This is a genomic window from Streptomyces mirabilis (genome assembly GCF_039503195.1).
Taxonomy (GTDB): Bacteria; Actinomycetota; Actinomycetes; order Streptomycetales; family Streptomycetaceae; genus Streptomyces; species Streptomyces mirabilis_D.
This window is the reverse complement of record NZ_JBCJKP010000001.1, coordinates 8,765,141-8,820,905: the sequence shown is the minus strand read 5'-3', so window position 1 is coordinate 8,820,905 and position 55,765 is coordinate 8,765,141. Positions and strand designations below refer to the sequence as shown.

General features: G+C 71.1%; 52 protein-coding genes and 4 pseudogenes (2 of these 56 cut by a window edge). 24 read left to right on the top strand and 32 right to left on the bottom strand.

All coding sequences use genetic code 11. The features are described 5' to 3' along the window. Together AAFF41_RS39925 and AAFF41_RS39920 are read left to right on the top strand one after the other, a co-directional pair. Nucleotides 1-845: the 3' portion of an anhydro-N-acetylmuramic acid kinase gene (locus AAFF41_RS39925; RefSeq protein ID WP_343325537.1), read on the top strand. The gene continues 310 nt to the left of window position 1, outside the view; 845 of the gene's 1,155 nt are visible here — the last part of the coding sequence; its start codon lies beyond the left edge, outside the window; its stop codon occupies nt 843-845. A gap of 172 nt (nt 846-1,017) precedes the next feature. Then, complete coding sequence (locus tag AAFF41_RS39920) at nt 1,018-2,022, top strand: DUF2510 domain-containing protein (protein WP_319749260.1); 1,005 nt, start codon at nt 1,018-1,020, stop codon at nt 2,020-2,022. Nucleotides 2,023-2,176: 154 nt separating this feature from the next. Here the strand turns inward: AAFF41_RS39920 and AAFF41_RS39915 are convergent, their stop codons facing one another. Then, the gene (locus AAFF41_RS39915) at nt 2,177-2,791 is read right to left on the bottom strand and encodes a TetR/AcrR family transcriptional regulator (RefSeq protein WP_319749261.1); all 615 of its coding nucleotides are present in this window, start codon (nt 2,789-2,791) and stop codon (nt 2,177-2,179) included. Nucleotides 2,792-3,050: 259 nt separating this feature from the next. Between AAFF41_RS39915 and AAFF41_RS39910 the strand changes: the two genes are divergently transcribed. Beyond that, complete coding sequence (locus AAFF41_RS39910) at nt 3,051-3,947, top strand: phosphatase PAP2 family protein (protein WP_343325536.1); 897 nt, start codon at nt 3,051-3,053, stop codon at nt 3,945-3,947. After that, a complete protein-coding gene (locus tag AAFF41_RS39905; RefSeq protein WP_319749263.1) occupies nt 3,944-4,903 on the top strand; it encodes a DMT family transporter in 960 nt (319 codons plus the stop codon). Before AAFF41_RS39910 ends, AAFF41_RS39905 begins: the two co-directional genes overlap by 4 nt. A gap of 122 nt (nt 4,904-5,025) precedes the next feature. Here AAFF41_RS39905 and AAFF41_RS39900 read toward each other — a convergent pair whose 3' ends face one another. The 4 genes from AAFF41_RS39900 to AAFF41_RS39885 form a co-directional block, all read right to left on the bottom strand. Further along, nucleotides 5,026-5,871 carry an LURP-one-related family protein gene (locus AAFF41_RS39900; RefSeq protein ID WP_319749264.1) on the bottom strand — a complete coding sequence of 282 codons (846 nt, stop codon included), beginning with the start codon at nt 5,869-5,871 and terminating at the stop codon, nt 5,026-5,028. 52 nt (nt 5,872-5,923) lie between these two features. Then, nucleotides 5,924-7,975 carry a phosphocholine-specific phospholipase C gene (locus AAFF41_RS39895; protein ID WP_343325535.1) on the bottom strand — a complete coding sequence of 684 codons (2,052 nt, stop codon included), beginning with the start codon at nt 7,973-7,975 and terminating at the stop codon, nt 5,924-5,926. 246 nt (nt 7,976-8,221) lie between these two features. Then, a complete protein-coding gene (locus AAFF41_RS39890; RefSeq protein WP_343325534.1) occupies nt 8,222-9,130 on the bottom strand; it encodes a hypothetical protein in 909 nt (302 codons plus the stop codon). Next, on the bottom strand, nt 9,127-9,537 hold the full coding sequence (locus tag AAFF41_RS39885; RefSeq protein ID WP_343325533.1) for a hypothetical protein: 411 nt from the start codon (nt 9,535-9,537) through the stop codon (nt 9,127-9,129). Before AAFF41_RS39885 ends, AAFF41_RS39890 begins: the two co-directional genes overlap by 4 nt. A gap of 154 nt (nt 9,538-9,691) precedes the next feature. Here AAFF41_RS39885 and AAFF41_RS39880 point away from each other — a divergent pair, with 154 nt between their 5' ends. Together AAFF41_RS39880 and AAFF41_RS39875 are read left to right on the top strand one after the other, a co-directional pair. After that, nucleotides 9,692-10,003, top strand: coding sequence for a hypothetical protein (locus AAFF41_RS39880; protein ID WP_343325532.1), 312 nt, complete (start codon nt 9,692-9,694; stop codon nt 10,001-10,003). Then, on the top strand, nt 10,003-12,861 hold the full coding sequence (locus AAFF41_RS39875; RefSeq protein ID WP_343325531.1) for a CHAT domain-containing protein: 2,859 nt from the start codon (nt 10,003-10,005) through the stop codon (nt 12,859-12,861). The genes AAFF41_RS39880 and AAFF41_RS39875 overlap by 1 nt, the downstream gene beginning before the upstream one ends. A 76-nt stretch (nt 12,862-12,937) precedes the next feature. Here the strand turns inward: AAFF41_RS39875 and AAFF41_RS39870 are convergent, their stop codons facing one another. The 5 genes from AAFF41_RS39870 to AAFF41_RS39850 all read right to left on the bottom strand — a co-directional run bounded on the left by AAFF41_RS39870 (nt 12,938) and on the right by AAFF41_RS39850 (nt 15,918). Next, complete coding sequence (locus AAFF41_RS39870; protein WP_319749270.1) at nt 12,938-13,402, bottom strand: hypothetical protein; 465 nt, start codon at nt 13,400-13,402, stop codon at nt 12,938-12,940. Nucleotides 13,403-13,404: 2 nt separating this feature from the next. Then, nucleotides 13,405-13,605 (bottom strand): hypothetical protein, encoded by a 201-nt coding sequence (locus tag AAFF41_RS39865; RefSeq protein WP_319749271.1) that lies wholly within the window; start codon nt 13,603-13,605, stop codon nt 13,405-13,407. Then, entirely contained in the window at nt 13,602-14,036 is a 435-nt protein-coding gene (locus tag AAFF41_RS39860) for an ATP-binding protein (RefSeq protein WP_343325530.1), read from the bottom strand. The genes AAFF41_RS39865 and AAFF41_RS39860 overlap by 4 nt, the downstream gene beginning before the upstream one ends. A gap of 459 nt (nt 14,037-14,495) precedes the next feature. Next, nucleotides 14,496-15,290: an anti-sigma factor family protein gene (locus AAFF41_RS39855; protein ID WP_343325529.1), complete on the bottom strand. Its 795-nt coding sequence runs from the start codon at nt 15,288-15,290 to the stop codon at nt 14,496-14,498. A 25-nt stretch (nt 15,291-15,315) separates the two neighbouring features. Further along, on the bottom strand, nt 15,316-15,918 hold the full coding sequence (locus AAFF41_RS39850; RefSeq protein ID WP_143656290.1) for a sigma-70 family RNA polymerase sigma factor: 603 nt from the start codon (nt 15,916-15,918) through the stop codon (nt 15,316-15,318). A gap of 818 nt (nt 15,919-16,736) precedes the next feature. On the opposite strand from AAFF41_RS39850, the gene AAFF41_RS39845 reads away from it, so the two are divergent. The 4 genes from AAFF41_RS39845 to AAFF41_RS39830 all read left to right on the top strand — a co-directional run bounded on the left by AAFF41_RS39845 (nt 16,737) and on the right by AAFF41_RS39830 (nt 18,803). After that, the gene (locus AAFF41_RS39845) at nt 16,737-17,033 is read left to right on the top strand and encodes a plastocyanin/azurin family copper-binding protein (protein ID WP_319749274.1); all 297 of its coding nucleotides are present in this window, start codon (nt 16,737-16,739) and stop codon (nt 17,031-17,033) included. Then, nucleotides 17,030-18,031, top strand: a complete 1,002-nt coding sequence (locus AAFF41_RS39840) for a metallophosphoesterase family protein (protein ID WP_343325528.1) — start codon at nt 17,030-17,032, stop codon at nt 18,029-18,031. The genes AAFF41_RS39845 and AAFF41_RS39840 overlap by 4 nt, the downstream gene beginning before the upstream one ends. Next, nucleotides 18,028-18,468 carry a hypothetical protein gene (locus AAFF41_RS39835; protein ID WP_319749276.1) on the top strand — a complete coding sequence of 147 codons (441 nt, stop codon included), beginning with the start codon at nt 18,028-18,030 and terminating at the stop codon, nt 18,466-18,468. Before AAFF41_RS39840 ends, AAFF41_RS39835 begins: the two co-directional genes overlap by 4 nt. Nucleotides 18,469-18,530: 62 nt before the next feature. Further along, a complete protein-coding gene (locus AAFF41_RS39830) occupies nt 18,531-18,803 on the top strand; it encodes a hypothetical protein (RefSeq protein WP_319749277.1) in 273 nt (90 codons plus the stop codon). 156 nt (nt 18,804-18,959) lie between these two features. On the opposite strand, the pseudogene AAFF41_RS39825 reads toward AAFF41_RS39830, so the two are convergent. Beyond that, a pseudogene (locus AAFF41_RS39825) lies at nt 18,960-19,278 on the bottom strand (SDR family oxidoreductase); the annotation flags it as partial. Between the two features lie 54 nt (nt 19,279-19,332). Next, entirely contained in the window at nt 19,333-19,659 is a 327-nt protein-coding gene (locus AAFF41_RS39820; protein ID WP_319749278.1) for a carboxymuconolactone decarboxylase family protein, read from the bottom strand. Nucleotides 19,660-19,876: 217 nt separating this feature from the next. Between AAFF41_RS39820 and AAFF41_RS39815 the strand changes: the two genes are divergently transcribed. The 5 genes and pseudogenes from AAFF41_RS39815 to AAFF41_RS39795 all read left to right on the top strand — a co-directional run. Beyond that, nucleotides 19,877-20,773, top strand: a complete 897-nt coding sequence (locus tag AAFF41_RS39815) for a helix-turn-helix transcriptional regulator (protein WP_319749279.1) — start codon at nt 19,877-19,879, stop codon at nt 20,771-20,773. A 190-nt stretch (nt 20,774-20,963) separates the two neighbouring features. Continuing rightward, complete coding sequence (locus AAFF41_RS39810; protein ID WP_343325527.1) at nt 20,964-22,028, top strand: aromatic ring-hydroxylating dioxygenase subunit alpha; 1,065 nt, start codon at nt 20,964-20,966, stop codon at nt 22,026-22,028. Then, nucleotides 22,025-22,216, top strand: coding sequence for a hypothetical protein (locus AAFF41_RS39805; RefSeq protein WP_343325526.1), 192 nt, complete (start codon nt 22,025-22,027; stop codon nt 22,214-22,216). Before AAFF41_RS39810 ends, AAFF41_RS39805 begins: the two co-directional genes overlap by 4 nt. Then, entirely contained in the window at nt 22,213-23,148 is a 936-nt protein-coding gene (locus AAFF41_RS39800) for a PDR/VanB family oxidoreductase (RefSeq protein ID WP_343325525.1), read from the top strand. Before AAFF41_RS39805 ends, AAFF41_RS39800 begins: the two co-directional genes overlap by 4 nt. An 86-nt stretch (nt 23,149-23,234) precedes the next feature. Next, a pseudogene (locus tag AAFF41_RS39795) lies at nt 23,235-23,534 on the top strand (hypothetical protein); the annotation flags it as partial. 15 nt (nt 23,535-23,549) lie between these two features. Here the strand turns inward: AAFF41_RS39795 and AAFF41_RS39790 are convergent. From AAFF41_RS39790 to AAFF41_RS39720, 15 genes and pseudogenes are all read right to left on the bottom strand, one after another. Next, complete coding sequence (locus tag AAFF41_RS39790) at nt 23,550-25,142, bottom strand: glycoside hydrolase family 13 protein (protein WP_343325524.1); 1,593 nt, start codon at nt 25,140-25,142, stop codon at nt 23,550-23,552. Nucleotides 25,143-25,172: 30 nt separating this feature from the next. Further along, entirely contained in the window at nt 25,173-26,054 is an 882-nt protein-coding gene (locus AAFF41_RS39785) for a carbohydrate ABC transporter permease (RefSeq protein WP_054236069.1), read from the bottom strand. After that, nucleotides 26,051-27,022 carry a carbohydrate ABC transporter permease gene (locus tag AAFF41_RS39780; RefSeq protein ID WP_319749358.1) on the bottom strand — a complete coding sequence of 324 codons (972 nt, stop codon included), beginning with the start codon at nt 27,020-27,022 and terminating at the stop codon, nt 26,051-26,053. The genes AAFF41_RS39785 and AAFF41_RS39780 overlap by 4 nt, the downstream gene beginning before the upstream one ends. A gap of 8 nt (nt 27,023-27,030) precedes the next feature. Continuing rightward, nucleotides 27,031-28,380: an extracellular solute-binding protein gene (locus AAFF41_RS39775; RefSeq protein ID WP_343325523.1), complete on the bottom strand. Its 1,350-nt coding sequence runs from the start codon at nt 28,378-28,380 to the stop codon at nt 27,031-27,033. A 158-nt stretch (nt 28,381-28,538) separates the two neighbouring features. Then, a pseudogene (locus tag AAFF41_RS39770) lies at nt 28,539-29,536 on the bottom strand (LacI family DNA-binding transcriptional regulator). A 63-nt stretch (nt 29,537-29,599) separates the two neighbouring features. After that, nucleotides 29,600-30,292, bottom strand: coding sequence for a GntR family transcriptional regulator (locus AAFF41_RS39765; protein WP_319749363.1), 693 nt, complete (start codon nt 30,290-30,292; stop codon nt 29,600-29,602). A gap of 58 nt (nt 30,293-30,350) precedes the next feature. Beyond that, nucleotides 30,351-31,352, bottom strand: a complete 1,002-nt coding sequence (locus AAFF41_RS39760; RefSeq protein ID WP_343325522.1) for a proline racemase family protein — start codon at nt 31,350-31,352, stop codon at nt 30,351-30,353. A gap of 57 nt (nt 31,353-31,409) precedes the next feature. Then, nucleotides 31,410-32,306, bottom strand: a complete 897-nt coding sequence (locus AAFF41_RS39755; protein WP_319749365.1) for a dihydrodipicolinate synthase family protein — start codon at nt 32,304-32,306, stop codon at nt 31,410-31,412. 78 nt (nt 32,307-32,384) lie between these two features. Beyond that, nucleotides 32,385-33,860, bottom strand: coding sequence for an FAD/NAD(P)-dependent oxidoreductase (locus AAFF41_RS39750; protein WP_319749367.1), 1,476 nt, complete (start codon nt 33,858-33,860; stop codon nt 32,385-32,387). Beyond that, entirely contained in the window at nt 33,850-34,149 is a 300-nt protein-coding gene (locus AAFF41_RS39745) for a (2Fe-2S)-binding protein (RefSeq protein ID WP_319749368.1), read from the bottom strand. Before AAFF41_RS39745 ends, AAFF41_RS39750 begins: the two co-directional genes overlap by 11 nt. Continuing rightward, a complete protein-coding gene (locus AAFF41_RS39740) occupies nt 34,146-35,297 on the bottom strand; it encodes an NAD(P)/FAD-dependent oxidoreductase (RefSeq protein ID WP_343325521.1) in 1,152 nt (383 codons plus the stop codon). Before AAFF41_RS39740 ends, AAFF41_RS39745 begins: the two co-directional genes overlap by 4 nt. A gap of 118 nt (nt 35,298-35,415) precedes the next feature. Further along, a complete protein-coding gene (locus tag AAFF41_RS39735) occupies nt 35,416-36,231 on the bottom strand; it encodes an ABC transporter permease (protein WP_319749370.1) in 816 nt (271 codons plus the stop codon). A gap of 10 nt (nt 36,232-36,241) precedes the next feature. Then, entirely contained in the window at nt 36,242-37,132 is an 891-nt protein-coding gene (locus tag AAFF41_RS39730) for an ABC transporter permease (RefSeq protein WP_343325520.1), read from the bottom strand. A 10-nt stretch (nt 37,133-37,142) separates the two neighbouring features. Beyond that, a complete protein-coding gene (locus AAFF41_RS39725; RefSeq protein WP_319749372.1) occupies nt 37,143-38,363 on the bottom strand; it encodes an ABC transporter substrate-binding protein in 1,221 nt (406 codons plus the stop codon). Between the two features lie 29 nt (nt 38,364-38,392). Further along, complete coding sequence (locus tag AAFF41_RS39720; RefSeq protein WP_319749373.1) at nt 38,393-39,430, bottom strand: ABC transporter ATP-binding protein; 1,038 nt, start codon at nt 39,428-39,430, stop codon at nt 38,393-38,395. Nucleotides 39,431-39,534: 104 nt separating this feature from the next. On the opposite strand from AAFF41_RS39720, the gene AAFF41_RS39715 reads away from it, so the two are divergent. Beyond that, the gene (locus tag AAFF41_RS39715) at nt 39,535-40,371 is read left to right on the top strand and encodes a FadR/GntR family transcriptional regulator (RefSeq protein WP_388410143.1); all 837 of its coding nucleotides are present in this window, start codon (nt 39,535-39,537) and stop codon (nt 40,369-40,371) included. Then, a complete protein-coding gene (locus tag AAFF41_RS39710; RefSeq protein WP_343325519.1) occupies nt 40,328-41,107 on the top strand; it encodes a PDC sensor domain-containing protein in 780 nt (259 codons plus the stop codon). The genes AAFF41_RS39715 and AAFF41_RS39710 overlap by 44 nt, the downstream gene beginning before the upstream one ends. Before the next feature lie 31 nt (nt 41,108-41,138). Here AAFF41_RS39710 and AAFF41_RS39705 read toward each other — a convergent pair whose 3' ends face one another. Then, on the bottom strand, nt 41,139-41,786 hold the full coding sequence (locus tag AAFF41_RS39705) for an MmyB family transcriptional regulator (RefSeq protein WP_343325518.1): 648 nt from the start codon (nt 41,784-41,786) through the stop codon (nt 41,139-41,141). Nucleotides 41,787-42,026: 240 nt separating this feature from the next. Between AAFF41_RS39705 and AAFF41_RS39700 the strand changes: the two genes are divergently transcribed. From AAFF41_RS39700 to AAFF41_RS39685, 4 genes are read left to right on the top strand one after another with little or no spacing between them, the layout of a single operon-like run. Continuing rightward, on the top strand, nt 42,027-42,677 hold the full coding sequence (locus AAFF41_RS39700) for a helix-turn-helix domain-containing protein (RefSeq protein ID WP_343325517.1): 651 nt from the start codon (nt 42,027-42,029) through the stop codon (nt 42,675-42,677). A gap of 31 nt (nt 42,678-42,708) precedes the next feature. After that, a complete protein-coding gene (locus AAFF41_RS39695) occupies nt 42,709-43,239 on the top strand; it encodes a toxin-antitoxin system, toxin component (protein WP_319749484.1) in 531 nt (176 codons plus the stop codon). A 15-nt stretch (nt 43,240-43,254) separates the two neighbouring features. Then, on the top strand, nt 43,255-44,463 hold the full coding sequence (locus tag AAFF41_RS39690) for an MAB_1171c family putative transporter (RefSeq protein WP_319749379.1): 1,209 nt from the start codon (nt 43,255-43,257) through the stop codon (nt 44,461-44,463). Continuing rightward, the gene (locus AAFF41_RS39685; protein ID WP_319749380.1) at nt 44,447-45,895 is read left to right on the top strand and encodes an NAD(P)/FAD-dependent oxidoreductase; all 1,449 of its coding nucleotides are present in this window, start codon (nt 44,447-44,449) and stop codon (nt 45,893-45,895) included. Before AAFF41_RS39690 ends, AAFF41_RS39685 begins: the two co-directional genes overlap by 17 nt. Nucleotides 45,896-46,219: 324 nt before the next feature. Here the strand turns inward: AAFF41_RS39685 and AAFF41_RS39680 are convergent. Beyond that, nucleotides 46,220-46,918: pseudogene (locus tag AAFF41_RS39680) on the bottom strand (alpha/beta fold hydrolase); the annotation flags it as partial. A 353-nt stretch (nt 46,919-47,271) separates the two neighbouring features. Here AAFF41_RS39680 and AAFF41_RS39675 point away from each other — a divergent pair. After that, complete coding sequence (locus AAFF41_RS39675; RefSeq protein WP_054236050.1) at nt 47,272-47,514, top strand: hypothetical protein; 243 nt, start codon at nt 47,272-47,274, stop codon at nt 47,512-47,514. Here AAFF41_RS39675 and AAFF41_RS39670 read toward each other — a convergent pair. Together AAFF41_RS39670 and AAFF41_RS39665 are read right to left on the bottom strand one after the other, a co-directional pair. Next, nucleotides 47,511-48,203, bottom strand: a complete 693-nt coding sequence (locus AAFF41_RS39670) for a 4'-phosphopantetheinyl transferase family protein (RefSeq protein WP_319749382.1) — start codon at nt 48,201-48,203, stop codon at nt 47,511-47,513. The two genes, AAFF41_RS39675 and AAFF41_RS39670, sit on opposite strands and share 4 nt — an antisense overlap. Next, nucleotides 48,151-49,059, bottom strand: a complete 909-nt coding sequence (locus AAFF41_RS39665) for a metallophosphoesterase family protein (protein ID WP_343325516.1) — start codon at nt 49,057-49,059, stop codon at nt 48,151-48,153. Before AAFF41_RS39665 ends, AAFF41_RS39670 begins: the two co-directional genes overlap by 53 nt. A gap of 288 nt (nt 49,060-49,347) precedes the next feature. On the opposite strand from AAFF41_RS39665, the gene AAFF41_RS39660 reads away from it, so the two are divergent. After that, entirely contained in the window at nt 49,348-50,526 is a 1,179-nt protein-coding gene (locus AAFF41_RS39660) for an ATP-grasp domain-containing protein (RefSeq protein ID WP_319749384.1), read from the top strand. 181 nt (nt 50,527-50,707) lie between these two features. After that, on the top strand, nt 50,708-52,405 hold the full coding sequence (locus AAFF41_RS39655; RefSeq protein WP_319749385.1) for a carbohydrate binding domain-containing protein: 1,698 nt from the start codon (nt 50,708-50,710) through the stop codon (nt 52,403-52,405). Between the two features lie 319 nt (nt 52,406-52,724). Here the strand turns inward: AAFF41_RS39655 and AAFF41_RS39650 are convergent, their stop codons facing one another. After that, a protein-coding gene (locus AAFF41_RS39650) for an alpha-mannosidase (protein ID WP_343325515.1) crosses the window boundary here: on the bottom strand, nt 52,725-55,765 show its 3' portion. Its footprint extends 7 nt past the window's final position; 3,041 of the gene's 3,048 nt are visible here — the last part of the coding sequence; its start codon lies beyond the right edge, outside the window; its stop codon occupies nt 52,725-52,727.

Below are 55,765 nucleotides of genomic sequence, written 5' to 3'. Positions count from 1 at the left end.
TCGAGGACGGGCGGGCGCATGGGACGCTCCAGCTCGGTCAGCCGGCCTGGATCGCCGAGGCGACCGGACTGCCGGTGGTCGCCGACTTCCGCCCCCGGGACATCGCCGCCGGCGGTCAGGGAGCGCCCCTGGTGAGCCTGGTCGACCTGCTGTGGCTGCGCGGCAGGGCGGGGACTCCGGTGGCGCTGAACCTCGGCGGCATCGCCAACCTCACCGCGCCGGACGGCACCGCCTTCGACTCCGGGCCCGGGTGCGCCCTCGTCGACGTGGCCGTGCGGGGGTTGACCGGGGGACGGCTGAACTACGACATGGACGGCGCCCTCGCCGCCCGCGGCACCGTGCACGAACCGTTGCTGGACCGGCTGCTCACGGAGCCGTACTACGCGCTGCCCGCGCCGAAGACCACCGGCAAGGAGCTCTTCCACCTCGGCCATCTGCGCGACGCGCTGACCGGTTTCGGCACGCTCACCGCCGAGGACGTCATCGCGACCCTCACCCGGCTCACCGCCCGTACGGTCGCCGACGCGGTGCGCTCGGTGGGTGCCACGGAGGTCATCGCGTCCGGCGGCGGCACCCGCAATCCGGCGCTGATGGCGATGCTGGACGCGGAGTTGCCGGGAGTGCCCGTGCGCACGTCCGACGCCCTGGGCCTGCCGGCGGCAGCCAAGGAGGCGTACGCCTTCGCCGTGCTGGGCTTCCTGACCCTGCACGGGCTCTCGGGCACCGATCCGGTGAGCACCGGGGCCCGGCATCCGAGTGTGCTCGGCTCGATCACGCCGGGGCGCGGCGGGCTGCGGTTGCCGCCGAGGGCGGGAGCGGCGCCGGTGCGACTGGTCCTGGCATGACACCCGCTGGTTCTGGCATGACACCCGCTGGTTCTGGCATGACACCCGCCGGCGGTGGTGTGACACCCGGCGGCCGTGACGAGGCACCCGGCGGCGCTTCCGAGGCGTTCTTGAAACGAATCTTCCGGATCCCTCTCATCCGCCTTTCACCCACGGCTCATACGGTGGGTCCATGACGCAGGTGACTCCTCCCGGTTGGTATCCCGACCCGGGGCAGACAAGTGACAGTCCCGCCACCGAACGCTGGTGGGACGGCAAGACATGGACGGACCAGACCCGCCCCGTCGGGTCCGCCGCCGCATGGGGTCCCCCGACGCACCCGCCGGCGGCCGGACCGTATCCGGCGCTCGCTCCGGGCGCCCCGCGGCGCGGACTGCGTACCGGCATAGCCGTCGCCGCCGCCATCGCGGTCCTCGCGGGCATCGGAGGCGGGGTGTACGCCCTGACCAAGAGCGACGGCAACGGCGGGAACAGTGCCGGTTCCCAGGGCCCCGGCGGACAGAACGGCGGCCAGGGCGGGTTCGGCGGCCAGGGCGGCGGCAACGGGGGCCTCGAGGGCGGACCGGGCGGCGGCTCCGGGGGCTCGGGCGGCTCCGGGGGCCAGACCCCGGCACCGGGCCAGTCCGGGCAGCCGCAGCTCGAGGACGGCTACGCCACCGATCTGATCAGCGGCATCAGCATCCCCGTGCCCGACGACTGGACCGGCGGGAGCACCACGAAGGGTGCCGTGCTGTCGACCAAGGACACCTACAAGTGCCCCGGCGACACCTCGCAGGAGTGCCAGCGGGGCGGTGCCTACTCGGCAACCGCCGCGACGCAGGGCCTGAAGTCCACCACGGCGGAGGCGGCGGCCAAGGAGGACATCTCCAAGAACGCCACCGAGTCGTACGGCAAGGGCTACGGCACGATCACCTCGCACACGGAGCTCGCCTCCAAGGCGGTCACCGTGGCCGGCGAGAAGGGCTACCTCGTCCGCTGGAAGGTCGTCACCAGCAAGGGTGACGACGGTTACGTCGAGTCGCTCGTCTTCCCGTCCCCCGTCGGCTCCAAGTCACTGATCGTCGTCCGCTTCGGCATCGACGTCAGCTCCCAGGCGCCCAAGGAGTCCGTGATCGACACGATCACCAAGGGCATCAAGGTGGCGTCGGGAGTGAGCGGCAACGGGCAGAACGTCTAGCCCGTAGCTCCGTCCCCCGGACATGGATCGGCCGGGTGGGGTGCCCCTCCGCTCAAGAGGAACCCCACCCGGCCGGGGTGCGCGCCGCCCCCGTCCCCACGGTGCGGCGCGTGCAGGCCGACGTCCGGTCATCCCGCGGACGGCGACCTGAGTCTCAGGTCAGGCCGAGGGCCGGAATCACGACGGCCTCGACGAATTGTGTGAGATACGCCGCATCGGCGTTCCGCCCTTCCAGCACGGGACGAACCCGCACCACACCGAAGAGCTGCGCCGGGATGAACTCCAGCGCCGGGTGGTCCGCGGCGACCTCGCCCCGGGCGACCCCGCGGGCGAGGATCTCCTTGACCGCGCCGACCTCGGGCTCGACGAGCGCGTCGCGCAACGCCTCCTGCAGTTCCTTGTCCTGGAACACGGCGTGGCCCAGCGCCTGGTGCAGCTGGCTGTCGCGGCCCGACCAGTTCCCCGCGGCCTGCGCCATCGCGCGCAGGTCCCCGGCGAGCGTGCCGGTGTCGATGCCGGAGAAGCGCGGACAGCTGTTGGCGCGCAGGGCGGCGGCCACGAACTGCGGCTTCGTCTTCCACTGGCGATAGAGCGTGGACTTGCTGCACCGGGTGCTCGCGGCCACGCCCTCCATGGTGAGCGAGTCATAGCCGCACTCGCGGATCTGCTCGAGCACGGCGTCGTAGAACTCCTGCTCACGCTCGGGCGTGATCTTGGAGCGGCGCGAGGCGACGACCGTCTCCGGTCCGTCCGCGGCCTGCGACGTCATGGCTCATCTCCTCGCTCGTGTGGGTGGCTCGCCCGGTGTTCTGCTTCACACAGTCTATATCGATACGCCACTGTACCGGTACGTGCCCGTATCGGTACAGTGGCGTATCGGTACACCTTCGTATCGGTACACTTCCGTATCGATGAGCCTTGGACAGGACCCACTTCGCTGTCGAGTGAATCTCGAGTGATCGAGTGGATTCTGTCCTGGGCTCACCGCGCACCACCCCAAGCAACACCGTCAGCAAAGGGGCCGGGGGATGGAATCCCGAACCGAGCCTGCGGAAGCAGAACCAGAGCCGGCCGCGGCGATACGGCGGCCGTCGCCGCGGAGCACCGCGGCACGGCCGCCTCTCGGGCGTGAGCTCCTGCTCGTCGTAGGGCTCTTCGTCGTCTACAAGGTCGGCAGGCAGCTGGCCGACGGCCACACCGCCGAGGCCTTCCGCAACGCGAACCGCGTGTGGGACTGGGAGCGGACGCTCCACCTGCCGGGCGAAGGCTCCGTACAGGGCGCGCTGCTGCACAGCGACATCGTGGTGCACCTCGCGAACACCTACTACGCGACCGTGCACTTCCCGGCCACCGTGGCCTTCCTGGTCTGGATGTACCTGCGGCGGCCGGTCCACTACGTGTGGTCCCGCCGGGTCCTGGCCGCGGTCACCGCCGCCGCCCTGGCGCTGCACCTCACCTTCCCGCTCGCCCCGCCCCGGCTGCTGGCCGCCGCGGGCCTGGTGGACACCGGACAGGTGTACGGACCCACCGTCTACGGGGCGCATCCAGCGACCGACGAGATGGCGAACCAGTTCGCGGCGATGCCCTCGCTGCACTTCGGCTGGGCCCTGATGGTGGCGATCGGCCTGATCGCCGCGACCCGCTCCCGCCTGCGCTGGCTGTGGCTGCTGCATCCGCTGCTCACCCTGCTGGTGATCGTCGGTACGGCGAACCACTACTGGCTCGACGCGGTCGTGGCGACCGCCCTGCTCGGCATCGCGCTGGCCGTGATCCGTCTGCCGCGCGGGGCCGGGGCGACCGAGGCGCACGGCCTTGTCGCCGACGAGGCATCTGACGAAGCCGACGGAGCAGCCGGGAATTCCGGCGGGGCCGGCGGTGCTGGCGAAAAGGAATCCGTACCGGAGCTCGTGGGGGCAAGACGATGAACGCCACACTCGCCGCCGTGGTCCTCTCGCTCTTCTCGGCCGTGGCGTACGCCGCCGCGGCCGTGGCCCAGGAGCGGCTGGCCTCCCGGACGACCGACTCGGGCATGCTGCGGCTGCTGGGCAGCGGGGCCTGGTGGTGGACCGTCGTACTGAACGCCTCCGCCGCGCTGCTGCACGTCGCCGCGCTGAAGTACGGCACGCTCACGCTGGTACAGCCGCTCGGCGCGCTCACGCTGGTGGCCGCGGTGCCGCTCGGCGCACGGGTCGCCGGACGGCGGGTCAGCCCGGTCGAGTGGCGCGGTACCGCGCTCACCCTGATCGGACTGTCCGCGCTGCTGGTCACGGCGTCCGGGCCCGCGCCCGACGACGTTCTGAGCGTGCCGCAGGCGCTGGGCGTGGCCGCCACGACGGCCGCCCTGATCGGCATCCTGTCGCGGCCCGGCACTCGACCGGGGCTGCGGCACGCGACCGCCTCCGGGTTCGCCTCGGGTGTCGCCTCCGCTCTCACGCAGACGGTGACCGTGGCCGTGACGGACCGCTCCGGCCCGCTGCTCAGCGCCCAGGTGATCGTGGTGGCCCTGCTCGTCGCCGCCTTCGCCGCGGGCGGACTGCTCCTGTCGCAGACCGCCTACCGGGGTGGCCTCGGCGCCCCGCTCGCCGTCGTGACGCTCGCCAACCCGGTCGCCGCCGCGGCGATAGGCCTCTTCCTGCTCGGCGAGCAGTTGCAGGGCGGCCCGGCCGGGGTGCTGCTGGCGGCCATGGGCGCGGGCGTGGCGGCGTGGGGTGTGGTGACGCTGTCCCGCTCGGTACCGGAGCCGGCGCTGCCCGAACCTCTGGTGGACGCCGAAGACGAGCACCCCGTCGCCGCGGTGCTGGCACTGGAGCCCGGATCGGCGGCGTACGAACCCTCGTTGCTGCCGAAGCAGCCCGGCTCGGGTCAGCTGACGCCCCTCTAGGGGCTCCCGCAGGGCTCTTGGAAGGCTCCAGGAGCACGCACAACAAAGATTTCCAGCAGCACGCACAACAAGAAGGGTGGCCGCGGAGAGTTCCGCGGCCACCCTTCTTGTTGCGCGCCGGTTCAGCCCAGCCCGCGGGCGTCCTGCTTGAGCGCCGTGTCGACGGTGAGCGCCGTCGCGACGACGAGGCTCAGCAGAGGCTCGGGAAGCTGGTAGTGGATCTGGAGGACGTAGTTGTCCGCCGTGGTGAACATCGTCTTGGCGAGGCCTTCCCAGGTCTTGGTGATCCGGGCGACCTCGTTGTCCGTGTGGTCGACGATGGCGAAGTTCCAGGCGCGCCAGTTCTCCGCCTTGATCGCGCCGACCTGCTGGCCGTTGACGTTGATCGCGAAGTTGATCTTCCCGATCATGTTCTGCTGCACGATCTCGCCGACGGGCTGTCCGTCCGGACGCTCCACGACCACCCGCGACTTGATGAACTTCGCGGGACGCGTGAGCCGCAGCACCGGCTGCCCGTAGGCGTCGCGGATCTCCAACTTGTGCGTCATGTACTGGTCGAGGCTGGAGACGAAGCGGAGCGCCTTCTTCAGACCGCTCTGACCGACCTCGACGACCGCGCCGAGCTGGTTGCCCTGCTGGTCCATGACCTTGTACTCGTTGGTCAGCTCGATCAGCTTGGCCTTCTGGTTCACCACCAGGACCGGCTCGGTGAACAGGGTGCCACCGCCGGCACCACCACCCGCGACACCCGCCTGCCGCTGCACCTGCTGCTGCACGCGAGGGTCGGCACCGGCCGCCGGCTGTCCGTACGGCTGCTGGGCCTGCTGCGGAACCGTCTGCCCCGCCGGGGCCGCCTGGTCCGCATTGGTGTGCTCGGTCCACTGCGAGCCGTCCCAGTAACGCAACGTCTGGGGCGCCCCGTGCGGATCCGGGTACCAACCTGCAGGAGTGTTCGAATGCGTGGTCACCGGGGCACACTACCGTGAGTTGGCCGGAAATTGACCAGAGCCGAGATATCCATCAGAAGGTGACGATCGCCGGGTCGCTCACACCCGCGTGACCGTTCTCGACATGTCCGGCGAACCGCCGCAGGAACCCCGCGTCCGCCGTGGACACGACGGTCAGGTCGTACCAGCGTCGGCTCGCCCGCAGGTCCACCGTGTGCCGCACGGTCGCGCCCGCCCGCACCTTGAACGAACTCGGCCGCCCTCCGTAGCCGTTGGTGAGCTTGAGCTCGACCGTGCCGGACCCCTTGTTGGTGAAGGTCAGCTCCACGTTCGCGCCGACGTGGCGCGCGGTGACCTCGGGTCCCGCGGTCCTGCCGGGGCCCTTGAAGACGCGCAGGAAGCCGTTGGGACCGTGCACCGTCAGGTCGTACGAGCCGCCGGAGTACGCCGAGTTCCAGGTGTCCGAGACGGTCTTGCCGGCCTCGGTCGTGTACGTCCAGGGGCCGTCGGTGCGGTTGCCCGAGGTGATGAAGAAGGCGGCACCGGCCTTGGCACCCGAACCGAAGGTGAGCGTGAACTTCCCGGCCGCCGCGTCCGCCGAACCGTCCACGAGGGGCGCGTACTTGAGCGGGCGGGCCGGGCGCGAGCCGCGCTCCTGCCGGGGCAGCACGGGGTTCGCGGGCGGGGTCGGCACATAGTCGGGGTGCCGGTCGTGGTCCGGCGGCTGGTAGCCGTCGGTGTCCGGCAGCGCGACCGGCTTGGTGTCCTTGCGCGAGAAGTCGAAGGCGGCGGTGAGGTCACCGCTGATCGCACGCCGCCAGGGCGAGATGTTGGGCTCGTGCACGCCGAAGCGACGCTCCATGAACCGGATGATCGAGGTGTGGTCGAGGGTCTCGGAGCAGACGAAACCGCCCTTGCTCCAGGGTGAGACGACGAGCATCGGCACCCGCTGGCCGAGTCCGTACGGTCCGGCGGCACGGCCGGCGTCACCCTTGTAGAGGTCCGGGCCGACGTCGACCGTGGACTTGCCCTGCGCGTCCGACTGGGGCGGGAACGGCGGCACGAGGTGGTCGAAGAAGCCGTCGTTCTCGTCGTAGGTGATGAACAGGGCCGTCTTCGCCCACACCTCGGGGTTGGAGGTCAGTGCGTCCAGGACCTGGGCGATGTACCAAGCACCGTAGTTCGCGGGCCAGTTGGGGTGCTCGGTGAAGGCCTCGGGCGCGACGACCCACGAGATCTTGGGCAGCTTCTTGCCCTTGACGTCGGCCTTCAGCTGGTCGAAGAAGCCCTCGCCCTTGCGGGCGTCGGTGCCGGTGCGGGCCTTGTCGTAGAGCGGGTCGCCGGGCTTGGCGTTGCGGTACTGGTTGAAGTACAGCAGCGAGTTGTCGCCGTAGTTGCCCCGGTAGGCGTCCGGGATCCAGCCCCAGGAGCCGTTCGCGTCGAGGCCGTCACCGACGTCCTGGTAGATCTTCCAGGAGACCCCGGCGGCCTCCAGCCGCTCCGGGTACGTCGTCCAGTCGTAGCCCGCCTCGTCGTTGCCGAGGACCGGGCCGCCGCCCTTGCCGTCGTTGCCCGTGTAACCCGTCCACATGTAGTAGCGGTTCGGGTCGGTGGAACCGATGAACGAGCAGTGGTACGCGTCGCAGATCGTGAACGCGTCGGCGAGCGCGTAGTGGAACGGTATGTCCTCGCGCGTCAGGTACGCCATCGTCGTCGACGACTTGGCGGGCACCCACTTGTCGTACTTGCCCGCGTTGAACGCGGTGTGGCCGTCGCTCCAGCCGTGCGGGAGGTCCTGGATGAACTGCAGGCCCAGGTTGTCGGCGGCGGGCCGGAAGGGCAGCACCTCCTTGGTGCCGTCCGACTGGTGCCAGACCGACTTGCCGCTGGGCAGCGTGGACGGGCGGGGGTCCCCGAAACCGCGGACGCCTCTGAGCGAGCCGAAGTAGTGGTCGAAGGACCGGTTCTCCTGCATCAGCACGACGATGTGCTCGACGTCGTCGATCGTGCCGGACCCGTGGTGCGCGGGCAGGGCGGCGGCGCGCTCGATGCTGTTCGACAGCGCGGTGAACGCCGCGGTGCCACCGGCGAGTTGGAGGAAGCGGCGTCGGTTCGCTTGAGGCATGACTGGGTGACCTCTTGTCCTGACGTGGTGCTGTGGATGGGACCTGCGCGGGGGGAGTGTTCCAAGAGGAACGAACGTCGGGGAAGACCCCGTGACGCTGGTGTGACGCACAGGGGTCTGCGATGCGAACACCAGCGCGCGTGCCGTCCGCGCCGATGCGCGGTCTCAGGCGCCCTTGCGGAGCAGCGCGGCCCGGGTCACCGATTCAGGCGCCCCTGCGGTCCACGACGGCACCGAGTCACGGATTCACGCACCCTTGCGGAGCAGAGCGGTGATCTCCAGGCCGGTTTCCCGGTCCAGCCTGCCCGGGCAGTCCACGCCCAGCGCGAGGGCCAGGTCGCGGCCGTGGAGGTCCACCGCGGACTCGACCAGCTCGGCGAAGGCGTCCATCGCCGACCGGCCCCGGCGCGCTCCGAGCATCGCCAGGCCCAGCGCGATCACGGCGGACGGCCACCACCAGACGGCGACCAGCAGGTACGGCAGGCTCCACGCGGTGAGGCGGACCGCGGCGTCGTAGGCCTCCCGCGCGGTGCGCAGTTCGGTGCGGGTGTCGGCGGACAGGACGAGCCAGAGCCGGGACCAGGCCGAGTCGAGGTCGAGCCGGTAGGCCTGGTGGACGCGCAGGTCGAGGGCGCGGACGCGATCGCCGGTCCAGCAGGGGTGGGCGGGCTCGACCAGGGAGATCCGGTTGCGTACCGCGGCGAGTCGGGCGAGTTCGCGGACCGTGCCGGGGTCGAGGGGCGGCCCCTGCTCCACGGCTCGCGCGTCCACCCGCGCGTAGGCGTCCTCGGCCGCCCGCCACCCCACTCGCCGACGCTCCGTCATCCGCCCGCCGAGCGGCCGTACCGGTGGGGGCCAGTCCCCCGTCCAGAGCCGCTCCACCGCCCCGCCGAGCGCCTGGGCGAGGAGGCCGAGTCCGGCCGAGGCGATCACCGTCGCGGAGGCCGCCAGCACCACACCGCCGGTCGACCGGCTCGCCGGATGCCCGGCCAGCTCGTCGAGGGCGCGGGTGACCCGGCCGACGTCGTACCAGTGCGCCTGGCCCAGCAGCCGCCCCGCCCCGGCGACCGCGAGGAACAGCAGCCCCGAGGGGACGAGGTGGGTGAGCCAGCGCGCGGCCAGGTTCTTGCCCAACTCCGCGAGCACGGCGTTCATGACAGCCTGCGGCGGCGCATCGGCTCGCCGTACAGACGGCAGGTCTCCGGCACCGGTTGGTTCCGGGCCGGGGTCCGGCGGTCGCAGCGGTCCCCCGGGCAGACGTACGCCTCCACCACCGGGTGCCCTTCCACGGCCGCCGGGAGCCCGCCGATGCCCGCGCCCCGGGTGAACGCGCGCAACCCGGCCGCCACCCCGCAGCGGCGCAGGAGTCGGTGGAGCGCGGCCTGCGGGCCGGCCGGGTCGCCGCTCCCCCGCAGCGCCTCGAGGATCTCCTCCAACTCCGGCCGGCGCTCGGCCGGTACCACGCCGCTGATCTCGTCCAGCCGGGCGCAGATGTCCGACCGCACCGCCCTCGACCCGCCGTCCCCGTCGCCGTCGCCGTCGCCGGTGCGGATATCCGCCATCCTTGCAACCTCCTTACATGACAATCGAGTTGAGAGGATACTGGGCGATCACCGACGGTCACGGGGGGTGATGCCGATGTTCTGGCGTCGACGCACGCGGGCACGGAGAGCGGAGCAGGACGGATCGGACGGATCGCGGTTCACGTTCCGGGCGATGCCGTCGGAGGCCGAGCTGCGCCGGGCGGCCGAGACGGGCACTCCGCAGGCGCTGAACCGGTACGGCGTCAAGCTGCGGCTCGACGGGCGCCTCGAGGAGGCCGTCGAAGTACTCACGGAGGCGGCGGAACAGGGCAGTCAGGACGCCACCGCCAATCTCGCCCTGACCCTGCTCTCGCTGGGGCGCGACGACGAGGCCGCCGCGTGGTTCGACCGGAACGGGCCCATGGGCGCGCTGATGGCCCGACGCATCCGCGAGAAGCGCGACGAGCGTGACGCTCCGGGAACTCCTGGGCAGCACGGTTCCTGATGTCCGCCCCGTACGGCCTGTTCGGCACACCCGGGTACGAGCAGTTGCTCGCGGTGCTCGGCGCCGCCGAGGAGTCGCACACCCGGTACGAGCGCGCCGGCCGGCTCCCTGACCTGGAACGGGCCCTGGTCCTCTTCGACGCCGTGCTCGACAGGACGCAGAACATCGATCTCCGCGGCGCCGCCATGAACGGGGTCGGCACGGTCCTGTGGTCCCGCTACGAACGGTTCGGCGAACCGGCCGACCTGGACGGGGCCATCACCCTGTTCCGCGAGGCCCTGGCCCCGTACGGGACGGAGGTCACCGTCGTCACGCCCTCCTATTGGACGAACCTCTCCGGTGCGCTGCGGCTGCGGTGGCTGCGTACGCACGACGCCCGGGATCTGACCGCCTCCGTCGACGCGATCCGCACAGCCCTCGACTCGACGCCGCCCGGGGGCGCGCGACGCTCCAACCGTCTGGACAGCCTGGGCGACGCGCTGCTGAGCCTCCACCACCTGCACGGCGACTCCGCCGCGCTCGCGGAGGCCGTCGGAACCTTCCGGGCGGCCGTGGCCTGCGCCGAGCCGGGCACGGAGGAGCAGACCTGGGCCCGCTCCAACCTCGCCGAGGCGCTGCGTCTGCATCACCACCAGTCCCCCGACGGCGCCCCGGAGGCGCTCGACGAGGCGGCTGTGCTGGCGCGGGAGGTCCTCACCGCAGTCCCACGGCGCCATCGGCTGTATCCGCGGTTCCTGTCGAGCCTCGCCTCGATCCTGGCCGAGCGCCATCAGGTCCGGGCGGACCCGGCCGACCTGCGCGAGGCCGCCCGGGCCGCCCGCCGGGCGGTCGCCGCGACCCCGGCGGGGCATCCCAACCTGGTGCAGCGCCACGCGGTGCTGGCGAGCGTACGGCGTCTGGAACTGATCGGCGTGGCACATGTCGCCGCGCCCGCACCCGGGGTTCTCGACGGTGGCGGCGGACGGCGTTCGACGCGCCGCGAACGGCGGGCCGTGCGCGCATGGGTCCGGGCGACCGCCGAGGCGTACGCCACCACTCCCGAAGGGCACGCGCTGCGCGGGCTCGCCCTGCTGAACCACGGTTCCGCCCTGGGCACGCGGGCGGTGACCGAGGGCGATCCGCACGCCCTCGCGGCGGCGATCGACCTGTACCGGAAGGCCGCGTCCGACCCGACCATGGACGTCAGCGTCCGGGTGGGCTGCGCGCACCTGTGGGCGCTGAGCCTCGTAGGCGGCGGCGAGAGCCGCTCGCCCGACGACCACGCGGCGGCCATGGAGCCGTTCCGGCTCGCGGTCGAACTGCTGCCTCGTACGGCGTCGTACCGCATCGGACGTATGGACCGCGCACGCCGGTTGGGCAAGTTCGCGGGTCTCGCGCAGGACGCGGCGGCCTGCGCGCTGGAGCTGGCCGACCCCGAACTCGCGCTGCGGCTCCTGGAGCAGGGCCGTGGCGTGCTGCTCGCCCAAACCCTCGACGCCCGCACGGACACCACGGACCTGCTGAGCCGTCTACCGGACGAACTCGGCGCCGAATACGCCCGGTTGATCCCCCAGCTGGACCGCCCCGAAGCCGCCGCCTTCATCGCGTCCGGACCGGCCGGGACCGGCGCCGGCCACTCGGGCCCCGGCACCCCGCTCGCGGGCGAGGACCGGCACGCCCTGGCCGAACGGTGGGACCGGCTCGTGGCGGCGATCCGACGCGAGCCGGGCTTCGGGGACTTCCTGCGGCTCCCCCGCACCGCCGAGATGCTCGCCGGACTCGGTGACGAGGGCCCGGTGGTGATGGTCAACATCAGCCCGCTGCGCTGCGACGCGCTCGTCCTGCGCGAGGGACGCGTGCGGTGCGTGCCGCTGACGGGGCTCAGCCACGCGGAGGTGGTCCGACGGGCCGACGCCTTCCTCGTCGCCGTCCGTACGGCGGGCGACGCCGGCCGGCCGTTGTCCCACCAGCGCGACGCCCAGTCCGACATCCGGGGGACGCTCGCCTGGCTGTGGACGGCGGTGGCCGAACCGGTCCTGGACGCGCTCGGTTTCCGCGCCGCCGGCCGGCCCGGCGCGGAGTCCCCGGGACGGATGTGGTGGATCCCCACCGGCCCCCTGACCGCCCTGCCCCTGCACGCGGCCGGGCTCCACGAGAACGACCGGGACAACCTGCTCGACCGTGCCGTCAGCTCGTACGCCCCGACCGTCAACAGCCTCGTTCACGCCCGGCGCCGCCAGACCGCACGACCGGACCGGCGGCCGACCGTCCCCACGGCCCCGCTGGTGGTCGCCGTGCCGGCGCCGCCGGGCGCGGGGCTCGTGCCGCTGGAGGGCGCGCGGGCGGAGGCCGCCCTGCTGGCCGCGCGACCGGGCGCCCGTCTGCTCCTGGACGAGCAGGCGGTACGCCGGACCGTGCTCGACGCGCTCCCCCACCACCCCTGGGTGCACTTCGCCTGCCACGCCGTCGCCGCCGACGGCGTGGCCGCGACCGGCCAGGTCCTGCTGCACGACCACGACACGGCCCCGCTCACCCTCACCGACATCGCCCGGCTCCGGCTCCCGGCCGCGGAGCTGGCGTACCTCTCGGCGTGCGAGACCACCCGGGGCCGCGGCGAGTACGCCGACGAGGCGCTGCACATCACCGGCGCCTTCCACATGGCCGGCTTCACCCACGTCGTCGGCACCCTCTGGGCCGTCGACGACGACACTTCCCGAGAACTGGCCGACCACTTCTACTCGGCCTTCGCGCCCCGACACCCCTTCCCCGGCCGGACGGCACACGCCCTGCACACCGCGGTACGCGCCCTCCGCGACGCCGACGAGGGCTACCGCCTGAACCCGAGCCTGTGGGCGCCGTACATCCATGTGGGGCCGTAGGCGTAGCGGGCCTGAAGCACGCGGGAGGATTCTCCGTGGCCGAAGGTGTGGCCGGGCTCCCGGAGCGATGTCGTACTCACACGCCCGCCCGGTACTGGAGGTCGGGCACGCGCCGCTCCTCCTGGTACGTGCCGGGGCGCCCGGCGGCCGTCCATGCGGCGTACTCCTGACGCACGTAGGGGCGGCGGCCGGGGTCGAGCGTGATCGCATCGGGGTGGTGCGGGCCGGCCACCAGGCCGGGATGGCGGCGGTCGTACAGCACGAGCTGTTCGGCGGTCTGTGCGGCGGCGCCGTCCGGGCCGGGGCCGGGGCCGTCCAGGGCCATCCGGTCCATGAGAGCAGCCCTGCGCAGCAGCCAGGCGCGTTCGGCGGCCGTCGCGTCGACCGGCGGGCCGGTGACGGTCCGGACTCGGCGGCCGTCGCGTTCGGCTCCGAGGGCGAGCACCTGATGCATCTCGCGGCGCAGGTCGGGGGCGTTCGCGTACGCCACGTGCGCGGGCGGCGCGTCGATGGCCTCGGCCGTATTCGGGATGACCCTCATGCTCACACCTCCGCCGCTACACCGAGGCCGCAGCGTTTGCAGAGCACCGTGTCATGGTCGGGGTCGCCGTGGTCGAGGACCGACAGGTTCGCCGGGGAGGGCACGAGTACCTGCGCCGGGCCCGGACAGCGGTCGATGGGGCACGGCTTGTGGGTCGCGAAGGCCCCGTCGGTAGAGGCATCGGGTGATCCGGGATCGGTCATGCCGAGCACCTCAGACAGGCGCGGACTTCGCGGCCGTTGCCCGTCTGGTGGACCTCGGTGGACTGTGCGAGGTGCTGGACGATGCCGGTGCCGCGGCCGTGTTCGTCCGAGGCGATGTCGGGGCGAAGGTGCTCCACGACCATTCCGGAGTCACTGACCACTATGTGCAAGGTGCCGTGGTCGAGGACGAGCAGCAGGGTCATGCGCTCGCGTCCGTACTGGGCGGCGTTGGCGGCGAGTTCGTCGACGATGAGAACGGCGGAGTCCCGTTCGCTCGCGGGAACACTCCAGGTCTCCAGCAGATCGGCCGCGAAGTGACGAACGGCGGAGACGTGCGCCTCCTGCGCCGGCAGGGTGAGCAGCGCCTGGTGATTGCAGTGCCGGGTGAGCGGCGAGCTCGGACGGGGGGAATCGGTGACAAACATGGTCATCTGGCTCTTCCGTGGATGTGCGGAGACCGGAAAGTGGAGGACCGCCAAGGACTTCGGGGGGGCGATCGGTGGGCCGGATCCTGCAGGGGAGCGCTCATTCAGTTCCACGGGCGACACATGCCGAACGGTTCGGGTTGTTCACGCCTTTTGCTCGATTTCTTGCGGGTCAGGTCGATGCCGTTGGCCGGGCCGAGTTCACTCGCCTCCGCAGGAGCTCGATGCCGAACCCGACGAGCAGGGCACGGGCAGCACCTCGGCCGTCGGGCGCGTCCCGAGGGGGACCGGGGCGCCGCCTTCGGCCTCCTCCCGGCGGGGGTCGAGGTGAACGCCACAGGCCCCCGCACAGCCGTGCCCACCCGCACACGCAGCCGGCACGCCTTTCCTCCAGGCGCACCGTGAGGAGTCGGCCGGATACGCCGGGAGCCCGCCCCACGCATCGTCGGGCGGGCTCCCTGCCCCTCACGCCTGCATCGTGACCAGCTTCTGACCGTTGCCTGCGACGATCTCAAAGTGCTCGATGGCTCCCGGAGACATGGCAACCGCCCCTGGGATCGTGGTGCCGGGAGGGTACTCGCCCGCCCGCCAGGTAGCGCCGTCCGCCCTGACCCCGCCGGGCCCGACCGCCTGCAGGCGGCAGGTGATTCCGGCAGGCGCCCCCTTGGCGGAGACCTGCAGGACACTGCCCCAGGCAGAGGGCGAGACCCTGACCGAGGCGGTGACGCCGGTGGCGGGATCGCTTCCGGAGAAGGTGCGCCAGGCGGTCGGCGCGGTCGGCCCGGGCCGCGTCGCCAGACTGCCCACCGATCCGGTGGTCGCCAGCCATGTGCCGCCGGCCGCTGCCGCGATGAACGTCAGGGAGGCGGCGGCACCGGCCAGTTGCAGACGCCAGGTCCTGCGACGCCGGGCCGCGGCCTGCTGGAGCAGCCTCTCCAGCACACCCGCCTCCGGCGTCTGCGACACCGCGGACACGGCGGGCCGTACTGGCGCGGAGCCTTGAGCGCTCTCGGCCGCCCGCGCCACCAGCCGGTCGGCCAGGTCTTCGTCGGCCACCGGCGCGGTCCGGCCCGCAGCTTCGGCCGCGGTCACCGTCGCCAGCAGCGCGGGCAGTCCCGCGAGCTGGGCGTGTTCCGCCTGACACTCGGCGCATTCCGCGAGGTGGGCGCGCGCTTGTTCCATTTCCGCCGGGGGCAGCGTGCCCAGGACGTATCCCCCCAGCGCCTGCCGGAGAGCGTCGTGCTCCGCGCTCATGCTCATGGTCGCCACCTCCTGCATGCCACGGTCATGGCTCGATGCCCCGTTCCAGCAGCGCCAGCCGCAGGGCGTGCAGGGCGTAGTACGTCCGCGACTTCACGGTGCCCAGCGGGATCCCCAGCACCCGGGCGGCCTCCGTCATGGTCCGGCCCCGGTAGTAGGTCTCCAGCAGGATCGCGCGATGGTCCGGGGTGAGCGTCCGGATGGCATCGGCCACCGCCCAGCTCTGCAGTGCCTGCTCGATCTCGTCCTCGCCCGGCGCCTGCTCGGCGGCTCGCTCCAGCGCCTCCCCGCCGACCTCGGCCGGTCTGGCCCGCCGGGCCCGGTGGGCGTCGATGACCAGGTGCCGGGCCACCGTACACAGCCATGCCCGGGCCGGGCCGCGTGCCGGGTCGAACGCGGCGGGATGCTGCCACGCCCGCAGCAGCGTCTCCTGCACGACATCCTCCGCCCATTGCCAGTCTCCTGAGGTCAGTCGCAGCACGTAGTGGAACAGGGGTCCCGCGTGCTCCGCGTACAGAGTGCGCAGCAGTTCCTCGTCTGCGGTCGAAAGGGTCCCTTTACCAGAGACACGGTGCGCGGAGTCATCCGGATCGGTCTTTTGATCACGTTTTCGGGAACTCCAGGGCATAAGTCGATCATCGCGCACATGTATCGCTTTGTCGTGTAACGCACGGCGCGGCAAAGGTGACGCTCCGCGAGCGGAGCACCGGGGGCGACCGTTCCACGGCGATCACCAAGAAGCGTCATAAAAAGTGCATATCTACCGAACCGAGCGCCCTCGCCGCCCGTGGAGCCATACAAGAGCCGACTTACGCGGCACTCCTCCACCATTCCCCACACGGCAAGGACGGATCAGAGGTGACCGAGAGACACGACGCGGCGCGCTCACCCAGGGCGCCGGCCGCACTCGCCCCGCGCACACCACGACAACGGTCCTACGGAGTGCTCGACGCGTACGACGCGCCGCTCGCGGCCCCGGATGCGGAACTGCCGCCTGCCTCCCGCGACTTCACGGCACGCACGTGCGGATGCACGGCGCGGGGCATGCCGAGGCGGCCGGCCGGCACAAGGGCAGCACCAGCGCTCACAGGTTCCGTCAGGGGCGCGCGGCCGTGACACGGCATCCACCACACATCACTGCGGATGCTCAGTCGGCACCTGCCCCATCCCTGCCTTGATCAGTGAGGAACGAACACCATGCACCTGAACCTTCGTACGCCAGGCCGGCGATCACGCGCCGCGGCCGGGCCGGCCGTCGCCACCGCCGTCGCGTTGGGACTCCTCAGCTCATGCGGCCAGTCGTCGCATGCCTCGTCCACCGGAACCGGCGCCATCACACCCGGAGCAGGTCAGCACCAGACGGCCGGGATGCCCGGTGCCGCCGGACCGGGGAACACGGCGGGTTCCGCTCCCGGCACCACGCCCATGCCCAGCATGAGCATGCCCATGAGCCCCCCGAGCACGAGCGCGTCGGCCGCGCCGGTGGCCGGGGACGCCGTGGCGATCAAGAACTTCGCGTTCTCCCCGGCCACGCTCAAGGTCAAGGTGGGCACGACGGTGACCTGGACCAATCAGGACACCGACGCCCACACGGTCACCAGCGCGGGATCGGGCGGCGCGTTGCATTCGGCGGCCCTGAACACCCACGCGACCTACAGCTACACGTTCACCAAGCCCGGCACCTACTCCTACCTCTGCACCATCCATCCGTTCATGACCGCCACCGTGGAGGTGACCCGATGACCGGCTACTACGACAGTCACGACGGCGCGTCGGCCGGCGATGCCGAGCAGCCCGCCACGGAGCACGGCATGTCCCGGCGCCAACTCCTCCGCCACGCGGGGTGGTTCGGCGGCGCCGTGGTGCTGACCGTGGCCAGTGGAGATGTGATCAGCCACATCGCCGACTCCCGGGAACCCGACTCCATGACCGCCGCCGGCGCCACCGCGGCGGCGAACAGCTCGCTGCGGTTCGTGCAGGTCTCCGACAGCCACATCGGGTTCCGGGGCCCGGCGAACACGGACGTGGTCGGCTCATTCACCGAAGCGATCAACCAGGTCAACTCGCTCGGATTCAGGCCTGACTTCGTCATGCACAGCGGCGACCTGACCCACCTGTCCACGGCCGGCCAGTTCGACCAGGTCAAGCAGATGCTGACCGGTATGCAGACAGACCGTGTCTTCACCGTACCGGGCGAGCACGACTCCATCGGCGACGCGGGCCGCGCCTACCGGCAGACCTTCGGCATGGGCACGCTCGGCGATGGCTGGTACAGCTTCGACACCCACGGCGTGCACTTCATCGCCCTGGTCAACACCCTGAGCCTGGAGAAACTCGGCCATCTCGGCAACGACCAGATCGACTTCGTCCGCAGGGACATCGCCGGACTGTCGTCGGACACCCCCATCGTGGTCTTCAGCCACATCCCGCTGTTCGCCATGTACCCGCAGTGGGGCTGGAGCACCGACGACGCCCTCAAGGTCATCGCCCTCCTGCGCCGCTTCTCCTCCGTCACCTGTCTCAACGGGCACGTCCACCAGCTGTTCACCAAGACAGACGGCAACATCACCTTCCACTCCGCCACCACCACCGCCTACCCCCTGCCCAAACCGGGCCGTGCCCCCGCCCCCACTCCGCAGGTCGTCCCCGCCCGGCAGCTCAAGGACGCACTCGGCATCCGCACCGTCGGCTACCGCCAGGGCGACCGCGAGCTGGCCGTCAAGGATCAGAGGCTGGCATGAACGCCCGAAGGCTCCTCGCCCCCACCCTGCGATCGGCGAGCGCCGTCACCCTCGCCGCCGGCGGATACATACACGCCCAGCTCTACGTCGACGAGTACCGCTTCATCCACATCATCGGCCCCCTGTTCCTGCTCCAGGCGAGCGCCTCCTTCGCCCTCGCCGTCCTGCTGCTGACGGGCACACCACCCCTGCTCCTGAGGGCCGCCGCGGCCGGCGTCACGCTCGGCGCCCTCGCCGGCTTCACCGCCTCACGCACGGTCGGCGTCTTCGGATTCACCGAACACGGCCTGCAGCCCGCCCCACAGGCCCTCCTCAGTCTCCTCACCGAAATCGGCACACTGCTGCTCCTCTCGGTCTGGCAGATGACCGTGACGAGGCAACATCGCGCTGCCCGAACACCCGTCAGGACACCCGTCCGGGAGCGGGCCGCCAACTGAACCATCACCTGAACCACCACGGCCAAGCCGCTCAGGATGGCCCAGAACCAAGGAGTATCCCCATGTACCTGGAACCACGCCCAGGAACCGCCGGGCCGAGCCCGCACCTCCGCGCACTGAAGGACGCCGTGCGGGACCTGCTCGGCCTGGACAACGACACCGCCGTCGTCATCCGCCAACTCACCCGCAGCGAACCCGGCCGCCCACCGCTGGAGACCGTCGTCGCCGTGGTGCCGATGGACGGCGAGGCCCATCGCTGGACACTCCACCGCCCCGCCGACCAGATCACCGCGAACGACCTGAGGGCGACCCTGCTCCCCCACCGACCGAGCTGACCCGAACCACCGATCTACGGAAGGCCTTCCGCCCGGCAGAAGCCGCCTCGCCGAGCCACCGTCGTGGGTTCTCCGTGTGCGGTGGGTGGCGACCCGACGGGAAGGGCCTGCGACCGTGTGCCGTCCGCCCGCCGCCGATCGAGGTGTACGGGTCGTTCAGTGCGTGGTGTATCCGCCGTCGGCGGGCAGCGCCACGCCGACGACGAGGCTCGCGGCGCGGCTGCAGGGCCACAGGACGGCCGCGGCGATCTCATCGGCCCGCCCCAGCCGTCCGATCGCCTGCTGCCTCGTGATCTCCGCCATGGCCTCGGCCTGCCCTTCGAGCATGTCCGCGACCATGGGAGTGTCGATCACTCCCGCCGCACACCGCGTTGGTCCGGATGCCCTTGGAGGCATACTCGACGGCGACGCTCCTGGTCAGGCCGATCACGCCGTGCTTGGAGGCGTGGGAGGCGGCCCGTTCGGGCAGGCCCACTCAGCTGTGATCAGCGCGAGGTACGGATGCTCAGGTTCGGCAGGCGGGCCGGGGTCAGGCCGCGCGGAACACTTCCCGGGCCACGGTCAGGGCGGACATCGCCTTGGGCCAGCCGGCGTAGAACGCCATGTGGGTGATCGTCTCGATGAGCTCCGCCTCGGTGACGCCGTTCTGCCGGGCCAGGGGGAGGTGGAAGGTGAGCTGCTCGCTGTTGCCGCCGGTGATGAGGCCGGCCACGGTCACCAGGCTGCGGTCCCTCGGTGACAGCTCCGGGCTCTTCCAGGCCTGCCCGAACAGCACGTCCTCGCTGTAGCCGGCCAGCGCGGGCGCGATGTCCCCGAACAGCTCCCGCGGACCCGGCCGGGGCGTCTTCTCCGTCATGGTTCGTGTCCTTTCCACGTGTCCGCATGTCCACATGTCCACGCGTCCCGGTGGCGTTCACCGGCCCGCCGAACGGCGGGGCGGCGCCGGCGCAGCCTGCGCCACAACCGATGGAACCGCAGGTCACAAGCGCGTGGAAGAACTCGTTGATACGTGTACTGGCAGTACACCCCGCCGCCGGAGACACCGCCGAGGAAGCCGACGTAGCCTCGAAGCCATGGACAACCGGAGCGAGGTACGCGAGTTCCTGACCAGCCGCCATGCCAAGATCACGCCACTGCAGGCGGGGCTGCCCGTCCACACCGGCAACCGGCGCGTCAAGGGGCTACGCAGGGAAGAAGTCGCGCTGCTCGCCGGCGTCAGCGCCGAGTACTACGCCCGCCTGGAGCGCGGCAACCTCTCCGGCGTCTCGGAAACCGTCCTCGACTCACTCGTCCGCGCCCTCCGGCTCGACGAGGCCGAGCGCGCCCACCTCGACGACCTGTCCCGCACCGCCAACACCACCCGCCGCGCACCGCGCCGCCGGCTCTCGCAGCCCATCCGTCCCAGCCTTCAGCACCTGCTCGACGCGATGACCGAGGCACCGGTCTTCATCCGCAACGGCCGCCTCGACATCCTCGCCACCAACCGGCTCGGCCGCGCCCTGTACGACCCGGTGTTCGCCGACCCGGCCCGGCCCGTGAACCTCGCCCGGTACGAGTTCCTCAACGCCGGTGCGGCCGACTTCCTGCCCCAGTTGGAGGCCCAGGCGGCCGGAGCGGTGGCGCTGCTGCGCACCGAGGCGGGACGCGACCCGTACAACCGGGACCTCACCGACCTCATCGGCGAACTCTCCACCCGCAGCGAGAAGTTCCGCACCCTGTGGGCCGCCCACGATGTGCGCCTGCACCAGACCGGCGTCAAGCACTTCCACCACCCCGCGGTCGGCGCACTCTCCCTCCCCTTCGAGACCATGCCCATCCCGACCGACCCCGGCCTCACCCTCACCGCGCTCAGCGCCGAACCCGGCAGCCCGTCCCACGACAGCCTCAAGCTCCTCGCCAGCTGGGCCGCCACCCTCGACCAGGACGGCCAAGGGGACACCGCGGCCGCCGGCGGCGAACAGAGCGCCTAGCGGGAGCCTTCCCACGCCGCCTTGCGGTTGCACAGCCCAAACGCGGGCGCCGAGTTCGCAAGGCAGCCTCTTCACGGAAGCTCTTCCGCCTGGCAGAAGCCGCCTTGCCGAGCCACCGCGCACCTCACGACCCTGTTCCCAACCACGGCACGCGGGGCGACGGCGCCCCGCCGACAGGGACGGGACCCAGATGCCTCACATGACCGCCTTCGCCAGGAACCAGTGGTACGTCGCCGCCTACTCGCACGAGGTCGGGCGGGAGTTGCTCGGTCGGACGATCCTCGGTGAACCGCTCGTCTTCTACCGGACGGAGGACGACGGGACGGCCGTCGCGCTGGCGGACCGGTGTGTGCACCGCCGCTTCCCGCTCTCGGAGAGCCGGCTCGACGGCGACAGGATCGTGTGCGGTTACCACGGGTTCACGTACGACACGACCGGCAGCTGTGTGTACGTGCCGGGGCAGAAGCGCATACCGCGCACGGCCCGGGTCGCCTCGTACCCCGTCGTCGAGCAGGACTCGTTCGTCTGGGTCTGGATCGGCGACCCGGCGCTCGCCGACCCGGTGAACGTCCCGCGCGCCCGGCACATGGACTCGCCGGACTGGACCACCGTGTGCGGCATGGAGCCCATCGACGCCGACTACGGGCTGCTGGTCGACAATCTGCTCGACCTCTCGCACGAGACGTATCTGCACGGCGGCTACATCGGCACCCCCGAGGTCGCCGAGACGCCGATCACCACCGAGGTCGACGAGGGCGCGGGCATCGTACGGGTCAGCCGGCACATGGACGACGCCGAGTGTCCGCCGTTCTACGCCCGTTCGACCGGCATCGAGGGCCGGATCACCCGGTGGCAGGACATCGAGTACCACGCGCCGTGCCTGTATCTGCTGCACAGCCGGATCGCCCCGGTCGGGGTGCTGCCCGAGGCTGACGGCGGCGATCCGAACGGCTTCCACACCGAGATCACCTACGCGATCACTCCGTCGAGCGACGGCCATGTCTACGACTTCTGGGCGGTCTCCCGGGACTTCGCGAGGGACGACGAGGAAGTCACCACGTTCCTGCGGGACTTCAACCACACCGTGGTGATGCAGGACGTCGACGCGCTCAACCTGCTGCAGAAGACCCTCGGCACCGAGCGGACGGGCTACCAGGAGCTGAGCATCAACATCGACACCGGCGGTCTCGCGGCCCGGCGCATCCTCGCCCGCCTGGTCGAGGAGGGCGACAAGCCGATGGAGAAGGTCCTGTGACCACGCCTCCCCGCCTCGCGACCCGCGAGATCTACCGCATCGACTGGATCCCGGGCACCGACGTGCTGCACGGCACCTGCCACTGCGGTGCCGAGCACAGCGCCCAGGACCCGATCGAGATGTGGGAGTGGATGCTCGGCCACCCCGATGGACATCGGCCGCAGGAGTCACGGGGGCTTGGATCATGAGCTCCTACGATATCGAACTCGTCCTGGGGGAGAGGGAGTTCGTGGCCGATGGCGTGCTCTCCCTCACCCTGCGCCACCCGCTCGGCGAGGAACTCCCCGGATGGGAGCCCGGCGCCCACGTCGACGTCGTGCTCGGGGCCGGCCTCGAGCGACAGTACTCGCTGTGCGGGGATCCCGCGGACCGTCGGGCGTGGCGGATCGCGGTGCTGCGGGAACCGGACGGGCGCGGCGGATCCTCGTATGTCCACGAGCAGTTGGGCGCGGGCGACAAGGTCCGGGTCCGCGGCCCGCGCAACCACTTCGCGCTCGCGCCCGCCGCCCGCTACCGCTTCGTCGCGGGCGGCATCGGCATCACCCCGATCCTGCCGATGCTCGCCGCGGCGCAGGCGGCGGGCGCCGAGTGGACTCTGCTGTACGGCGGGCGGACACGCGGCTCCATGGCGTTCACCGGGGAGTTGGAGCGGTACGGGGACCGGGTGACCGTCGCTCCGCAGGACGAGTGCGGACTGCTGGACCTCGACTCCGTCCTGACCGGGGTCCCCGAGGGCACGCTCGTCTACTGCTGCGGTCCCGGCCCGCTGCTGGACGCCGTGGAGGCGCGCTGCCCCGCCGGGCTGCTCCGCGTCGAGCGTTTCCGGCCGAAGGTTCAGGAGACGGGCGGGGACGGCGAGTTCGAGGTGGAGCTCGCGCGCAGCGGGCGTACGCTGACCGTCCCCGCGGATGTCTCCGTGCTCGACACCGTGCGCGGCGCGGGCGTCGAGGTGCTCTTCTCCTGCACCGAGGGCACCTGCGGGACCTGCGAGACGGATGTCCTCGAAGGGACCCCGGACCACCGGGACTCGGTGCTCACGGACGAGGAGCGGGAGGCGGGCGAGACCATGCTGATCTGTGTCTCCCGGTGTCTCGGGAAGCGGCTCGTGCTGGACTTGTGAGCCGCGGGGCCCTGGAGGCCCGCCTCCGCGCGGGCTCGACGCAACTGTCAACAATATTGTTGGCCAAAACATTGACCCCGCCGTACGAGGGCGGCATCACCGTCGTGTTCGTCACCCACGACATCGACGAGGCCGTGTACCTCGGCGAACGGGTCCTGATCCTCTCCGCCTCACCCACCGTCGTACAGGAGCAGCCGAAGGTCGATCTGCCGGACGAGCGGGACCAGTTGCACACCCGGGTCGCCCCGCGCTTCGCCGAGCTGCGGACCCGTGTCTACGAGCAGATCCAGGCGGCGAAGCGCGGGGGAGCGATACCGGTCCCCCCGAAAAGACGCTCACCTGAGTTACGCCTCCACCTCAGTCGAGCGAGGGTGCCCTGGGTGTAATGAGCCGACGCGGTCTCAGCCGCGCAGCCAGACCGCCGTGTCCTTCGGCAGTCGCCCCTGTGGGTCCAGGGGACCGCTGCCGAGGAGGAGTCGGGAGTGGGCGGGGAGGTCGGCGGGTGCGTCCGCGAGGTTCACGACGCACAGCAGCCGTCCCTCCTGCCCGGGCCGGGCGAAGGCGAGTACCCCCTCGGGCGTGTGCAGCCAGGTGAGCGGGCCGTCGCCGAACTCCGGCCTGATCGTCAGGGCCGCGCGGTAGAGGGAGAGCATCGAGCCGGGGTCGGCGGCCTGGAGGTCGGCGGCGTACGCGGACCAGCCGCTCGGCTGCGGCAGCCAGGGCTCGCCGCCGAAGCCCGCGTACGGCGCGTCGGCCGTCCACGGGAGCGGGACCCGGCAGCCGTCCCGGCCCGGGTCGGTGCCGCCGGAGCGGAAGTGCATCGGGTCCTGGATGCGGTCGCGGGGTATCTCGGCCTCGGGCAGGCCCAGCTCCTCGCCCTGGTAGAGGTAGACGGCGCCTGGCAGAGCGAGGGAGAGCAGGGCCCCGGCGCGGGCCCGGCGGGTGCCCAGAGCGAGGTCGGTCGGGATGCCGAAGGCCTTGGTGGCGAAGTCGAAGCCGCTGTCGGCGCGGCCGTAGCGGGTGACCGTGCGGGTCACGTCGTGGTTGCACAGCACCCAGGTGGCGGGCGCGCCGACCGGCGCGTGTTCGGCGAGGGTCTCGTCGATGGACGTCCGCAGGCGCCCTGCGTCCCAGGGGCAGGACAGGAAGGAGAAGTTGAAGGCGGTGTGCAGCTCGTCGGGGCGCAGATAGCGGGCGAAGCGCTCGGTGTCGGGGAGCCAGACCTCGCCGACGAAGATGCCGTCGTAGGCGTCGGCGATCGTCCGCCAGGAGCGGTAGATGTCGTGGAGCTCGTCACGGTCGACGTACGGATGCGGATCGCGGCCCTCGACGAAGTCGGGGAGGTCCGGGTCCTTGGCGAGCAGGGCGGCCGAGTCGATGCGGACGCCCGCCACGCCGCGCTCGAACCAGAACCTCAGGATCTCCTCGTGTTCCTGGCGGACGGCGGGGTGCGCCCAGTTGAGGTCGGGCTGCTCGGGAGTGAACAGGTGGAGGTACCAGGTGCCGTCGGGCAGCCGGGTCCAGACGGGCTCGGCGGAGCCCGCGAACTGGGACGGCCAGTCGTTGGGCGGGAGTTCACCGTGTTCGCCGCGTCCGGGACGGAAGTGGAAGAGTTCGCGTTCGGGTCCCCCGGCCAGGGCGGCCCGGAACCAGGGGTGTTGGTCGGAGACGTGGTTGGGCACGATGTCGACGAGCGTGCGGATGCCCAGCTCCTTCGCCTCGGCGATGAGTTTCTCCGCCTCGGCGAGCGTCCCGAAGGCCGGGTCGATGACCCGGTAGTCGGCGACGTCGTAGCCTCCGTCCTTCATCGGGGACAGGTACCAGGGGTTGAACCACAGCGCGTCCACGCCGAGTTCGGCGAGATACGGGAGTTTGGCGCGGACCCCCGCGAGGTCGCCGGTGCCGTCGCCGTCGCCGTCCGCGAAGCTGCGGACGTACACCTGGTAGATGACGGCGGAGCGCCACCAGTTCTGGGCATGGGTGGGCTGTCCCACGGTGCCTGCCTTTCTGTTGCGGGGTCGGTGTCAGCCCTTCGTGCTGCCCGCGCTGATCCCGGCGATGATGTGCCGCTGGAACACCAGGAACATCAGGACCATGGGGATGCTGGCGATCACCATCGCGGCGATGAGCACGGTCAGCTGGATGTTCTGTGACAGCTGGACGAGGGCCACGCTGATCGGCTGCTTGTCGGTGTCGGAGAAGACCATCAACGGCCAGAGGAAGTCCTGCCAGACGGCGACCAGGGCGAAGATCGACACGACGCCCAGGACGGGGCGGGACATGGGCAGCACGATGGACCAGAGGGTGCGCAGCCGTCCGGCGCCGTCGATCTCGGCGGCCTCCAGGACATCGCGCGGGATCTGGTCGAAGAAGCGCTTGAGGAGATAGAGGTTGAAGGCGTTGGCCACGGCGGGCAGCCAGATGCCGAGCGGGTCGTTGAGCAGGCTGGTGTGGATCAGCGGGAGGTCGGCGACGGTCAGGTACTTCGGTACGACGAGCGCCTGCGCCGGGACCATCAGGGTGGCGAGGATGCCGCCGAGGATCACCTTGCCGAAGGCCGGCTTCAGCTTGGAGAGGGCGTACGCGGCGGCCGTGCAGAACACGAGCTGGAGCAGCCAGGCGCCGGCCGCCTGCACCACCGTGTTCCACAGGTGGGTGGGCAGGTCCATCAGGTCCCAGGCGTCGGTGTAGCCGCTGAGATGCCATGCCTGGGGCACGAGGGTCGGCGGGGTCCGCGTCACCTCGTCCGGGGACTTCATCGCGCCGGTGACCATCCAGTAGACCGGGAAGAGGAAGGCGAGCGCGAAGAGCAGGACGACGGCCGTGAAGACGGTCCAGTAGAGGGCCTTGCCGCGGGGGCGGGCGAGGGTGAGCGGGGAGACCAGGGTGCGGGTGCCGCTGCTCATGAGTACTCCTCTCCCGACGAGCGGGTCAGCCGCAGATAGACCGCGGAGAAGAGGCCGAGCAGCACGAGGAGCATGACGCTCAGCGCGCACGCGCCGCCGAAGTCGTTGTAGAGGAACGCGTACTTGTAGATGAGGTAGAGGACGGTGACCGTGGCGTTCTCGGGGCCGCCGCCGGTGATGACGAACGGCTCGGTGAAGACCTGCATCGTGGCGATGATCTGAAGCAGCATCAGCATGAGGACGATGAACCGGGTCTGTGGGATCGTCACGTGCCGGATGCGCTGGAGGATGTTCGCGCCGTCCAGTTCCGCCGCCTCGTACAGCTCCCCCGGGATGCCCTGGAGCGCGGCCAGGTAGATCAGGACCGTGCCGCCCATGTTGGCCCAGGTCGCCACGATGACCAGGGAGACGAGCGCGGTGTCGGCGCCGTTGGACCAGTTCGAGGTGGGCAGGTGCAGAAAGCGCAGTGCCTCGTTGGCGAGGCCCGCTCCGGGATCGTAGAACCACTTCCACAGCAGGGCGCTGACCACCGGCGGGATCATCACCGGCAGGTACACCACGACCCTGAAGAAGGCCTTCGCGTGGCGGAGTTCGTTGAGGACCAGGGCCATCACGAACGGGACCGCGAAGCCGATGAGCAGGGCGAGGAGCGTGAAGGTGAACGTGTTGCGCCAGGCCGCGGTGAACTCCGGGTCGTGGAAGACACGGGTGAAGTTGGCGGTGCCGACCCACTGGGGCGGTGAGCCCGGCGTGTACTTCTGGAAGGCGATCACGACCGCGCGGATCGCGGGGTACCAGGAGAACAGCGCGAAGCAGAGCAGGCCGCCGACGAGGAAGGCGTACGCGCGGGACTGGTCGGCCAGGCGCCGGCGCCATGGGCCCCCTGCCCGGCGCCCGGCCGACCGCGGCACCTCCGGCGCGCCGACGGCGGCCGGAGGGAGCACCACGGGCTTCGATGCGGTCTTCATACGCCTGGTCAGCCCCGGGCCAGGATGGAGTCGATCTTCCCGGAGGCGTCCTTCAGGAGCTGGTCGACGTTCGCGTCCTTCTTGGTGAGGACCGCGGAGACGGCTCCGTCGAGAACCGAGTAGATCTGCTGGGCCTGAGGCGGCTCGATCTTCATCTGCAGGCTCTGGTTGCCGTCCAGGAAGGCCTGGTAGTTCTTCACGGGCACATTGGCGTTGGCCTTCTTGACCTGCTGGTCCTTCGCATCGGCGGCGCCGGTGAAGAGCCGGGGCTCGGGGAGGCCGACGGGGGCGTTGTTCTGCTTGGCGCGGGCGTAGTCGCCGAGGAAGCCCTTTCCGGGGGTGAGGAACATGTGGTCGAGCCACTTCAGGCCGGCCTTGATCTGCTCGGGGCTGTCCTTCTTGTTGAACATGTAGCCGTCGCCGCCGATGAGCGTGCCCTTGCCGCCGGGCATGGGCGCGAGGGCGAGGTCGTCGTAGTTGCCGCCCTTCTCCTTGACGAGGATCGGGATGTTGTCGGGCGCGGAGAGGTACATGCCGAGCTTGCCGGAGCCCATCAGCTGCTGGACGTCGTTGATGACGAGGAGCTGCTTGCTGCCCATGGAGTTGTCGCTCCAGCGCATGTCGTGCAGGTTCTGCAGGACGGCCTTGCCCTCCGGGGTGTCGACACTGGCCTTCTTGCCGTCCGGCGTGACGACGTCGCCGCCCTGCGAGTACATCTCGGCGGTGAAGTGCCAGCCGCCCTGGTTCTGGGCGCTGTAGTCGGCGTAGCCGACGGTGCCGCCGCCGAGCGCGGCTATCTTCTTGGCGTCCGCGCGCACTTCTTCCCAGGTCGCCGGGGGCTTGTCGGGGTCGAGACCGGCCTTCTGGAAGAGCTTGCGGTTGTAGATGAGTCCCATCGAGTAGCCGGTGCGCGGCACCCCGTAGATCTTAGCGTCGACGGTGTAGATGTCGCGCAGTTGCTGCTGGATGGTGCCGTAGCTCTTGAGGTCCTTGACGTACGACGTGATGTCGGCGGCCTGGTTGATGTCGACGACGTGCTTGGAATCGGTGAAGTACGTGTAGAAGACGTCCTCCATCTGGCCGCCGGCGAGCTTGGCGTCGAACGTCTTGGGGTCCTGGCAGGGGAACGCGTCGTGCGCGACGACGTCGATGTCCGGGTTCTGCTTCTCGAACGCCTTGATGTCGGCCTCGAAGAACGAGCGGTCGACCTTGGCGCTCTTCGGAGGCATGCAGTTGACCGCGATGCGGGTCTTGCCACCCGCGGAGCCGTCGCTGCTGCCTCCGCAGGCGGTGGCGGTGAGCGCGAGGGCGGACGCCGTGAGTACGACGAAGGTACGGCGGAACCCGGTACTTCTCATCGGTGGACCCCTTTGGGCAGGAGCGAGGAAGGCCCACGGGGGCACGCCACCTTGATCTGGCGCACCGCCGTGTGCTGGCGCCGCACACTCAAGCACCGCCGACAAGGGTCCGCAAGATGTCGCGCAGAATCTGGAATTATTTGACAGCAGAATGGATCTCAGAGGCGGGGCGCTTGCGCGGTGGACCCCCGGACCACCAACTCCGGCTCGAACAAAAGCTCTTCGGCGGTCACGCTGCTCCCCCGATCTGCGCGTTGAGCAGCTCGACGGCCGCCCGGCCCATCGACTCGATGGGCTGGCGGACGGTGGTCAGGGGCGGCTCGGTGCAGTTCATCAGCGCGGAGTCGTCGTAGCCGACGACGGACACCTGTGAGGGCACGCCGAGTCCCTTGCGACGGGCGGCGCGCACGACACCGAGGGCGAGCGGGTCGCTGGCGCAGATGAAACCGGTGACCCCGCGGTCGATGAGCCGGGCGGCCGCCGCGTGGCCGCCCTCGATCGAGAACATGGCCCGCGCGATGTGCGCGTCGGGCAGCTCGGGCGCGATCGCGCGGGCCGCCGCCAGCTTCCGCGCCGAGGGCATGTGGTCGGCGGGCCCGAGCACCAGACCGATGCGCTCGTGGCCGAGCGAGACGAGGTGGCGCCAGGCCTGGTCGACCGCCACGGCGTCGTCGCAGGAGACGCACGGGAAGCCGAGGTGCTCGATGGCCGCGTTGACCAGCACCACCGGAATGTTGCGGTCCGCGAGCTGCCGGTAGTGCTCGTGCGGGGCGTCGGCCTGCGCGTACAGTCCGCCCGCGAACACCACTCCGGAGACCTGCTGTTGGAGCAGCAGCTCCACATAGTCCGCCTCGGAGACGCCGCCCTTGGTCTGGGTGCAGAGCACCGGCGTCAGCCCGAGCTGGGCGAGCGCCCCGCCGATCACTTCGGCGAACGCCGGGAAGATCGGGTTCTGCAGCTCGGGCAGGACGAGCCCCACGAGCCGCGCTCGCTCACCGCGCAGCTGGGTGGGCCGCTCGTAGCCGAGCACGTCCAGCGCAGAGAGCACCGCCTGTCGGGTGGAGTCGGAGACACCGGGCTTCCCGTTGAGCACCCGGCTGACCGTGGCCTCGCTGACCCCGACCTTCTTCGCCACCTGAGCAAGTCGTCGCGTCATGAGCGCAAGAATAGCGCAAGAAATGCAAACTGCTTGCGTAACACTCACTTGGCCCAGTCGAACCTAGTGGGCCGCCCACAGGCCGCGGACATGGCCCAGGTGCCGGGTCATGACCCTCCGTACGGCCTCGGGGTCGCGGTCCACAAGGGCGTCGAGGAGTTCGAGGTGCTCCTCGGCGGAATCCTGGAGGCGGCCCGCCTCGGCCAGGGCGTTGAGGCCGTACAGGCGTGAGCGCTTGCGCAGGTCGCCGACGACCTCGACCAGGTGGGCGTTGCCCGCGAGGGCGAGCAGACCGAGGTGGAAGCGGATGTCCGCCTCGACGTAGGCGATGAGGTCACCGGCCGCCGCCGCGGTCACGATCTCCCGGGCGGCCGGGCGCAGCGCCTCCAGGGAGACCGGATCCGCGGTGGTGGCCAGCTGCACGGTGGTGGGGATCTCGATCAGCGCGCGGATGTGGGTGTACTCGTCGAGCTGCTTCTCGGAGACCGCGGTGACCCGGAAGCCCTTGTTGGGCACCGTGTCGACCAGTCCCTCCTTGGCGAGGTCGAGCATGGCCTCGCGCACCGGTGTCGCCGAGACGCCGAAGCGGGCGGCGAGCGTCGGCGCGGAGTACACCTCGCCGGCCCGCAGTTCGCCCGCGATCAGCGCGGCCCGCAGGGCGTCGGCGACGCGCTCGCGATAGCTGCTCTTCTTGCCGCCGAGGACGGGCAGGGCGGCGGGAGCGGCGGAGGGTGCGCTGCTGCGCGTGGCGGGCATGGGTCGACTCCTCGTACGGCATGGCGGGTTTGTGCAATGTCACGTGACATCAGTATCTCTAGAGCACGAAGCCCGCCGGGAAGGGGTCGGTCGGGTCCAGGAGGTACTGGGCGGTGCCGGTGATCCAGGCGCGGCCGGCGAAGCTGGGCAGCACCGCCGGGATTCCGGCGACCTCGGTCGTGCCGAGCAGTCGTCCCGTGAACTGCGTCCCGATGAAGGACTCGTTCACGAACTCCGTGTGCAGGGGGAGTTCACCGCGGGCGTGCAGTTGCGCCATGCGCGCGCTGGTGCCCGTACCGCAGGGCGAGCGGTCGAACCAGCCGGGGTGGATCGCCATGGCGTGGCGCGAGTGACGGGCGGTGGCGCCGGGCGCGTACAGGTGGACGTGGTGGCAGCCGCGGATGGACGGGTCCTCGGGGTGGACCGGCTCGTCCTCGGCGTTGACGGCCGCCATCAGCGACAGTCCGGCGGCGAGGATCTCCTCCTTTCTCGACCGGTCGAAGGGCAGGCCGAACCGCTCCAGCGGCAGGATGGCGTAGAAGTTGCCGCCGTACGCGAGGTCGTACGTCACCGTCCGGCCGTCGGGCAGGGTGGCCTTGCGGTCGAGGCCCGCCGAGAAGGACGGCACGTTCTTGAGCGTGACCGCGCGGGCGGCGCCGTCCTCGACCGCGACCTCGGCGACGACGAGGCCGGCCGGGGTGTCGAGCCGGATCGTGGTGATGGGCTCGACGACCTCGACCATGCCCGTCTCCACCAGGACGGTCGCCACGCCGATGGTGCCGTGCCCGCACATCGGGAGGTAGCCCGATACCTCGATGTAGAGGACGCCGTAATCGCAGTCCGGGCGGGTGGGCGGCTGGAGGATGGCGCCGCTCATCGCGGAGTGGCCGCGCGGCTCGTTCATCAGAAGCCGCTTGATGTCGTCGCGGTGCTCGCGGAAGTACAGCCGCCGCTCGTTCATGGTCGCGCCGGGGATGGTCCCGATGCCGCCGGTGATCACCCGGGTGGGCATGCCCTCGGTGTGCGAGTCGACGGCGTGCAGGACGAGTCTGCTGCGCATGGGATCTCCCTAACTCCTGCTGATCGCTGGGAACTTGGCGCACTCGAGGAGCGCCGCTCAGGCGAGACCGGCGGCGAGGGCCTTCTCGGTGGCGGCGCGGACCATGGCCTCCTGCTCGGGCAGCAGTGGGACGCGCGGTGGGCGCACCCGCCCGCCGTGTCGGCCCACGATGTCCATGGACAGCTTGATGGCCTGGACGAACTCGACCTGGGAGTCCCAGCGCAGCAGCGGGTGCAGCCGGCGGTAGAGCAGCCGTGCCGTGTCGAGGTCGCCCTCGACGGCCGCGTGGTACAGCTCGACGCTCGCGGCGGGCAGCGCGTTCGGGTAGCCGGCCACCCAGCCCTTGGCGCCCGCGACGGCCAGCTCCAGCAGGACGTCGTCGGCTCCGACCAACAGGTCGAGTTCGGGGGCGAGTTCGGCGATCCGGTAGGCGCGGCGGACATCGCCGGAGAACTCCTTGACGCCGTGGATGTACCCCTCCGCGTGCAGCTTCGCGAGCAGTTCGGGCACCAGGTCGACCTTGGTGTCGATGGGGTTGTTGTACGCGACGACCGGGACGCCCACCTCGGCGACCGCCTCGTAGTGGGCGAGGACGGAACGCTCGTCGGCGCGGTAGGCGTTCGGCGGCAGCAGCATCACGGACCGGCAGCCGGCGTCGCGGGCCTGCTCGGCCCAGCGGCGGGCCTCGGCGGAGCCGTAGGCGGCGACGCCGGGCATCACGCGGGAGCCGCCGATCGCCGACACCGCCGTCTCGACGACCTTCGCGCGCTCCTCGGGCGTGAGCACCTGGTACTCGCCGAGCGAGCCGTTGGGCACGACCCCGTCACAGCCGTTCTCGACGAGCCAGGCGCAGTGCCGCGCATAGCGGTCGTAGTCGACGGAGAGGTCGTCGTTCAGCGGGAGCGCGGTGGCGACGAGGACGCCGCGCCAGGGACGGTTCTCGGTGGCGGTCATGAGCGGTTCCCTCCGTGGTGTGTGACATTTCACTGACGATCGGTCGCGGTGGGGCGGGGCGGGGCGGTACGAAGGTGGTCAGTCGTCCTCGGGATCCCCGGCCCTCGCCAGCACCCCGAGCGGTACCGGGCGTGCCAACAACCGCCGCGCGGGTGCCTGTTCGCATCCGGCGAGTCCGGCGACGGCGGGCTCGCACATCCGGCCCTGGCACCAGCCCATCCCCGCGCGGGTGAGCAGCTTCACGGTCCTTACGTCGCCCGCGCCGAGCTCGTCGACGGCGTTCCTGACCGCACCGGCGGTGACCTCCTCGCAGCGGCACACGACGGTCTCGTCGGTGACCTGATCCGTCCAGTGCGCGGGCGGCGCGTAGACGGTGTCGAGCGCGGCGAAGAACTCCCGCGCTCTCCTGCGGGACCTGGCGGCGCGCGCCCATGTGTGCGGGTCGGGCCGCGTCCCCGTCAGCCGGGCCGCGGCCGAGCCTCCCGCGATGTGCCCCTCGGCGAGCGCCAGTGCCGCGCCACCGATGCCGGTGGTCTCGCCCGCGGCCCATACGCCGGGCACGTCGGTGCGCTGCTCCTCGTCCACGGCGACGTTCAGGCCGTCGATACGGCAGCCGAGCGACTCGGCGAGGTCGATGTGCGCCAGCATGCCGTGACCGACGGCGACCGTGTCACACGCGATGCGCCGCCGGGTGCCGGGGCCGACCCGTCCGTGGGTGTCGAGCGCGGCGACGGTCACGGCGTCGAGCCGCCGCTCGCCGTGTGCCGCGACGACGGTGTGTCGTGGGAGCAACCTGACGTGGTGCCGCAGGAGTTGGGCGCCGTACCGCACTCCTTCGGCGACCTTCCCGGGCTGTGCGGCCAGTGCCACGGCCCGCCGCAGGAACGCCTTCGGGTCGGCGGACTCGACGAGGGCGGCGACCTCGACCCCCGCCGCGGCGAGCCCGGTCGCCACGGGCAGCAGCAGGGGCCCGGTCCCCGCCACGACCGCCCGCTGTCCGGGGACGACGAGGCCGCCCTTCAGCATGGCCTGCGCACCACCGGCGGTGACGACCCCGGGGAGGGTCCAGCCCGGGAACGGCAGCACCTTCTCGTACCCACCGGTGGCGAGAAGCACGGCGTCCGCGCGGACGGTGACGGGCTCCTCCTGGAGGGGGCCGAGCAGCGCGTGCACGACGAAGCCGGCCGAGCCGGGCCGGGCAGGGAGCGGCGCGGTGTCCGGCGGCGCCTCGGGGACGGCGGGCTCGAAGAGTTCCCCAGGTTCCACGGCTTCGACGCACCACACATGATGGTCCGCCAGATGCCTGATCGTGCCCGCCTCGACCCGCGCGGCCAGCGCGTCCCCGAGGCGCCGCCAGGTCCGCCACCGGTGGTGCAGCGCCTCCGGGCGCCGGGCCCCGAGTCCCGCCGGGGGCCGGCGGTAGAACTGGCCGCCCGCTCCGGCCGCCGAGTCGATCAGCGTGACCCGGACACCGCGCGCCGCGGCGGCCAGGGACGCGGCCAGCCCGGCCGGTCCCGCGCCGATCACCGCGAGGTGCGGTCGCTCAGTCGCCATGGCCCGTCCCCTCCTGTGTACGGATCGTGTCGCCCGCTCGGACCGGCACCAGGCAGGCCCGCTGGTTGGGGCGGTCGTTGACGGTCACCAGGCAGTCGAAGCAGACGCCGATGCCGCAGAAGACGCCGCGCGGGCGTCCCGCGCCGCGGGTGACGCGCCAGGAGGTGACGCCCGCCGCCCACAGCGCGGCGGCGACGGTCTGCCCGGGCAGGGCCGTGATCTCGCGGCCGTCCAGGGTGAGGGTGAACGCGGGGCCCGGCTCGGCCCCGACCAGCTCCAGGGGATTCACCCGCCCTCCTCCGGGAAGCGGTCGGGCCGGAACGGCGTGAGGTCCAGGTCGGGCGTCCCGCCCGCGACGGCCTGCGCGATCAGCCGCCCGGTGCCGGTGGCGAGGCCGATTCCCGCGCCCTCGTGCCCGCAGGCGTGGAAGAGCCCCGGCACCCGTGGATCGGGGCCGATCGCGGGCAGGTGGTCGGGCATGTACGGCCGGAAGCCCAGATACGTCCGCAGGGCCCGTACGTCGGCGAGGAACGGGAACAGTCTGGTCGCCCCGGCCGCCAGCGCCCGTACGGCCGGCAGCGAGAACGACCGGTCGAAGCCGACCCGTTCACGACTCGCGCCGATCAGGATGGGCCCCGCCGCGGTGCCCTCCACGACGGGTGAGGTACCCAGCGCGGCCGAGTCGCTGGCCACGTCGGCGACGTAGTCCGCGGCATACACCTTGTGCCGCACCCGGCGCGGCAGTGGTTCGGTCACCAGCACGAAGCCGCGTCGGGGCAGAACGGGCAGGAAGACGCCCGCGAGCGCGGCCACTTCGGCACCCCAGGTGCCGGCCGCGTTGACGACCACCGGGGCGTGGAGGTCACCACGGTCGGTCCGCACGCCGCGTACCGCCCCGTCCGCCGTGCGCAGCACCTCGGTCACCGTCCGCCCCGTCAGCAGCCGTGCTCCCGAGGCCCGTACGAGGTGCGCCGCGGCGAGCGCCGGCATCACCTGGGTGTCCTGGGGGTAGTGCACGGCGCCCGTGAGGCCGGGTGCCAAGTGGGGTTCCAAGGCGTGCAGTTGGTCGGCGGCGACCGGCACCGCCGCGACGCCGGCGGCTCGTTGTCCCGCCGCGAACGTCTCCAGCGCGGTGAGCCCCTCGGGCGTGGCGGCCACGACGACGCCCCCCTTGGCCTCGTACTCGAAGGCCTCGCCCAGCTCCTCCCCGAGGTCGGCCCACAGACGCCCCGACAGCAGCGCGAGGTCGAGTTCGGGCCCGGGTTCCTTGTCGGAGACGAGCAGATTGCCCTCACCGGCGCCAGTGGTCCCGCCGGCCACCGGGCCGCGGTCCACCAGAGCGACGTCGAGGCCCGCCCGGGCCGCGTACAGCGCGCAGGCCGCGCCGACCATTCCGGCTCCGACGACCACGACATCACAGGTCGGTCGCTCGCTCACGCCAGTACTATGTCACATGCTTCTCTGGTCGGGAAGCACGGCCGGAACAGTCCACGGCGGCGCGCGTCGGATGCGGGAGTTCACCGGGTAGCCGGCCCGCACCACCTCCCGCTCCCGTTCACACCCGGCTCCCGGACGCCGTGTCGGCGGACAGCCGCTGGGCCGCGTAGATCGGGAGCACGGAGAGCAGGACGAGCACCGCCGCCACGACGTTCACGACCGGGGCCTGCTGAGGCCGCGTCATGTTGTTGAAGATCCAGATCGGCAGGGTCTCGATGCCGGGCCCGGCCGTGAACGTCGTCACCACGATCTCGTCGAAGGAGAGCGCGAAGGCGAGCAGTCCCCCCGCCAGCAGGGCCGAGCGCACCAGCGGAAAGGTGACGTCGGCGAAGGCCCGGAAGGTGTCCGCGCCCAGATCCATCGCCGCTTCCTCGTACGAGCCCGAGGTACGACGAAGCCTCGCGACGACGTTGTTGAAGACGACCACGATGCAGAAGGTGGCGTGACCGACGATCACGGTGAACAGACCGAGACCGACGCCGAGTGGCTCGAGTACCGTACTGAACGCCGAGTTGAGCGCGATACCCGTGACGATGCCGGGCAACGCGATCGGCAGGACGACCACGAACGAGATGGCGTCGCGGCCGAAGAACCGGTGCCGGGCCACGGCGAAGGCGATCAGCGTGCCCAGCACCAGGGCGATGGCCGTGGCGCCGAGGCCCGCCTTCACCGAGACCCAGAGCGCCGCGCGGGCACCCTCGTTCTCCCAGGCGACCGACCACCAGCGGAAGGTGAGTCCGGACGGCGGCCAGCTCGCGCTGCGGTCCGGGTTGAAGGAGTTGACCAGGACCAGCGCGAGCGGGACGTAGATGAACGCGAAGCCGACCCCGGCGGCGACGCGGAGCGCGATGCGCGCGGAACGGGAGAGTTGCACGGCGGGCTCCTCAGAGACTGCTCAAGGCGCCCGTGCGCCGCATCGCGAGCAGGTAGAGCACGATGACGACGACGGGGACCGTGCCGAGCGCGGCGGCCATGGGCAGGTTCAGTTCGATGTTGGAGTAGACGAGGTTGCCGATCAGCTGGGTCTTGCCGCCGACGATCTGCACGGTGATGTAGTCCCCGAGGCTGAGCGAGAAGGTGAAGACCGAGCCGGCCGCCACGGACGGCAGCACCATCGGGACCACGACCGAGCGGAAGGTGCGTCCGGCGCGGGCGCCCAGGTCCGCCGAGGCGTCGAGCAGGTTGGCGGGCAGCTGCTCCAGTGCCGTGTGGATCGGCAGGATCATGTACGGCAGCCAGAGGTAGGTCAGCGCGATGATCGTCGCGAACAGGCCGAATCCCGGCCCACTGAGCCCGAAGGGCTTCAACATCCAGTCGGCGAACCCTCCCTGGGAGAGGATCAGCCGCCAGGCGTACACCTTGACGAGGTAACTCGCCCACAGCGGCGTGAGAATGGCGACCACGAGCAACGGCCGCCACCTGGGCTTGGCGACGCGGGCCGTGTAGAAGGCGACCGGGAAGGCGATCACGGCGGACAGAGCGGTGACGGCGAGCGCCACACCGATGCTGCGCAGGATCACCTGACGGAAGACAGGCGTCGTGAACAGGGCATGGAAGTTGTCGGTCGACCAGACCTTCACGACCTCGGAGGTGAAGGAGTTGGTCGTCCAGAACGCCGAGACGAACAGCACGGCCAGCGAGCCGAGGTAGAGCACGGCCAGCCACAGCAGCGGCGCGATGAGCAGCAGGGACAGCCTGAGCCGCGGCCGGCGGTGCAGGGTCCCGGCGAGCCGCCGGACGGGGGACCGTCCGGCGGCCTGCGCGGTGGAGGTCATCGGTTGTCTCTCAGCCCTTGATCTCGGTCCAGGCCTGGACCCACTTCGCGTACGGCACGCACTTCACGTCGGTGCGGCCGTCCAGGCACTGCTCGATGGGCGTGTTCCAGAAGGCGATGTTCTTCCAATAGCTCTCGTCGGCGGCGTGGAAGGTGTCGCAGAAGGACTTGTCGCTGGTCTCGGTGCACGCCTTGGAGTTGGCCGGGGCCTCACCGAAGTACTCGGCGACCTGGGCGTTCACCTTCGGCGAGATGATCCAGTCCATCCATTTGTAGGCGCAGTTGGGGTGCTTGGCCTTGGCGGAGATCATCCAGGTGTCCGACCATCCGGTGGAGCCTTCCTTGGGCACGAAGGCCTTCACCTTGGCGCCCTCGTCCTGCGCGAGGTTGGCGATGACCTGCCAGGTGGTGCCGACCACGGAGTCACCACTCTTGAAGGCGGAGATCTCCTTGAGGTAGTCGCTCCAGTACTCCCCCACGTTCCCGCTCTGCTTCTTCAGCAGCGCGACGGCCGCGTCGAACTGCTTCTGGTCCAGCGCGTAGGGGTTCTTGATCTTCAACTCCGGCTTGGTCGCCTTCAGATACAGCGCCGCGTCGGCGATGTAGATCGGCGAGTCGTACGCCGTCACGTGCCCCTTGTGCTTCGGGGCGTCGTCGAAGACCGCGGACCAGGAGGTGGGGGCGGGCGTGACCTTCTGCGTGTTGTACATCAGCAGGTTGGCGCCGCGGCCGTGCGGGATGCCGTACATCTTGCCGTCGACGGAGTTCCAGGGACCGTTCTTCAGGCCGCTGAAGACGTCCTTGTAGTTCGGCACGAGGCTGGTGTTGACCGGGGCCGCGTCGCCGGAGGCTATGAGGCGCAGGGACGCGTCACCGGACGCGGAGACGGCGTCGTACTGGCCGGTCTTCATCAGCTTGACCATCTCGTCGGAGCTGGCGGCGACCTTGGAGTTGACCTGACAGCCGGTCTGCTTCTCGAAGTCGCTCACCCAGTCGACCTTGGGGTCGTTGGAGCCGTCCTCGACGTACCCGGCCCAGGCGACCAGGTTGACCTGACCCTCGGTCTTGCCCAGCTTCGACTGCGCCTTGAGGTCGGGGGGGTTGAGGCCGGTGGCCGAGGAGGCGCCCGAGTCGGACGACCCGCAGGCGGCCGTGGCGAGGAGCAGCGCGACGGCGGTGAACGCGAGAAGAGAGGTGCGGAGGGTTCGGTTGGGACGCACGACGTACTCCATACGTGAGGGGGGACTGAGCGTGGGGGTCGTCAGCGGGGGGCGGGGACCTTGAAGGTGTGACGGCGGTGCCACCGGAGCCGGACCCGGGTGCCGCGATAGGCGGCGACGTCCTCGGAGGAGGTCTCCAGGTTCTGCTGGAGCGCGGTCAGCCGTCCGCCCGCGTCGAGGTCCACCAGGAAACGGGTGGCGTCGCCCAGATAGACGACCTCGACGACGGTTCCCGTGGCGGTGGAGTGCTCCGGCTCGTCGGCCTCGGCGGACTCCTTGAGGACCCGGATCTTCTCGGGCCTGATGCTGTACGTGCCCGAGGCGCCCACCACCTGCTGCGCGGATTCGCCTTCGAGCAGGTTGGAGGTGCCGACGAAGCCCGCGACGAAGGGGGTGGCGGGGCGTTCGTAGATCTCGGCCGGGGTGCCGACCTGTTCGATGCGGCCCTGGTTGAAGACGGCGATGCGGTCGCTCATCGTCAGGGCCTCCTCCTGGTCGTGGGTGACGAAGACGAAGGTGATGCCGACCTCTCGCTGGATCGCCTTGAGTTCGACCTGCATCTGCTCGCGCAGCTTGAGGTCGAGGGCGCCGAGCGGCTCGTCGAGCAGCAGCACCCGGGGGCGCCCGACGAGGGCGCGGGCGAGTGCGACGCGCTGACGCTGGCCGCCGGAGAGCTGGGAGGGGCGGCGGGCCCCGAAGCCTTCGAGGCGTACGTCCGCGAGCGCTTCGCGGGCCTGTTGGAGCCGCTCGGCCTTGGGCACCTTGCGGACCTTGAGGCCGTACGCGACGTTCTGCTCGACGGTCATGTGCGGGAACAGCGCGTAGTCCTGGAAGACGGTGTGCACATCCCGCTCGAAGGGGGCCAGCCCGGTGACCTCCTGGCCCGCCAGCTCGATCCGGCCCGCGGTCGGGCTCTCGAAGCCGGCGATCATCCGCAGGACGGTCGTCTTGCCCGAGCCGGACGGGCCGAGCATCGAGAAGAACTCACCGTCGGCGATGTCCAGGTCCACTCCGGCCACGGCGGTCGTCTCTCCGAACGCCTTCCGCAGGCCCTGGAGCCGGATCGCTGTTGCCTCCATGGGCGGGAACCTTTCTGGTGCACTGGCGCGTTGACCGGAAAGATATGAAGTCATAGTTCAAAGCTCAAGACCCCCTTAGAGTAAAGGTTGAGTCAACGCACAAGGTGGTGGCCGTGAAGCAGTACGTGAACAACAGCGCCGAGGGTGCCCGTAGGGCCGTCTTCGCCCCCGTGGACAACCGCGCCCGGGTGGACGCGGTCATCCGCAGGCTCAGCGACGCCATCGAGCTCGGCCTGCTCGCCGACGGGGAGCAGCTGCCCGGCGAGATGGAGCTGGCCGGCCAGCTCGGCGTGTCCACGGTCACGCTGCGCGAGGCGCTGATGGCGCTGCGCCAGCAAGGGCTGGTCACCACCCGCAGGGGGCGCGGCGGCGGCAGCTTCGTCTCCCTCCCCGAGGTCCCCGGCGAGGAGCGGCTCAGAGTGCGGCTGGCCGGCTGGAGCACGGAGGAGCTGCGCGATCTGGGTGACCACTGGGCCGCCCTGTCGGGCGCGGCCGCCCAGCTGGCCGCGGAGCGCACGGAGCCGGGCGACCTGCGGCAATTGCGGCGCACACTGGACGAGTTGGCGTCCGCCGAGGACGCCGCGGCGCGCAGCCGGGTCTACGGCCGGTTTCATGTCGAGCTCGCCGCGGCGGCCCAGTCCGCCCGGCTGACCCGCGAGCAGGTCGCGCTCCAGACGGAGGTGGGGGCACTGTTGTGTCTCGTGCTCGGGGACGACACATATCGTGAAGAAGTCGCAGACCGTCACCGCTCCGTAATCTCGGCCGTGCAAGATGGGGCCCACGCATCGGCCAGAGCGCTGGCCGAGCGGTGCGTCCAGGCCTCGACGGCACGGCTCATCGCCCTCCGCCTCGCGATGCCGCGCGCCGCGTCCGGTCCCCGTCCACTGGAGGGCACCCATGAGCAGGAGCCCCGGTCCGGCCGGCGCCACGGCGACGCTTGACGCGACACCGGAGGCGGCCGTCGCCGCCCAGGTCCGCTCCACCCTCGAGGCCGTGTTCGAGGCGGTTGCCGAGACCCGCGCCGACACCACGGCCCGGCTCACCGGGGTCGCCGCGCAGGGCCGTCGCCCCGCGACCGTCGACCTGGCCGCGCTGCGCCCGGGGCTTCACCTCCGGCTCACCCGGCAGGAGTTGGTGTCGGGCGTAGGGTTCGTCGCCGCGCCGGGACTGCTGAGCGACGTACCGGCGTGGCTGGAGTGGTGGCAGACCGGCTCCGGCGGAGACGTGCGGCCGCTGCTGCTCGACCTCGACCCCGCGCACTGCGCGTACTCCGACTACACGCACTGGGACTGGTTCGCCCTCCCCCGCGACACTGGGCAGCGGGCGGTCGCCGGCCCCTATGTGGACTACCTCTGTTCCGACGAGTACAGCCTGACCCTGTCCGCACCCGTGCAGGTGGAGGGTCGGTTCGTGGGGGTCGCCGCGGCCGACGTGTATCTGCGGCACTTCGAGGCGGCGGTCGTGCCGCTGCTCCAACAGCTGCCCGGGGCCGCCCACTTGGTGAACGGGCGCGGTCGGGTGGCCGCGTCCGCCGATCCGGCGCATCTGGCCGGATCGCTCACCAAGGGCCCGGACTTCGGGGCCGTACTGGCAGGGGCGCGGACCACGCGCCACGACGGGATGCGGCTGATCCCGTGCGACGGAGTGCCCCTTGTGCTCGTTGTACTGGACCCCTGAGCGGGCCCACACCCCGGACCGCCGAGCGGGCTCACACCACGCGCAGCTCCGCCGCGCCGTTGCGTGTCCTGCGCGGTCCGGCCGTCATGTGCCGCGCCTCGCGCAGGACCAGGGTCATCCGCGTATATCCCATGTCCTGAAGGGCCTTGGGGGTCTCACCGACGATCCGGCAGTCCGTGCGGCCCCAGCGGGGATCGGGGTGCACCAGCGGCCGTACGGCGCCGTCGTGCTCGACGGCGTCCGGGCCGACGGCGCGGATCCAGTGCGGCAGGCCCTGCCGGTAGGCGGCCTCCATGATCGGGTCCTGGGCGATGTCCCGGCGGATCGACTGGAGTCCGCGGTCCTGGCCGTGGCGCTCCACCGCCGCGGCGAAGTGGGCCAGCATCGGCAGGCACCAGCTCGACTCGTGTTCGCCGAGGACCGTGGCCGCGTCCGGGTGGAACAGGACGAACCGGAGGAAGTTGTCACCCGGCATGGCGGTCGGATGGGGGCCCACGCCGCCGAAAAGTGTCTCGAACGCGGCGTTGGACAACACGACGTCCCAGCGGTGGTCGAAGACGACGGACGGGAACGCCACGGCATCCAGGAGAGCGGCGTAGTCCTGGAGATACGCCTGAGCCTCGAGACTCTCGGGGACAGGTCGCGGTTGGGACCGCTGCCATCCTGCCTGGTACGCCATCGGGAGGTCACCCCTCTTGCCTCTGCGGCCTTCACGCGGCGCCCCGATCCTGCTGCCCGGAGCTCAGCCATGTCAACTATCGTGGCATTTAGCGCTTGTTGACGGCTGATTCGCGCCACAGTTGTGGCGACCGCTGGATGTGAGTTCGAGCGAACGGCTAGTCTCCCGTTGGTCCCTGACCCTTGTGAGAGACACCTGAGAGACCTGAGCGAGACTGAGAGAGACGTAGGAGATCAGTCGGTGACGGATGGCTTCGAAGTTCCGGGCGCCACGGCGACGGTTCTGCTGCCGGCCGTCGTGGCCCGGGTCACCGCACTCGCCGACCGGCTCGATGTGCAGCACTCCGAGGTTTTCGACGTCCAGCGCCTGTCGGCCGAGTCCGGCGTGCCCCAACCCGTGGTGCGGGCCCTGCTGGGCGGTCGCCCCGCCGGGGAACCCGATCTCCAGGCCCGCTTCCTCCAGCGCCTGGACCTGTTGCGCCGCACCCGGATCAAGCCCAATGGGCGCAAATACACTCAACAGGAGATCGCCGACGGCGCCGGAATGTCGCGTCAACAGGCGGGCGCCCTCATCAACGGCGACCGGCGCCCCACCATGGAGCACTGCGACGCCATCCAGCGCTTCTTCCGGGTGCACGCGGGGTTCCTGACGGCCGAGGACTCCGAGGCGCTCGTGGGCGCCCTGCAGCGCTCGGAGCAGGAGCTGCTGCAACAGCTGGCCGAGCGCGAGGCGGCCGCGGCCGCCGACGACCCGCTGGAGCGGCTGCTCCAGGACCACGGCGTCCGCGGAATCGCCTGGCGGGCCGCGCAGTTGCCCACCGACCAGCACCGCGACAAGGTCGCCGAATGGCTGGACATGCTCTTGGAGAGCGTCAAGCGGCCCGAGTCGTGATCCGGGGAGAACTGTGGGCATCGGAAGGGACATGCGCCGCCTGTGCGGCGAGTTGGTCGCGGAGCTCTCGCTCCCTGCACCGGCGGAACCCGGCGACCTGTACGCCGCCCTGTGCGACGCCATGAGCAGACGCCGCGGCCGTCCCGTCCAGTTCCGTACGGCCGCGTTCCCGCCCGGCACCGCCAGCGGGCTGTGGCTCGACATGGCCGACCAGGACCTCGTCGTCATCGAGGAACGCACCGCCCCCGACCACCAGTTGGTGATCCTCGGCCACGAACTGTGGCACATGAAGGCCGGGCACTGCAGTCACCACGTCGAGGGCGCCGCCGTCGCGGCCCGCTTACTCAGCGACACCGCCGATCTGCAGGCGACCGTCCTGAGGGTCGCCGCGCGCACCCGCTTCGACCTCGCGGACGAGAAGGAGGCCGAGAGCTTCGGTCTGCTGCTCGCCAGCAAGTGCCGTACCTGGCTGGCCGGTTCGCAACTGCGCGGGCCGATGAGCCGGGACGGGCTGGCCGGCCGCATCGAGGCGTCCCTGGGGTACCGCGGACCGCAGGGCTGAGGCGCCTTCCCGGACATGGACGGATCCAGCTACTACGTCCCGGCCGTCGCCATGGGCGCCGCCCTCGCCGTCAAGGCACCCACCCTGATCCGCGGCTGGCGCGACCCGCTGCTGCGGTCGGTGGGCATCCTGCTGGCGCTCGCCTGCCTGGTGTTCCTCTTCGCAGCCCCGCCGACCATCGCCGAGGTCAATGACCTCACCGGTATCCCCAACATCTCGGCGCCCCTGGTCTACTGCCTGCTGAGCGTCTTCAGCGCGTCCTGTCTGGTGCTGATCATCCACTGGCGCGGCGGACCCCCCGAGGTCACCCGCCGGCTCTCCCGCCGCTGGATCACCGGGTACGGCGTCGTGAGCGTGGCGCTGGTCGTGCTCTACCTGCTCGGGGACTGCCCCGAGGAACGCCTGCGCGACCTCGACACCTACTACGCGAACACCCCGTTCATCCGCGAGATGATCGTCCTCTACCTCGTGGCGCTGACCGTCGCGGGCGTCGCGATGAACGTCATGTGCTGGCGCTGGGCCCTTCAGGTGGACGGCTGGCTGCGCGCCGGACTCCTGACGATCGCGGTCGGCTTCCTCTTCAACGTCCCCTACTCGGCGACCAAGTTCATCGCCGTCGTGGCCCGCTGGAACGGCGCGAACCTGGACGGTCTGAGCACCGACGTGGCCCCTGTGCTGGCTTCCGTCGGAGCCCAGGTCAGCGCGGTCGGCTTCCTGCTCCCGCTGGCCTGCCAGCGCATCGGGGACAGCTGGACCACCTGGTCGACGTACCGCCGGCTCGGACCGCTGTGGCGCGAGCTGCGGACGGTCTCGGCGCACGCGGACCACGCGGTGCGGATCTCCTGGTGGTCCTCCGCCGAACTCCAGGTCACCCAGCGGGAGTCCGACATCCACGACGGCATGCTCAGCCTGTACCCCTACTTCGACTCCGCGGTACGCTCCCTCGCCTACGACGCGGCCGTGACGGCGGGCTCCGAGCCCGCCCAGGCTCAGGCCGAGGCCGACGCGGCGATGGTGACGGCGGCGGTGCGGGCCAGGGCCGCCGACCCGGAGGGCAGGGTCATCAGCGCGGCGGAGGCCGCCACCGCCCCCGCCGCTTCCGCCGAGGGTCCACGCGACCTCGTACGGATGTCGATGGCCCTGCGTCAGTCACCCGTCGTCGCGGCCGTCCGAGGACGGGCCGCGACCAGGTCAGAGAGCGACTTCCATGAGCAATCCCGCTAGCGCGGCAGCAGGCGACAGAGGTACGGCCCCCCGTCGGGCCGTCGTCATCGGCGCGGGGACGGCCGGTCTGCTGGCCGCCGCCGCCCTGGACCCGTACGCCGAGGTCACCGTCGTCGAGCGCGACGTCCTGCCGGACGGGCCCGCGCCGCGCAAGGGCCTCCCGCAGGCCCGGCACGCCCATCTGCTGTTGTCCGGTGGCGCCCACGCGATGGAGGAGTTGCTGCCGGGGGTGACCGCCGCCTGGCTCGCCGCGGGCGCCCGCCGGATCCCGCTGCCCACCGGATTCGTCTCCCTGACGGCGCAGGGCTGGCTGCGGCGCTGGCCCGAGATGGAGTTCATGATCTCGTGCAGCCGTGATCTGCTCGACTCGGTACTGCGCGACCGGGTCGCCACGAAGGACCGGGTGACCGTCGTGGACGGCACGGGGCTGCTCGGTCTGGAGGGTGACGCCTCCCGGGTGACGGGCGTGCGCGTACGGATGCGCGACGGCGGGCAACGGGTGCTCCCGGCCGACCTGGTGGTGGACGCCTCGGGGCGCGGCTCACGCTCCACCCTCTGGCTCGACGCGCTGGGTGTCGCGCCGGCGCGGCTGGACGAGGTCGACTCCGGACTCACCTACGCCAGCCGGATCTTCCGGGCACCGGCGGGCACCGAGGACTACCCCGTGGTCGCTGTGCAGCCCGACCCGGCGCAGCCCGTGCCGGGCCGCTCCGCGACGATCGTGCCCGTCGAGGGCGGACGCTGGCTGGTGACGCTGTCGGGCACCCGCGACGGACAGCCGACGGACTCCGTCGAGGAGTTCGAGCCGTTCGCGCGCGGCCTGCGGCACCCCGTGGTGGGCGAGCTGATCGCGCACGCGCAGCCGCTGACGGACGTCGCCGTCAGCCGCAGCACGATCAACCGGCGGCGCTTCTTCGAGAAGGTCAAGGGCTGGCCGGAGGGGTTCGTCGCGCTCGGCGACGCCGTCGCCACGTACAACCCGGTCTACGGGCACGGCATGACGGTGGCCGCACAGGGCGCGCTGGCGCTGCGCGACCGGCTCGCCGAGCACGGGATCGCGGCGCCGGGGCTCGCGCGGCGGGTGCAGCGGGCGGTGGCCCTTCCGGTGACGATCGCCTGGGAGCTGGCCACGGGCACGGACATCCGCTACCCGGGCGCGATCGGCGAGCAGCCCGGGGCCACGCGGAAGTTGCTGGGGCGCTATGTCGAACGGCTCCTGCGGACGGCGGCGGGACGCCCCCTGGTCGCCCAGGCGTTCCTGGCCGTGTCCACCCTCTCCGCGCCCCTGTCCGCGCTGGTCAGACCGGAGGTCGCCGTCGCCGTACTGCGTGGCCCGCGCCGCCCTCCTCTGACCGACCCGCCCCTCACGGCCGAGGAGTGGGAAGCGGTGCTGAGCGTCCCGGAGCCGTCGGGAACGCCGGCAGTGGGCTGAGCGGAGGGCAGGCGTCCAGCGGCGCCGGGCACCTTCGGCGGTGGGGAACGGCTCGGCGGCGGGCGGTCGGCGGCGACCGCCTCGTCGGCCATGGGTGTCAGGTCGCGCTGCGTTCGCTCGCCTCGCGCAGGTCGCGCTCCACCGCCCGGTTGTGGGCGGTGTCGGGCCGGCCGTCGTGCCGGGGCGGCCCGCGCGCAGCAGTTCGCGCCAGTGCTCGCGGCTCCAGTCGGCCGGGCTGGTGGTGCTGGTGAACTCCTCGACCAGGGCGAGGAAACGGGCCGGGTCGCTGTGGAAGGGGAAGTGGCCCGCGCCCTCGAAGATCTCCAGTCTGCTACCCGGCATGGCCTGGTGCGCGCCGTACGCGTGCCGCACCGGTACCACGCTGTCCCGGTCGCCCCAGAGCAGCATCGTGGGCATGCCCTCGGTCAGATAGCAGCGGTCGAGCATGGTCACCGCCTGCCCGCGCCAGTCGACGACCGCCCGCAGGGTGCGGATGAACGCGCTGCGGGAGGTCGCGTCGGGCAGCGCGTCGACGAGGTTGAGCAACTCCGGCGCGTCCTGGCCCAGATCGGTGTCCAGGAGCCTCATCAGACGCAGGAAGATGCCGACTTGGAGCCGCATGCCGGGCAGCCGCAGGGCGGAGAGCATGAGGTGGGCGCCCGGCAGCGAGACGGCCCGCAGTACGGGGTTGACCTCGCCGCCGACGCCGCCCGCGCTGACCAGGATCAGCCGTTCGGTCCGCTCCGGGAACTGGTAGGCGAACTGCATGGCGACACCGCCGCCGAGGGAGTGCCCGACCAGGGTGGCGGACTCGATGTCGAGCGTGGTGAGCAGATCGCGGACCCCGTTGGCGTACGCGGCCACGGAGTAGTCGGCGCGCGGCTTGTCGGAGGAGCCGTGGCCGAGCAGGTCGGGCGCGATCACCGTGTGGGAGCGCGCGAGGTCGGGGATCAGGTCCGCCCAGGTCGCCGAGGAGTCACCGATGCCGTGGATCAGGACGAGCGTGGGGCCCTCACCGGCCACGCGGTAGGCACGACGGTAGCCGTGTACGACGCGGTGCTGCAGACGCAGCTCCGCGTCGTGCACGGAACGCAGCCGCGGGTTGCGCCGCGGACGCCGAGGCGGTACGTCGACCACGGGCTCACCTCCTGTTACGGGCCGCCGTGAAGGCGGCTTCCCCGCTGCCGGGAAGGCGCTTCCCGGCTCTTCTCACCACCCTAGGGCCCCTGTCCCACAAGGGATTTCGGTGATGTTTCGCCTCCGCTAAGCGGGCGAACCCGCACGCATCGAAACCGCATTGTCAGTGGCGGTTGGCAAGCTGGAGGCACGTACCGCCATGTACCGCTTCGACCAGCCGACCCGGGGAGAGCCGTCCGATGCCGACCGCCGTACTGACCGACCACGAACGCGCCGCCGTGCAGGCCTATCTGCGTCTCCTTCAGACCGTACGAGCGGCGTTCGACGGTCCGCCGGACGGACGTCGACCACCCGTGGTGCCGCCCGCCGCGCTCGCCGAGGCGGAGCAGGCGCTGGCGGCGGCCGGACTCGCGGGCAACGAGGAGGAGTTCTTCCGGCTGCTGCACAGCTGGTGCCCGGAGCCCGGAGGCCACCTTGGCTAGGCGTCGGCCCCGGTGTGCGGGACGGTGACGGCCGTGGCCAGCAGGCCCCGGCGCACGGTCCAGCGCCCTTCGAAGGCCTGTATGCGTCGCCCGTTCACCAGCGGTCCCGGCACGAGGAGTTCGGCGCGCAGGCCGCCGGAACGTGCGGGGCCGTCGTCCGCGAAGAGCTCGATGTCCGCCTCGAAGAAGTCCAGCCACTTTCCGGTGAGGGGGTACCACGCCTTGTAGACGGACTCCTTGGCGCTGAACAGCAGTCGGTCCCAGTGCACGGAGGCGTCCTGCGACGCCAGCTCGCGCAGCCGGTCGTTCTCCCTGGGCAGGGCCACGGAACCGATGACGTCGTCGGGGAGTTCCTCGTGGGGTTCGGCGTCGATGCCCAGCGAGGCCAGGTCGGTGGCCCGGACGAGGGAGGCCGCGCAGTAGCCCTCGCAGTGCGTCATGCTGCCGATCAGCCCTGCGGGCCAGACGGGCGCCCCGTGTTCGCCGCGCAGGACGGCCTGCGCGGGCACGCCGAGCTTCTCCATGGCCCGGCGGGCGCAGGCGCGCACGGCGGCGAACTCACGGCGCCGCTTCTCCACGGACCGCGCCACGAGCTGCTGCTCCCCGGGGTACAGCGGCGCGCCCCAGTCCTGGTCGTCACCGTGTGTCTCCACGGTCACGACCGATTCCGGGAGCAGCTCCTCGATCACCGGTTCCGACCTCCATCGGCAGTACGTGGCGCAGGGTGTCCGGCGGGCCGGGGCGGGGCCGCCACTCCCGGGGGTATCCCACCGAGACCTCTTCGAAGCGGACGCCCTCGTGGTGGGTGGTCCGCGGGATGTGCAGATGACCGTAGACCATGACCTGGGCGCGGAAGCGGCGGTGCCAGTCGGCGGTCAGCCGGGTGCCGCACCACATGGCGAACTCGGGGTAGCGCAGGATGTCGGTCGGGTGACGGTCCAGCGGGTAGTGGTTGACCAGGACGGTGGGCAGGTCCTCGGGCAACTCGGCGAGCCTGCGCTCGGTGTCGGAGACCCGGGCCCGGCACCAGGCCTCGCGGCTCGGGTAGGGGTCGGGGTGCAGGATGTGCTCGTCGGTGCAGATCACCCCGGTCCCCTCGGCGTACGCCATGCCCTCGTCCTTGGTCGCGCAGCCCGGCGGCAGGAACGAGTAGTCGTAGAGCAGGAAGAGCGGTGCGACGACCGCGGGGCCGCCCGGCCCGTCCCAGACGGGGTAGGGGTCTTCGGGGGTCGTGACACCCAACTCCCGGCACATGGTGACGAGATGCTCGTAGCGGGCGACACCGCGCAGCTGCACGGCGTCCTTGGGGTGGGTCCACAGCTCGTGGTTGCCGGGCACCCAGACGACCTTGCGGAAGCGTCCGCTGAGGGTTTCGAGGGCCCAGCGGATGTCGGCCACGGTCTCCGAGACGTCACCGGCCACGAGGAGCCAGTCGTCGTCGGTGTACGGGCGCATCTTCTCGACCAGGGCGCGGTTCTCCGCGTACCCGATGTGCAGGTCGCTGATGGCCAGCAGGTTTCCGTGTCCGCCGGCCGTCGACCGCACCCTTGCCACCTCCGAGAAAAGGACTGGAAACACAAGAACACATTCGCCCCCGCGGGACAAGGACGGCCCGCGCGCCGGGCCTCGCGCCCCGGCGCGTCGAGCCTGATTCCGGGGTCGCGGGAAATCCGTAACACGCCCGTAGCGTCACACCGGGCTCGCGCCCCTTATGATCGCCCCAACACAACCGCCACGAACCCTTCTCGGCGTATGGCGGTTTGCTGTTCCTCCCTCTCCCCTGGCCGGGCACGGCCTGCTCCGCCGTGCCCGGAACCCTGAAAGGCGGCCTGCATGGGTTCTCGCGTACGCGTCTGGCTCAACCGCACGTACGCGGAGAACGTGTTCTTCATGGACCAGCTGCGAAGTAATCCGCAGCTCCGCCCGGTCGAGATCCATGCCACCCACGGCGACCCCGACTCCCCCGTGCTCGCCGCCGCCGACACCGCCGCCATGGAGCCGGAGGGCCTCTCCCCCGCCGCCTACGTCGAGTACGCCCTCGACCAGTGCGCGCGCCACTCCATCGACGTGTTCGTGCCGGTCCTGCACCAGGCGGCGATCGTGGCGCACCGCGCCGAGTTCGCGGCGCTCGGCACGGCCCTGCTGGCGCCGCCCTCCGAGGCCGTGGCCGTCTTCCTGGACAAGGCCACCGCGTATCAGGCCGTGCAGGCGGTGGGTGTGCCGGTGCCGCCGTGGTGGCGGGTGCGCACCGAGGAGGAGTTCGTCGCCGCGGTCGAGACCCTGGAGGCCGAGGGTCACAAGGCCTGCTTCAAGCCGGCCGCGGGGGCGGGCGGAGTGGGCTTCCGCGTCATCACCCGCGCCCCCTTCTCGCTCGCGCACCTCAATGGGTTTCCGAGCCCGTACGTGCCGCTCGACCTGGTCGTGGAGGCACTGCGGTCGGCGGAGGAGCCCGTCGACTGGCTGGTCATGCCGCTCCTGGGGCAGCCGGAGGTGTCCGTCGACTGCCTCACGGCGCCGGACGGCCGGGTCAGGATGGCGGTGGGCCGCACGAAGAACGGACGGCGTCGCGGTTTCACGCTGCACCCTTCGTTCATCGAGCCCGCGCGGCTGCTCGCGGAGGCGTTCGGACTGCACTACCTGACGAACATTCAGTTCCGGATGCTCGGTGACGACCCGGTTCTCATGGACGTCAACACCCGCCCGGCGGGCGGTCTGCACCAGCTCTCGCAGTGCGGCATCAACGCCCCCTGGGCCGCGGTGCGGTTGGCGCTCGGCGAGGAGCCGGGCGAGATGGTGCCGCCGCTGCTCGGGCAGGACTACACCGTGCTCGCGGGTCCCCGTCCGGTGCGTCCGGTCTCGCTGCCGCAGCAGCGCACCGACGCGCCCGCGTCCACCCTGCCCGCCGTGCCCGCCCCGGCCCAGGCCACGGAGTCCGCTCCGACACCGGAGCCCGCACCCGCCCATGCGTCCAAGGCCTCCACCGCGACCACGGCGGCCATCGCCCCCGCCTGAGCCTTACGCGCCCCCTGCCCACCCCTCACCCCCTCGCATCTCACCTTCCCCACCCGCTCACCGGTCTGGACCAATTCCGCGCAACGCCTTGACAGCGGGATTGGTCCATACCAACTTGGTTGCGCACCTCTCAGCACTCCCGAAGCACTCCCGAACACCCCCATGCCTCAAGGGAGATCGCGTGCGCATCAACCTCAGAACAGACCTCAGGCGCTCCAGACATCGTGTCCTCGCGCTGCTCGGCACCGCCGCCCTGGCGCTGGCCGGGGCGGTCGCGCTGCCCACCACGGCCCAGGCGGCCAACATCCTGTCCAACCCCGGCTTCGAGTCGGGCGGCCTCTCCCCCTGGTCGTGCACCGGGAACCTCGGCTCGGTCGTCTCCAGCCCCGTGCACGGCGGCTCCAAGGCCCTGGCCGGGGCGGTGAGTTCGAGTGACAACGCCCAGTGCAGCCAGACCGTCTCGGTCCAGCCGAACACCACGTACAGCCTCTCGGGCTGGGTGCGCGGCAGTTACGTCTACCTGGGCGTGGACGGCGGTGCGTCGACGTGGACGACGTCCCCGTCGGCGTACAGCCAGCTCAGCGTCTCCTTCACGACCGGCGCCTCGCAGACCAGCGCCAAGATCTACGTCCACGGCTGGTACGCGCAGGGCACCTACTACGCCGACGACATCAGCCTGGACGGTCCGGGCGGCGGAGGCGGCTCCGACACCCAGGCGCCGACCGCGCCGACGAACCTGACCTCCACCGGCAAGACCTCCTCCAGCGTGTCCCTGTCGTGGGGCGCGTCGAGCGACAACGTGGGCGTCACCGCGTACGACATCTACAGCGGCTCGAACCAGGTGCTGAGCGTGTCGGGGACGAGCGCGACGGTCAGCGGTCTCGCGTCGAGCACCGCCTACACGTTCACGGTGAAGGCGCGGGACGCGGCCGGGAACACCTCCGGGGCCTCCAACTCCGTGTCCGTGACCACGGACGCGGGCGGTGGCGGCGGCACCGGCTTCAAGCAGGCGGCACCGTACCTCTACCTCGGCTGGGGCGACCCGCCGAGCGCGACCTCGGTGATGAGCTCGACCGGCGTCAAGTGGTTCACGATGGCGTTCATGCTGGACTCGGGCGGCTGCAACCCCGCCTGGGACGGCAGCAGGGCCCTCACCGGCGGCACCGACCAGACCGTCATCAACCAGATCCGCTCCGCCGGCGGTGACGTCGTCCCGTCGTTCGGCGGCTGGCAGGGCAGCAAGCTCGGGGCCAACTGCTCCTCGGCGAGCGCGCTCGCCGGTGCGCTCCAGAAGGTCATCGACGCCTACGGGCTCAAGGCGATCGACATGGACATCGAGAACACGGACGAGTTCGAGAACGAGGCCGTCCAGGCCAAGATCCTGACCGCGCTGAAGACCGTCAAGGCCAACAACCCGGGCCTGAGGACGATCGTCACCTTCGGCACCTCGACGACCGGACCGACCTACTACGGCAACCGGCTCATCGAGCAGGCGCAGTCGCTGAACGCGGGCATCGACGTCTTCACGATCATGCCGTTCGACTTCGGCGGCGGCTCCGACATGTACGGCAACACCGTCAACGCCGCCGAGGGGCTGAAGGCCAAGCTGAAGTCCACCTTCGGCTGGGACGACGCCACGGCCTACTCCCACATCGGCATCTCCGGCATGAACGGTCTGTCCGACCAGCAGGAGAACACCACCCCGGCGATCTGGACCCAGATCCGCGACTGGGCGAACTCGCACCACATCGCCCGTCTCGCCTACTGGGCGGTCAACCGTGACCGGCCCTGCCCCGGCGGCGGCGTGGTGAGCAACTGCTCCGGCATCAGCCAGAACAACTGGCAGTTCACCTCCATCACGGCCGGGTTCACCGGCTGACGCTCCCGGCGTGGGGGTATCCGGCCGTCAGGCGGTCGGATACCCCCACGTGTCGCTCCAGCCGCCCGCCCCGGGGCGGGCGGGGCGATGTACGGCAGGCCGCCGGCGACCTCGGGACTCCGGGGCGACGGCACCCCTCGAGGGTTCGCCGCCGCGGGCGCACCGCCCCCCATCAGCCTCCCCCGGCGAACGAAGCGCCGTGGTCACGGCGGGCGCGAAGGCCGCCGTGACCACGGCTTTCGCCCTTTCCTTCATTCTTCATGGGAAGTACAGCCACTTCCCCGGGAAAAGCACAGCCACTTCCCCCGGGAAAGCAGGGTCACGCCTTCGCCACCGCCAGCCGCAGCGTCCGCACCTCGAAGGGGCGCAGTGCGACCGCGACCGCGTTCCCGTCCGTGTCCACCGTCGTCAGCGGGCGCTCCAGGAGGTCGGTCTCCTGGGCCCCCGCCAGCGGGAAGCCGGTGCGCAGGGTGCCGGAGCCGCGACCTCCGCGGGACTCGTAGAGGCGTACGACGACATCGCCCGAGGCGTCGTCGGCGAGCTTGACCGCCTCGATGGTCACGCCCTCGCCGTCCACGGAGACGACGGGCTCGGCCGGACCGGCCGAATCCGCCACCCGCAGCGGCAGGTTGAGCGCGTACCCCTCCGCGATCGCGTCCTCGATGCTCGCGCCCGGCAGCAGCGCGTAGGTGAAGCGGTGCTTGCCCTGGTCGGCCTCGGGGTCCGGCACGCGCGGGGCGCGCACGAGGGACAGGCGTACGGTCGTGGTCGTGCCGCCGTCCTCGCGGACCGTGCGGGAGACGTCGTGGCCGTACGTCGAGTCGTTGATGACCGCGACACCGTAGCCGGGCTCGGCGATGTGCACCCAGCGGTGGCCATAGACCTCGAAGCGGGCCGACTCCCAGCTGGTGTTGGTGTGCGTGGGCCGCTGGACATGGCCGAACTGGATCTCCGCTGAGGAATGCGGGGCCCGGATGTCCACCGGGAAGGCCGCCTTGAGGATCTTCTCCGCCTCGTGCCAGTCGATCTCGGTCTCGACGTCGATCCGGCGGCTGCCGGCCCGCACGGTGATCGTCTGGACGATCCGGGAGCCCTTGCCGAAGGCGCGCTCCACCTTCAGCGCGCCGAGCAGCGGGCCGTCCTCGACGACCGTGACGGACTCGGCGTCGAGCAGGTCCGTGTAGCGGTTCTTGTAGTGCTTGTCGATGTCCCAGGCGTCCCAGTAGTTCGGGAGGTCGCTGTGCAGACGGAGCAGGTTGCCCTTGTCGGCCAGGACCTCACGGTCGGCCGTCAGGTCGCGTACGGAGGCCAGCGTGCCGTCCTCGGCCAGCTCGACGCGGACCAGGCCGTTGTCGAGGACGCGGCCGTCGACGCTCACCGGCTGCGGGGGCTCACCCGCGTCGAGCAACGCGCTGCCGTTCGCGGGGACTTCGGCGTACATCGGGATGCCGACGGAGGTGCGGACCACCTCGGCACGGTCGACCGGGCTGGTGTTGAACACCCGGGTCTCGCCCGTGCCCAGCGCGGCCACGGCCTCGGCCGTGATCGCCTCGACCTCCTTCGCCACCCTCGCGTACTCCGCCTCGGCCTCCCGGTGCACCCAGGCGATGGACGAGCCGGGCAGGATGTCGTGGAACTGGTGGAGCAGGACCGTCTTCCAGAGCCGGTCGAGCTGCTCGTACGGGTAGGAGTAGCCCGGCGCGTTCAGTGCGGCGGTGGTCGCCCACAACTCGGCCTCGCGCATGCGGTGTTCACTGCGCCGGTTGCCCTGCTTGGTGCGGGCCTGGGAGGTGTAGGTGGCGCGGTGCAGCTCCAAGTACAGCTCACCGGACCAGACCTGGTCCCCCGGGATCTCCTCGCGGGCGGTGGCGAAGAAGGCGTCCGGGTGCTCGACCCGGACCTTCGCCGAACCCTCCAGGCTCGCCAGCCGCCGGGCGCGCTCCATCATCTCGCGGGTGGGGCCGCCACCGCCGTCACCGTGGCCGAAGGGGGCCAGGGACGTCGTACCGCGGCCCTTGTCCTGGTAGTTGCGGACGGCGTGCGCCATCTCCTTGCCGGAGAACTCGGCGTTGTAGGTGTCGACGGGCGGGAAGTGGGTGAAGATGCGGGTGCCGTCGAGGCCTTCCCACCAGAAGCTGTGGTGGGGCAGCTTGTTGGTCTGGTTCCAGGAGAGCTTCTGGGTCAGGAACCAGTCGTTGCCTGCGAGCTTGGCGAGCTGCGGGTAGGCCGCGTTGTAGCCGAAGGAGTCCGGCAGCCAGACGCCCTTGGTCTCGATGCCGAAGTGCTCGATGAAGAACCGCTTGCCGTGGATGAGCTGGCGGGCCAGCGCCTCGCCGCCGGGCAGGTTGCCGTCGGCCTCCACCCACATGCCGCCGACCGGCGCCCAGTTCCCGTCGGCGACCGCCTTCTTGATGCGCGCCCACACGTGCGGGTAGTTGTCGCGCACCCACTCGTACTGCTGGGCCTGCGAGCAGGCGAAGACCAGCTCCTCGTACTCCTCGGCGAGCGCGGTGACGTTCGAGAAGGTGCGGGAGGTCTTGCGCTTGGTCTCGCGGATCGGCCACAGCCAGGCGGAGTCGATGTGCGCGTGCCCGGCCGCGGAGAGGGTGTGGGCGCTGGCGTGCGCGGGCTTGGCCAGGGTGGGGGCCAGCACCGCGCGGGCGGCGGCGGCCGTCCCGGAGATGTCGTCCAGGTCGAGGGCGTCCATCGCCTGGTCCAGCGCGATCATGATCTCGTGGCGGCGCGGGTCGAGCTCGCCCAGCTCCAGCATGAGTTCGCGCAGCACCTGGACGTCGAGGTCGAGGTGCCAGACGTTCTCGTCGAGGATGGCGATGTCGGCGCGCTTGAAGGTGTAGAGCGGCTTGTCACCGGCCGTGAGGCGGTCGCCGAGCGGGGTCGGGCCGGCGAAGTCGTTCGCCAGGATGTCGGGGTTGGAGGCCGCCTCGACCAGGTAGTGGATCTCCTCGCCGCCCGTGGCCGGGTGGGCGATCGGCACGTACTGGTTCTGCGGGTTGACCGCCTTCAGCGGGACCCCGTCCGGGAGGTGGACGAGTGCCTCGGCCTGGTTGCCGGGCCAGTCGCCCACGAAGCCGAGGTCGAAGACGGCCTCGACGCGCTGGCCCGTCCAGTTGGCGGGAACCGAGCCGCGCATCCGGAACCAGGTGGTGCCCCACGGCGGCCCCCAGGGGGTGTCCATCGCGAAGGGCTTGTACGGCGCCGCGGCGGCCTCCTCGAAGGGGACCGGCTCGCCGGGCGCCTGCCAGGCCTCGACCTCGAAGGGCACCGAGGCGGCGTAGATCGCGGGCTTGATGCGCTGGTCGTGGACGCGTGCGACGCGCTCCTCGATCCGGCGGCGTTCGT

Coding starts and splice junctions, on each gene's coding strand:
- AAFF41_RS39920 (WP_319749260.1), top strand. CDS start 1,018: ATGACGCAGGTGACTCCTCCCGGTTGGTATCCCGACCCGGGGCAGACA.
- AAFF41_RS39915 (WP_319749261.1), bottom strand. CDS start 2,791: ATGACGTCGCAGGCCGCGGACGGACCGGAGACGGTCGTCGCCTCGCGC.
- AAFF41_RS39910 (WP_343325536.1), top strand. CDS start 3,051: ATGGAATCCCGAACCGAGCCTGCGGAAGCAGAACCAGAGCCGGCCGCG.
- AAFF41_RS39905 (WP_319749263.1), top strand. CDS start 3,944: ATGAACGCCACACTCGCCGCCGTGGTCCTCTCGCTCTTCTCGGCCGTG.
- AAFF41_RS39895 (WP_343325535.1), bottom strand. CDS start 7,975: ATGCCTCAAGCGAACCGACGCCGCTTCCTCCAACTCGCCGGTGGCACC.
- AAFF41_RS39890 (WP_343325534.1), bottom strand. CDS start 9,130: ATGAACGCCGTGCTCGCGGAGTTGGGCAAGAACCTGGCCGCGCGCTGG.
- AAFF41_RS39885 (WP_343325533.1), bottom strand. CDS start 9,537: ATGGCGGATATCCGCACCGGCGACGGCGACGGCGACGGGGACGGCGGG.
- AAFF41_RS39880 (WP_343325532.1), top strand. CDS start 9,692: ATGCCGTCGGAGGCCGAGCTGCGCCGGGCGGCCGAGACGGGCACTCCG.
- AAFF41_RS39875 (WP_343325531.1), top strand. CDS start 10,003: ATGTCCGCCCCGTACGGCCTGTTCGGCACACCCGGGTACGAGCAGTTG.
- AAFF41_RS39870 (WP_319749270.1), bottom strand. CDS start 13,402: ATGAGGGTCATCCCGAATACGGCCGAGGCCATCGACGCGCCGCCCGCG.
- AAFF41_RS39865 (WP_319749271.1), bottom strand. CDS start 13,605: ATGACCGATCCCGGATCACCCGATGCCTCTACCGACGGGGCCTTCGCG.
- AAFF41_RS39860 (WP_343325530.1), bottom strand. CDS start 14,036: ATGACCATGTTTGTCACCGATTCCCCCCGTCCGAGCTCGCCGCTCACC.
- AAFF41_RS39855 (WP_343325529.1), bottom strand. CDS start 15,290: ATGAGCATGAGCGCGGAGCACGACGCTCTCCGGCAGGCGCTGGGGGGA.
- AAFF41_RS39850 (WP_143656290.1), bottom strand. CDS start 15,918: ATGCCCTGGAGTTCCCGAAAACGTGATCAAAAGACCGATCCGGATGAC.
- AAFF41_RS39845 (WP_319749274.1), top strand. CDS start 16,737: ATGAGCCCCCCGAGCACGAGCGCGTCGGCCGCGCCGGTGGCCGGGGAC.
- AAFF41_RS39840 (WP_343325528.1), top strand. CDS start 17,030: ATGACCGGCTACTACGACAGTCACGACGGCGCGTCGGCCGGCGATGCC.
- AAFF41_RS39835 (WP_319749276.1), top strand. CDS start 18,028: ATGAACGCCCGAAGGCTCCTCGCCCCCACCCTGCGATCGGCGAGCGCC.
- AAFF41_RS39830 (WP_319749277.1), top strand. CDS start 18,531: ATGTACCTGGAACCACGCCCAGGAACCGCCGGGCCGAGCCCGCACCTC.
- AAFF41_RS39820 (WP_319749278.1), bottom strand. CDS start 19,659: ATGACGGAGAAGACGCCCCGGCCGGGTCCGCGGGAGCTGTTCGGGGAC.
- AAFF41_RS39815 (WP_319749279.1), top strand. CDS start 19,877: ATGGACAACCGGAGCGAGGTACGCGAGTTCCTGACCAGCCGCCATGCC.
- AAFF41_RS39810 (WP_343325527.1), top strand. CDS start 20,964: ATGCCTCACATGACCGCCTTCGCCAGGAACCAGTGGTACGTCGCCGCC.
- AAFF41_RS39800 (WP_343325525.1), top strand. CDS start 22,213: ATGAGCTCCTACGATATCGAACTCGTCCTGGGGGAGAGGGAGTTCGTG.
- AAFF41_RS39785 (WP_054236069.1), bottom strand. CDS start 26,054: ATGAGCAGCGGCACCCGCACCCTGGTCTCCCCGCTCACCCTCGCCCGC.
- AAFF41_RS39780 (WP_319749358.1), bottom strand. CDS start 27,022: ATGAAGACCGCATCGAAGCCCGTGGTGCTCCCTCCGGCCGCCGTCGGC.
- AAFF41_RS39775 (WP_343325523.1), bottom strand. CDS start 28,380: ATGAGAAGTACCGGGTTCCGCCGTACCTTCGTCGTACTCACGGCGTCC.
- AAFF41_RS39765 (WP_319749363.1), bottom strand. CDS start 30,292: ATGCCCGCCACGCGCAGCAGCGCACCCTCCGCCGCTCCCGCCGCCCTG.
- AAFF41_RS39760 (WP_343325522.1), bottom strand. CDS start 31,352: ATGCGCAGCAGACTCGTCCTGCACGCCGTCGACTCGCACACCGAGGGC.
- AAFF41_RS39755 (WP_319749365.1), bottom strand. CDS start 32,306: ATGACCGCCACCGAGAACCGTCCCTGGCGCGGCGTCCTCGTCGCCACC.
- AAFF41_RS39750 (WP_319749367.1), bottom strand. CDS start 33,860: ATGGCGACTGAGCGACCGCACCTCGCGGTGATCGGCGCGGGACCGGCC.
- AAFF41_RS39730 (WP_343325520.1), bottom strand. CDS start 37,132: ATGACCTCCACCGCGCAGGCCGCCGGACGGTCCCCCGTCCGGCGGCTC.
- AAFF41_RS39725 (WP_319749372.1), bottom strand. CDS start 38,363: ATGGAGTACGTCGTGCGTCCCAACCGAACCCTCCGCACCTCTCTTCTC.
- AAFF41_RS39720 (WP_319749373.1), bottom strand. CDS start 39,430: ATGGAGGCAACAGCGATCCGGCTCCAGGGCCTGCGGAAGGCGTTCGGA.
- AAFF41_RS39710 (WP_343325519.1), top strand. CDS start 40,328: ATGAGCAGGAGCCCCGGTCCGGCCGGCGCCACGGCGACGCTTGACGCG.
- AAFF41_RS39705 (WP_343325518.1), bottom strand. CDS start 41,786: ATGGCGTACCAGGCAGGATGGCAGCGGTCCCAACCGCGACCTGTCCCC.
- AAFF41_RS39695 (WP_319749484.1), top strand. CDS start 42,709: ATGCGCCGCCTGTGCGGCGAGTTGGTCGCGGAGCTCTCGCTCCCTGCA.
- AAFF41_RS39690 (WP_319749379.1), top strand. CDS start 43,255: ATGGACGGATCCAGCTACTACGTCCCGGCCGTCGCCATGGGCGCCGCC.
- AAFF41_RS39685 (WP_319749380.1), top strand. CDS start 44,447: ATGAGCAATCCCGCTAGCGCGGCAGCAGGCGACAGAGGTACGGCCCCC.
- AAFF41_RS39675 (WP_054236050.1), top strand. CDS start 47,272: ATGCCGACCGCCGTACTGACCGACCACGAACGCGCCGCCGTGCAGGCC.
- AAFF41_RS39660 (WP_319749384.1), top strand. CDS start 49,348: ATGGGTTCTCGCGTACGCGTCTGGCTCAACCGCACGTACGCGGAGAAC.